We start from the raw sequence: 57,248 nt of genomic DNA, 5'->3' as shown, positions 1-57,248 counted from the left end.
TGCTGATCGATCCCGGGCGGGAGTACGCCGGTGTCGTGCGGCTGGTGGACATCGGGCTCGGAGCGGTGCTCGGGGCTCCTGAGGTGGAGGCTCTTCAGTACGAGGACGTGGCCGCGCTGTTGCCGCGGCCTACGGGGGAGAGCGACAAGTACCGGCGGGGCGTGGTGGGTGTCGTCGCCGGGTCGGCGCGGTATCCGGGGGCCGCGGTGCTCGCGGTCGCGGGTGCGCTGCGGGGTGGGGCGGGGGCCGTGCGGTACGTCGGGCCTGCCGTGGACGCGGTGATCGCCCGGTTCCCCGAGGCGCTTGTCTCCGAGGGGGCGCCGTCCAAGGCAGGGCGGGTGCAGGCGTGGGTCGTCGGGCCGGGGCTCGGGGACGAGGCGGGGCGTCTTCAGGACGTGGTCGCCGCGGATGTGCCGGTGCTGATCGACGCGGACGGGCTGCGGCTTGTCGAGGCCGAGGTGGTGCGGGGGCGGTCCGCGCCGACTCTGCTGACGCCGCATGCGGGGGAGGCGGCGGCGCTGCTTGGGGTCTCGCGGGAGGAAGTGGAGCGGGGGCGGTTGGCGGCTGTGCGGGAGCTGGCGGGGCGGTATGGGGCGACGGTGCTCTTGAAGGGGTCTACGACGCTGGTGGCCGGGGGTGCGGGCCGTGGCGGGGGTGCTGATGGCGGGGGTGTGGTGCGGGTCAATCCGACGGGGACGCCGTGGCTTGCGACTGCGGGCAGTGGGGATGTGCTTTCGGGGCTCGCCGGGTCGTTGCTGGCGGCGGGGCTCTCGGCGGAGGATGCGGGGTCGGTGGGGGCGTATCTCCATGGGCTTGCCGCTCGGCATGCGGCGGATGGGGCGCCGGCGGGGGCGCAGGACGTTGCGGCGGCGCTTCCGGTGGCTTGGCGGGACGTACGGGGGTAGGCCTGCGGCCTCGGGCTGCTTGTTGTCCCGCCGCTTCGCGGCGGATCTTCGGGTGGGTGTGCCGCGGACGGAGTCGGTGACGGCGGCCACGTCCCGTTTCCGGTTGCAGCGCGCGGGTGGGAGGTCTCAGGCGAGCTCTCGCACGGAGCGATGCAAGCGCGGATCCTGGTGCCCCGAGCGAGTCCGGAACGTGCGCGCCGGCGCTAAGCGCTCCGCGGGAAGTGCCGCGAGGATGCCGTCGCTCGTCTGCGGCTGTGTCGTGGCTGGCCGCTCCCCCAAGTTCTCGGCTTCGCTCGAACAGGGGGGACCCCCTTCGCGGCGGAGCCGCACATGTCACAGCCCCGCGCCCCTTCGGGGCGCCAAAGCCGCTTAGCCACAACAGGCCGCGCGGGCCACCGAAAAAAGTTCGCGGCCGTGGCGGCGTGGGCCGAGGGCGTCACCCTTTGGGTGAAGCTGCCGCGCGGCTCAGCGCCCCGCACACGCCCCGCAGGGTTCGCTCATCGCATGATCAGTCAGACCGTCCGGTGCGGGCTCTCCCTGCTCCTTGCGATGGCCGCCGCCATCCCCGCGGGGTCGCCCGCCATCGCCGAACCCCCGCCGCCGCACCCCGCCTTCCCCGCGGCCGGCGTCCCGCTCCCTCCGCCATACCCCTGGCAGCAGGACACCCCGGACCAGGCCCTGGCGCCGGACATCTACACCCCCAGTGCCGAAGAAGACGCCATCGAACCGGCTCCCGCCCGCGGCGAAGAGCTCATCGAATCCGTGCCGCCCGGCGAAGTCGTCATGAAGAAGTGCCCCACGCGCGCGTACCGCGTCGCCTGTGTCGATCTGCGGCGGCAGTTGATGTGGGTGCAGAAGGGGAAGCGCGTGCTGCTCGGGCCCGTGCCCGTGCGGAGCGGGCGGGCCGGGTACGTGACCCGTACCGGGTGGCACAAGGTCTACTGGAAGCACAAGAACCACTGGTCGTCGATCTATGAGACGCCGATGCCCTACAGCCAGTTCTTTGACGGCGGGCAGGCCTTCCACGGCATCTATAGCAGCATCCACAACCCGCCCGGCTCGCACGGCTGCGTGAACCTGCGGCTCGACGACGCACGCCGGCTGTGGAGGACGCTGCACAAGGGAGACCGGGTCTACGCGTGGGGGCGCAGGCCCGGGACCTGAGGCGCGCGGCTGCGAGGGTGTCGGTGGGCTCTGAGAGACTGGTCGGCGTTATGACTGAGACCGCACCCTTGCGTGCCCGCGCCGAGATCGATTTGGCCGCCCTCCGGGCCAATGTGCGGACTTTGCGTGCCCACGCGCCAGGCGCCGCGTTCATGGCCGTCGTGAAGGCGAATGCGTACGGACATGGAATGGTGCCCTGCGCGCGGGCCGCGATCGAGGCCGGTGCCACCTGGGTGGGCACCGCGACCCCCGAGGAGGCGCTCGCGCTGCGTGCCGCCGGGATCCAGGGGCGTCTGATGTGCTGGCTGTGGACCCCGGGCGGGCCCTGGCGTGAGGGCGTCGAGGCCGATCTCGACATGTCGGTGAGTGGTCTTTGGGCGTTGCGCGAGGTGACGGCCGCCGCGCGAGAGGCCGGGCGCACGGCGCGTATTCAGTTGAAGGCCGACACGGGGCTCGGGCGGGGCGGCTGTATGCCGGGTGACTGGCCCGAGCTCGTCTCGCAGGCGCTGCAGGCCGAGGGCGAGGGGCTCGTGCGCGTCACCGGGCTCTGGTCGCACTTCGCGTGCGCCGACGAGCCGGGGCATCCCTCCATCGCCGCCCAGCTCGAACTCTTCCGCGAGATGGTCGCCGCCGCCGAGGAGCGGGGGATCCGGCCCGAGGTGCGGCACATCGCCAACTCGCCGGGCACGCTCACGCTGCCGGAGACCCATTTCGATCTCGTACGGCCCGGCATCGCGATGTACGGGATCTCGCCGAGCCCCGAGGTGGGGACGCCGGAGGACTTCGGCCTGCGTCCCGTCATGACGCTCAGCGCCTCGCTCGCCCTGGTGAAGCACGCCCCCGGGGGGCACGGCGTCAGTTACGGGCATCACTACGTCACGCCCGGGGAGACCACCCTGGGCCTCGTCCCCTTGGGGTACGGGGACGGGATCCCGCGGCACGCATCGGGCACCGGACCCGTTCTCGTCGGCGGCAAGTGGCGCACGGTCGCCGGGCGTGTGGCGATGGACCAGTTCGTGGTCGACCTCGGCGGTGACGAGCCGCCGGTCGGTTCCGAAGCCGTCCTGTTCGGCCCCGGCGACCGGGGCGAGCCGACCGCCGAGGACTGGGCGCAGGCGGCGGGCACCATCGCGTACGAGATCGTCACCCGCATCGGTTCGAGGGTTCCGCGCGTCTATGTGAATGAGCGGTCCGAGAAGGACGAACGGCTCGACGACTGAGGAGGAGCGGCACGTGAGCGAGAGCAGCACGGGGGCGGCCGCGGAAGCGGTGACGGAAGTCGCCGCTGCGGCCGGGAACTGGCGCAGGGCCGGCATCGCCGGTGCCGCGATAGGTGTCGTCGCGGCGGGCGCCGCGGCCGGTGTCGCCATCGAGCGGCTGACCGTCGGCCGCGGCATGCGCAAGAAGGCACGGCTCGCGCTCGACGCGTCGGGTCCGTACGGATCGCTGCGCGGCATGCCGGGCAAGGCGTACGCGGACGACGGCACGGAGCTCTCGTACGAGGTCGACGAGGTCGAGGCGGAGAGTGCGCAGGCACCGCGGCGGCGCAGGCTCTTCGGGCGCAAGGTGCCTGCTCCGGTCACCGTCGTCTTCAGCCATGGCTACTGCCTGAGTCAGGACTCCTGGCACTTCCAGCGGGCCGCCCTGCGCGGTGTCGTGCGGTGTGTCTACTGGGACCAGCGCAGCCACGGCCGGTCCGGGCGCGGCGTCGCGCAGCTGGAGGACGGGAAGCCGGTCTCCATCGACCAGTTGGGGCGGGACCTGAAGGCCGTCATCGACGCAGCCGCGCCGGAGGGGCCGCTGGTCCTTGTCGGGCACTCCATGGGCGGCATGACGACGATGGCGCTTGCCGACCAGTTCCCCGAACTGATCCGCGAGCGGGTCGTGGGCGCCGCCCTTGTCGGTACGTCGTCGGGGCGGCTCGGCCAGGTCAACTTCGGGCTTCCGGTGGCCGGGATGAACGCCGTCCGGCGCGTCCTGCCCGGCGTGCTGAAGGCGCTGGGCTCTCAGGCCGACCTGGTGGAGCGGGGGCGGCGGGCCACATCCGATCTGTTCGCGGGGATCATCAAGCGCTACTCGTTCTCGTCGAAGGACGTGGACCCGGCGATCTCGCGGTTCGCCGAGCGGATGATCGAGTCGACGCCGATCGACGTGGTCGCGGAGTTCTATCCGGCGTTCGCCGAGCACGACAAGGCGGAGGCGCTGCGGTACTTCGCCGAGCTGCCGGTGCTCGTGCTCGCGGGGGAGAAGGACCTGGTGACGCCGAGCGAGCACAGCGAGGCGATCGCCGATCTGCTCCCGGAGGCCGAGTTCGTGCTCGTACCGGACGCGGGGCATCTGGTCATGCTGGAGCACCCCGAAGTGGTCACCGACCGGCTCGCGGACCTGCTGGCGAGGGCCGGTGCCGTCCCTGCGGCGGCGGATGCGCGGACCTCGAGCGGCTGACGCAGCGGCTAACGTGGTCGGTATGGAAGCACCGCACGAGGCGACCCCCGCCACCACCCTCAAGATCACCGTCAACTCGCCCGAGCAGATGGGCGAGTTGGGCCGTCGGCTTGCCAAACTGCTGCTCCCCGGCGACCTCGTGATGCTCTCCGGCGAGCTCGGCGCGGGCAAGACGACCCTGACCCGGGGCCTCGGCGAGGGCCTCGGCGTACGGGGCGCCGTCACGTCCCCGACCTTCGTCATCGCCCGCGTCCACCCGTCACTCGGCGACGGACCGCCGCTGGTGCATGTGGACGCGTACCGCCTGGGCGGCGGGCTCGACGAGATGGAGGACCTCGACCTCGATGTCTCGCTGCCCGAATCGGTGATCGTCGTGGAGTGGGGTGACGGCAAGGTCGAGGAGCTCTCCGACGATCGGCTGCGCGTGCTGATTCACCGGGCGGTGGGCGATACGACCGACGAGGTGCGGGAAGTGACGCTGAGCGGCGTCGGGGCGCGCTGGGCGGAGGCGGACCTCACGCTGCTGGCCGCGTAGTCCCGTGCGGGGCCTTTGCTTTCGTACGTTTCACTGAAGGTTCCGACAAGGCGTCGGGAAGATGTTGCGCGGGGCGCTCTGCGCGTGGTCACATGGATACCGGTACAGGTTAGGTCTACCTAACCATGTCTGCCCCGGAGCCCCAGGAGGCGCCCATGTCGGCTTCTGAACGTGACGCGCGGCGGGCCCCTGGGCCTTCGGGCGTTTCCATGAGCGTGCTGTTGGCTTCGTGTGCGGCGGCCAGGGCGGTGTCTACGCCGCCGCGTGCGCCGGAGCGGCAGCCCCGGGAGCGGAAGAGCGCCTAGGAGTCTGCCTCGGGGGCGCCATGCGCGGCTGCGGGTGCGTCTTGGTTGCTCGCGCAGTTCCCCGCGCCCCTTTGGGGCGCTCCAGCGGGGCGCCTCTTCGGGACCCTAGGGAACGACCACTACCTTCGCGCTGATCGTTGCGAACTCCCACATCGCGTTGCCGTTCTCTCGGGACTGGCGGATGCCGCCCGTCTTCTTCGACGGGTCCGGCTTCGGGGTCGAGCCGTCCACCGCCGAGCTGAAGCCGATCGCGATGCCGTCCACGCTGGTGAAGCGCACGACGTGCTCGATCGGCACGCCGTCCGTTCCGGTGACCGTCCCGGAGCGCGAGCTGACGGCGTACGTACCCGGTACGGGGTCCACCGTGCTCGGCGTGACCTTGTACGTGCGCTGCGCCTTGCCGGAGGCCTTGACCAGCCACACGCGGTCATCGCCCACCGAGTAGATGACCCGCTCGCCCGTGCCGGACTGCGCGGGGACCGCCTTCGGGTGGGCCTTGTCCTTCGGGGAGCGTGACGCGGAGGCCGACGGGTCGGCGTCCGGCTTCCGGCCCGCCAGGTGGTCCGGCGCGCTGGCCGACGCCTGGTACGCGAGGAAGCCGACCGCGGCGAGCGCGGCGGCGGTGAGCCCGGCCACGAATCCCGAGCTGCTCCTGGACAACTGCGCCACCCTCTTCGTACTCCGCACGGCTACGCGTTGACGGTAGCAGCAGGCGTGCGGCTTCCCCGGTCGGCCGTGCGCCGTGCGCCGGAGCCGTAGGCTGTTCGCGTGCTCTTGCTCGCTCTGGATACCGCAACCCCCGCCGTCACCGTCGCCCTGCACGACGGGTCGTCCGTCGTCGCAGCCTCCAGTCAGGTGGACGCCCGCCGTCACGGCGAGCTGCTGCTGCCGGCCGTCGACCGAGTGCTCGCCGAAGCGGGGCTGAGACTCGACGCGGTGACCGGCATCGTCGTCGGCGTGGGCCCCGGCCCCTACACCGGTCTGCGCGTCGGCCTGATGACCGCCGACACCTTCGGCCTCGCGCTCGGTGTGCCGGTGCACGGCGTGTGCACGCTCGACGGCCTCGCGTACGAGTCCGGCATCGAGAGCGGCCCCTTCGTCGTCGCCACGGACGCGCGGCGCAAGGAGGTCTACTGGGCGCGCTACGCGGACCCGCGCACCCGCCTCACCGACGCCGCCGTGGACCGGCCCGCGGACATCGCGGAAGCGGTGGCGGGGCTGCCCGCCGTCGGCGCCGGCGCGGTGCTCTACCCCGACACCTTCCCGGACGCCCGTGCCCCCGAGCACGTCTCGGCGGCCTCGCTCGCCTCGCTCGCCGCGGAGAAGCTCGCCACCGGCGAGGAGCTGATGGCCCCCAGGCCGCTCTACCTGCGCCGCCCTGACGCGCAGGTCCCCAAGAACTACAAGGTGGTCACCCCCAAGTGACGTCCGTGACGACAGTTGTCCTGCGCGAGATGCGCTGGTGGGACATCGATCCCGTCTTCGTCCTCGAGAAGGAGCTCTTCCCGGACGACGCCTGGTCGCGCGGCATGTTCTGGTCCGAGCTCGCCCACGCGCGCGGCCCGCTCGCCACCCGCCGCTATGTGGTGGCCATGGACGGCGAACGGCTCGTCGGGTACGCGGGGCTCGCCTCGGCCGGCGACCAGGCCGACGTACAGACCATCGCCGTGGCCCCGAGCCACTGGGGCACGGGGCTCGGCTCCCGGCTCCTGACCGATCTGCTGAGCGCGGCGACGGCCTTCGAGTGCGCCGAGGTCATGCTGGAAGTGCGGGTCGACAACACACGGGCGCAGAAGCTGTACGAGCGCTTCGGCTTCGAGCCCATCGGCTTCAGACGCGGCTACTACCAGCCGGGCAACGTGGACGCCCTGGTGATGCGCCTGACCGATCCATCAACCTCAGTGAATCCCGTGCAAGGAACCGACACCCATGGCTGACGAACCGCTCGTACTCGGCATCGAGACCTCCTGCGACGAGACCGGCGTCGGCATCGTCCGCGGCACCACCCTGCTCGCCGACGCCGTGGCCTCCAGCGTCGACGAGCACGCACGCTTCGGCGGTGTCGTGCCCGAGGTCGCATCGCGCGCGCACCTGGAGGCGATGGTGCCGACCATCGACCGCGCCCTGAAGGAAGCGGGCGTGACGGCGAAGGACCTGGATGGCATCGCGGTGACCGCGGGGCCCGGGCTCGCGGGTGCACTCCTTGTGGGCGTATCGGCGGCCAAGGCGTACGCGTACGCGCTCGGCAAGCCGCTCTACGGCGTGAACCACCTGGCCTCGCACATCTGCGTCGACCAGCTGGAGCACGGCACGCTGCCGGAGCCGACGATGGCGCTGCTCGTGTCGGGCGGCCACTCCTCGCTGCTCCTGTCCGCCGACATCACGTCGGACGTGCGTCCGCTGGGCGCGACCATCGACGACGCGGCGGGCGAGGCCTTCGACAAGATCGCGCGGGTGCTGAATCTGGGCTTCCCGGGCGGTCCCGTCATCGACCGGTACGCGAAGGAGGGCGACCCGAGCGCGATCACCTTCCCGCGCGGGCTCACCGGGCCGCGCGACCCCGCGTACGACTTCTCCTTCTCCGGTCTGAAGACGTCCGTCGCGCGCTGGATCGAGGCCAAGCGGGCCGCGGGCGAGGACGTCCCGGTGCGTGACGTGGCGGCGTCCTTCCAGGAGGCGGTCGTCGACGTGCTGACCCGCAAGGCCGTGCGGGCCTGCAAGGACGAGGGCGTCGACCACCTGATGATCGGCGGCGGCGTGGCAGCCAACACCCGTCTGCGTGCGCTCGCGCAGGAGCGCTGCGAGGCGGCCGGTATCCGCCTTCGGGTGCCGCGGCCGAAGCTGTGCACGGACAACGGCGCGATGGTCGCCGCGCTCGGTGCGGAGATGGTGGCCAGGAATCGCTCGGCCTCGGCCTGGGACCTGTCCGCGGACTCCTCGCTCCCGGTGACGGAGCCGCATGTGCCGGGCCACACGCACGATCACTCCCATGAACACGATCACTCCCACGATCATGTGCACGAGGTCAGCAAGGAGAACCTGTACTCGTGACCGTCGCGCTGATGTGGGAGGCCCGCGCCGCCGAAGGGCGGGGCGACGAGCTGCTCGCCTGGGCGCGCGCGCAGGTCCTGGACGGTGCGCCGGTCCGGCGGGAGAGCTTCCGCGCCCCGCAGGACCGGGTGCTCGTGCTGACGTGGTGGGACGCCGCGTACGACGCCGACCTTCCCGAACTGCCGGAGCCCGCACCCGAGTTGGTGACCCGGGCCGTGCACAGGTGGCGGTTCGAGTCGGTCGGCGTGGACTGACCGGCTGCTCCTCGGGCTACTCCTCGGGCGTGCGGAGCAGCGTCACCACGGCCACGATCATGAGCGGGACCGTCAGGAACGTCGTCAGGAGCGCCAGCGTGCCGACGGTGCTGTCGAAGTAGGCGTCGAACTGGCCGTCGGCGAAAACCGGCACCAGGCCGCGCACGTCCAGGTACAGCGAGATGAACGCCAGCGTCAGCGCGGCACCGCGGGCGGCCGCGAAGCCGCGCAGCAGGAAGATGCCGACCAGCAGCGGCGCCATCACCATGGCGATGGTGTGGAACGTGTACGGGATCGACGGGCCGTGCGAGGCGTCGACCACGTTGCGGAAGAAGTCCTCCGCGCTCGTGTTGCCGCCGTACGTGCCGCCCACGAGATACACCTCGGAGCGCGTGAGCCGGTAGACGAGCCAGCCGAACGCTGCGGCGCCGCACAGCAGCAGGGAGACGCCGGCGGCGATGAACCCTGGCCGGGTCGTCGCCGGGCGGTAGCCCGGAATCGGCGGTCCGTAGCCGGCGGGTCCGTGGCCGCCGGGCGTCGCATCGTGCGGGGCGGCGTACGGAGTGCCGTATCCGGCGTTCGGAGCGCCGTACCCGGCGTGCGGCGCGCCGATCGGCTGCGGGCCGCCCGCGAGCCGGCCCGCGCGCACCATCTCGATCAGGACCCCGGTGCCCACGATGAGCCCCGCCACGCGGAAGACGATGAGCCAGGTTCCGTAGTCGAGCTGGTCGAACATCGACCGGTACCCGTCGGAGACCGCGAGCCCCACAAGTTCCCGCAGCGACAGTCCGATCAGGACCACCGCGAGCAGCATCAGCGCCCCGCGCGCCACGCGTCGCCGCCCGAGCGCGAGTGCACCCGCCACCAGGGCGGCGGTGATCAGCGCCCAGTCGTTCGGCGTCTGCGCCCAGGGGACCAGGCCCGCCCGCGGGTCCCAGAGGGCCTTGAAGAAGTCCCCCTCGTCCTGGCCGCGTTGGCTCGTCTCGTACGCGATCCAGCCCGCGGCCGCGAGCGCGTACAGGATGACGGCGCCGCCCATCCGCAGATACGCCGGTCCGTCCGCCCCGTACACGCGGCTTCTCGTGGCCTGCGCCGTCGATCCCTGGCTCAGCATCGCCATCTGTTCCCCCGATGAACGTTTAGGTGCGTTCCGCCTGCCCCAGGAGCCCGTCGATGACCGCTCCCAACTGCTTGGACACGTCGTAGTCCGCAGTCAGTTCCAGCCAGCTATCGGCGAGTGCGGTCATGTGGGGCAGCTCATCGGCGTCCGCGTCCGTGATCATTTCGGGGAAGTGGCGCCTGCGGTCGGGTTCCTCGGCGCGGCGTGCCATCGCCTGACGGAAGACCAGATCGCCGTACACGCAGTGCCAGATGGTGCGGTAGGCGGCGACGGCCTGACCCGGGGTGAGTCCGAGCGTCATCGCCGAGCCGACGATCTCCTCGACCATCCACAGCGCGCCCTTGTCGGTGAGATCGCCGAGGCTCAGGACCTCGACCACCCAGGGCATGCGCGCCAGCGTGCCGTGCATGTGCACGGAGACCGCGAGCATCCGGTCGCGCGGGTCGTCGGGCAGCTCGGGGCGGGGGACCGAGTCGGCCGTGCCGGACAGGGTGAGCATCAGGAGCTCGTCCTTGTCGCGTACGTGGTGGTAGAGCGCCATCGGGGTCGTGCCGACCTCCTTGGCGACCCGGCGCATGCTGAGCGCGGCGACGCCCTCCTCCTGGAGGATGCGGCGCGCGATGGCGACGATCGTGTCGAGGTCGATGCGGCTGGGGCGGCCGCGTTTCTTCTTCTCTGTTTCAGCTGCCACGTGGCTCATTGTCGCGCCTGCCGCCGTGCCAGGCCCCGGCGCGCGGCACATCCCGATTGATTTTCTATACGCGTATAGTAATGTGCCTGGGCATGGTGAAAACTGCTGACTCGACGCCCTCGCACACCCGTTGGCTGCTGCCGGTGCTGCTCACCGTGCAGTTCCTCGTCTCGCTCGACATGTCCGTCGTGAACATCGCCCTGCCCGACATCGGCGACGACCTCGGCTTCGGAGCCGATTCACTGATCTGGGTGGTCAACGCCTACGCGCTGGCCTTCGGCGGCCTCCTCATGCTCGGCGGGCGGCTCGCCGACCTGGTGGGGCGGCGGCGCACCCTGATCGCCGGCTTCGCGGTCTTCGGCGCCGCGAGCCTGGCGGGCGGTCTCGCCGGCACTCCGGGGCAGCTCGTCGCGGCGCGGGCCGTGCAGGGCGCGGGCGCGGCGGCGCTCGCACCCGTCGCCCTCGCGCTGATCACCGTCAACTACGAGGCGGGGGCCGCGCGTTCGCGGGCGCTCGGGCTCTGGGGGGCGTCGGGAGCGCTCGGCGGTGCGGTCGGCGTGATGGCGGGCGGACTGCTCACGGACTGGGCCGGCTGGCGCTCCGTGATGCTGATCAATGTCCCGGTGGTGCTCGCCGCGCTCCTCCTCTCGCGCGGCGGCGTGCCCGCCGACCGACGCACCGGGCCCGCGCCGCGCCTCGACGTGGTGGGGGCGCTGCTCGTCACGGCGGGCATGGCGGTACTGGTCCTCGGGCTCGTGCGTACGGAGACGTACGCATGGGGATCCGGTACGACCCTGGGCACGCTGGGCGCGGCGGCGGTGCTGCTCGCCGCCTTCGCCGTCGTCGAGTCCCGCAAGCGGGATCCGCTGCTGCGGCTCGGCCTGCTCACCCACCGGCCCGTGCTCTCCGCGAACGCCTTCGCGCTCCTGATGTCGTCGGGGCAGTTCGCCGCCTTCTACTTCACCTCGCTCTACCTCCAGGAGGTGCTTTCGTACGGGCCGACGACGGCGGGAGCGGCCTTCCTGCCGTTCTGTGTGGGCGTCGTCGCAGGGTCGGTGATCTCGGCGCGGACCGTGGTGCGCTTCGGGGAGCGGGCACTTCTGGTGACCGGCGGACTCCTCGGGGCGGCGGGGCTCGCCTGGTTCGGGCTCACGGTGGGCGTCGACGGCACGTTCCTCAACTCCATCCTGGGGCCCTCGATGGTCGCGAGCGTGGGCATCGGCATGTGCTTCGTGCCGCTGGGCACGGCCGCGACGTCGGGTGTCGCCGCGGAGGAGACCGGCATGGCGTCGGGGCTGCTCAACAGCTCCCGCCAGCTGGGCGGCTCGCTGGGGCTCGCGGTCCTGGCCACGGTGGCGTCGGGGGTCACGGGGGACGGGCGCGGGACAGGGGCGCTGGCCGACGGATACGCGACGGCGTTCTGGGTCGCGGCGGCGCTCCTCGTCGCGGCCGCGCTTGCGACAGCGATGCTGCATCGCGCGCCCGCACGGCCCCGACCTGCGCAGACGCATGCCCAGGAAGAAACTTCGAAGAATCTCGGCGACGATGTCGATCCGGGCGTCTCCCGTTCGACGCATGGGTGAGAGGCGGGAAGAAGCCCCGCCCGCGCACCGAATGGAGAACCGGTCATGCCGCGCTACCTGACGATGATCCGCATCGACGAGAAGAACGCGCCCGAGGGCGGCCCGAGCCCCGAGATGGGGCAGCGCATGGGCGAGCTGCTCGAAGAGATCACCAAGGCGGGCGTCATGCTCGACACCGCCGGCCTCACGCCCACGTCCCAGGCCTCCCGGGTGCACTGGGAGGGCGGCCGCCTCTCCGTCACGGACGGGCCGTTCACCGAGGCCAAGGAGGTCGTCGGCGGCTACTCGATCTCACAGTGCAAGGACAAGGCCGAGGCGATCGAGTGGGCAAGCCGCTTCCTGAAGACCCATGACGAGGAGTGGACGGTGACGGCGGAGGTCCGGGAGATCGCGGAGGGCTGAGTCTTTGCGGTGCGCCGTGTCTTTGCGGTTTTGCGGTGCCTGGCGCAGGGTGCTCTGATGGTTGGCCGTGACGGCCCACTCTTCTGAGCACCCTCGCCCTTCCGAGCGCCCTTGCCCGGACGCCTCCCGCGGCGCCATCGACACCGTCTTCCGGATCGAGTCGCCGCGCGTCGTCGCCGGTGTCGCGCGGATCGTGCACGACGTGGGCATCGCCGAAGAACTGGCACAGGACGCGCTGGTCGCCGCGCTCGAACAGTGGCCGGCGACCGGCGTCCCCGACAACCCGGGCGCCTGGCTGATGACCACGGCCAAGCGCCGCGCCATCGACCTCGTACGCCGCAGGGAGCGCTACGCGCGCAAGCTGGCGGAGATGGGCCGCGACCTGGAGGCGGCGCCGCCGTCCGCCGCCGACCCGGCCGACGCCGACCCGGCCGACGCCGACCCCGACGACATCGACGACGACCTCCTCCGTCTCGTCTTCACCGCCTGCCACCCGGTGCTCTCCGCCGAGGCCCGCATCGCGCTCACGCTGCGGCTGCTCGGCGGTCTGACGACGGCGGAGATCGCCCGCGCGATGCTGGTCCCCGAGCCGACGGTGGCCCAGCGCGTGGTGCGCGCGAAACGCACCCTCGCCGCCAGAGGGGTGCCCTTCGAAGTTCCGTACGGCCCCGACCGCGAGGCCCGCCTCGGATCGGTCCTGGAGGTCATCTACCTCATCTTCAACGAGGGGTACGCGGCCACGGAGGGCGACGACTGGCTGCGCCCTTCCCTCTGCGAGGACGCGCTCCGCCTTGCCCGCGTGCTGTCCGGTTTGATGCCGAAGGAGCCCGAAGTGCACGGCCTGGCGGCGCTGTTGGAGCTCCAGGCCTCGCGCGCGGCGGCGCGGACGGGCCCGGCGGGCGAGCCGGTGCTCCTCGCGGAACAGAACCGCCGCCGGTGGAACCAGGCGCTGATCCGGCGCGGTTTCGCGGCGCTCGCGCGGGCACGGGCGGTGGCCACGGGTGGCCCTGGCCCGTACGCCCTGCAGGCCGCGATCGCCGCGAACCACGCGAACGCGGCTTCGTACGAGGAGACGGACTGGGCCCAGATCGCCGCCCTGTACGCCCTGTTGGCCGAGCGGGCGCCCTCGCCGGTGGTCGAACTGAACCGCGCGGTGGCGGTGTCGATGGCGGTCGGCCCCGGCGAGGCGCTGCCCCTGGTGGACGCGCTGACCTCTGAACCGGCCCTGAAGGGCTACCACTTGCTGCCGAGCGTGCGGGGCGATCTGCTGCTGCGCCTCGGCCGCAGGGCGGAGGCGCGGGAGGAGTTCGAGCGGGCGGCGGGGCTTGCGCGGAATGGGAGGGAGCGGGAGTTGTTGCTGGGGAGGGCGGCCGACTGCTGAGGTTTCGCTGGGAGGTTCAGAGTCTGCGGGTCCGCTGTGGCTGGTCGCGCCCACGCGGCGGAGCCGCATGTGTCACAGCCCCGCGCCCCTTACGGGGCCGGGTGCCCGATCAGCATCGTCGGTGCCCCGCCCACCCGCGTGAGGAAAACCGTCGCCGAGTTCTTGCCCTGCGGCTTCACCTTCCGGCGCAGTTCCTCCGGCTCCACCGCCGACCCCCGCTTCTTCACCGTCAGGATCCCGACCTCACGCTCCTTCAGCAGCGCCTTCAACTTCTTCACCCCGAAGGGGAGTTGATCGGTGATCTCGTACGCCACCGCGTACGGCGTCTCATGCAGCGAGTCCGAAGTGACGTACGCGATCGTCTCGTCGACAAGACCGCCCTCGACCCGCGCCGCCACCTCCGCCACCAGATGCGCACGGATGACGGCGCCGTCCGGCTCGTACAGATAGCGCCCCACCGCCCGCACCTCCGGATCCGGCAGCATCGCGTCGAGCGAGGACCACAGCGAGGCCCCGGAGGGCAGCAGCGTCGCGCGGTGCGAGGCGGGGGAGTCGGTGCCGAACCACAGCACGGCCTCCTTCACGTCCCCGCCGTCCGAGATCCACTCCGCCGCGGCGTCGTCCGGCACCGCCTCGTGCGGAATCCCGGGAGCGATCTTCAGCGCCGCGTGCGGCGCCTTGCGGGCGGCCTCGATGGCCCAGGAGAGGGGCGGCGAGTAGGCCTCGGGGTCGAAGATGCGGCCCCGCCCGCCCCGCCGGGCCGGGTCCACGAAGACCGCGTCGTACGCGGATGCGTCCACCTCGGTGACATCGCCCTCGCGGACCTCGATCAACTCGGCGAGCCCAAGGGCCTCCGCGTTCGCGCGCGCCACCGCGCAGGTCAGCGGGTCACGGTCGACGGCGAGGACGGCGATCCCGGCCCGCGCGAGCGCGATCGCGTCGCCGCCGATGCCACAGCAGAGGTCGGCGAGACTGCGTACGCCCAGTGCCTTGAAGCTCTCCGCGCGGTGCACGGCCACGCTCGTCCGCGTCGCCTGCTCGACGCCGTTCGGCGTGAAGAACATCCGCCCCGCGTCCTCGGCGCCGAACTTCGCCACCGCACGCCGCCGCAGCCGCGCCTGCGCGAGCACCGCCGTGACCAACTCCGCCGGGTGCTCGCGGCGAAGGCGGGTTGCGACGGCCAGCTCCCGCGCCGGATCGGCCTCCCGCACCTCGTCGAGATCGAGCAGAGACCGGCCCTCGGGGGTGAGCAGCGCGGAGAAGGAGGCCAGGGCGTGGTCGAGGTCGTTCACCCGGCCCATTGTGGGCCAGTCGGTGGATGGTGCGCGCGCGACGGCGGTGTCGGCCCTTCATCAGGGCCGTGAGCTGCAAAGATCCGGCGCCATGCAACTAGTACGACAAAATGATCAATACGGCAGAAGGTGGAAGCGACGGAAGAACCAGGCACGGCTCACCGTGGCTGCCCTCACCGCCGCCGCGATCGCCTCCGGCTGTGCCTTCGGAGGCGAGGACGGCGTGCAGCCCGCCCCCGGCCGGCAGCGCCTCGACGCCCCGCCGGCCCGCGCCCTCGACTCCTACGCCCAGAAGCTCCGCGTCGCCCAGGTCGCCCGCGCCGCCACCGCGAAACGCTGGGGCCTGACGAAGACCCCGCTGGCCGCTCCCGCGGCACCCGCCAAGAAGCCGCGGATCACCACCCGCAAGGGCTTCGAGGTCAAGGGTCAGGCGGGCCTGCCGCCCGTCTTCACGACCATCCCGACCAAGAAGAAGATCGTCTTCCTGACCATCGACGACGGCGCCGAGAAGGACCCGGCGCTGCTGAAGATGATGAGCGAGCTGAAGATCCCGTACACCGCGTTCCTCAGCGACTACCTGGTCAAGGAGGACTACGGCTACTTCAAGAAGATGCAGTCCCGCGGCGTCGCCCTGAACAACCACACCCTCAACCACCGCTATATGCCGGGACTTTCGTACGCGGGCCAGCGCCGCGAGATCTGCGGCATGCAGGACACCATCCAGAAGCGGTACGGCAAACGCCCCGAGCTCTTCCGCCCGCCGTACGGCAACTACAACAAGGACACGCTGCGCGCCGCCAAGTCCTGCGGCATCAAGGCGGTTCCGCTGTGGGCGTCCGAGGCCTTCGCCGACCGCATGGAGTGGCGCGAGTGGGACAAGGACCTGCACCCCGGCGACATCATCCTCACGCACTTCAGGGGGCGCGAGCATTGGAAAGGCACCATGCCCGACATGATCCGCAAGGTCATGAAGACGGTCACGGGCAAGGGGTACGCGGTGGCCAGGCTGGAGGACTACCTGTGACCGGGCGGGCGCGGCGATTCCTTGCCGGAGCCCTCACGGCAGGCGTCCTCGCGCCCGCACTGCTCACGGGCTGCGCTCAGTCGGTGGACCCGATCGAGAGGTTGGGCAGAAAGGCGGCAGAGAAGATGCCGCAGAAGAAGCCGCCTCCTGGCTGTGGGCAGGCGTTCCGCAAGGCGGAACGGGTGGGCACAGCCCCACCCGCCGGGCCACAAAAAACGGAACGGCACGAGGCAACGCAGACGGAACCCCCAGCCCCGGAGAGGCGTTGCCCCGAGGGGCGCGGGACGCCGTCGGCACGCCCCGGGGGCGCACCCCCCGGTTAAGACCCGCGTCAGCAATTGGCACTCCGCTTGACCGAGTGCTAATCCCCGTCCTAGTCTCAGCTCTGGCACTCCCCAATGGAGAGTGCCAATAGCGACGGGCAGGTCCGGCACCCGCGACGACGGATCCACCTGGTCGCCACTTCAGACTGTTAACCCCGTAGATCTCCGAAGGGGGAGACCGGATCGTGACGACCGCCAGCTCCAAGGTTGCCATCAAGCCGCTCGAGGACCGCATTGTGGTCCAGCCGCTCGACGCCGAGCAGACCACGGCCTCGGGCCTGGTCATTCCGGACACCGCGAAGGAGAAGCCCCAGGAGGGTGCTGTCCTCGCCGTGGGCCCGGGCCGCTTCGAGAACGGCGAGCGCCTGCCGCTCGACGTCAAGGTCGGCGACGTCGTGCTGTACAGCAAGTACGGCGGCACCGAGGTGAAGTACAACGGCGACGAGTACCTCGTCCTCTCGGCTCGCGACGTGCTCGCGATCGTCGAGAAGTAATTCACCCCGAAGCAGAAACATTGCTTTGAGCTGCGCCCCTGGTCACCCCGCTGATTGCCGGGCGGCGAGGGGCTCAGCTCGTTAAACCCGAGTTTTCGAGAGGGCTGAACCGCTCCCATGGCGAAGATCCTGAAGTTCGACGAGGACGCCCGTCGCGCCCTCGAGCGCGGCGTCAACAAGCTTGCCGACACGGTCAAGGTGACGATCGGCCCCCGCGGCCGCAACGTCGTCATCGACAAGAAGTTCGGCGCCCCGACCATCACCAACGACGGTGTCACCATCGCCCGTGAGGTCGAGGTCGAGGACCCGTACGAGAACCTCGGCGCCCAGCTCGTCAAGGAGGTGGCGACCAAGACCAACGACATCGCGGGTGACGGCACCACCACCGCGACCGTGCTCGCCCAGGCCCTCGTCAAGGAAGGCCTGCGCAACGTCGCCGCCGGTGCGTCCCCGGCCGCCCTGAAGAAGGGCATCGACGCCGCCGTCGCCGCCGTGTCCGAGGAGCTCCTCGCCACCGCGCGCCCGATCGACGACAAGGCCGACATCGCGGCCGTCGCCGGTCTGTCCGCCCAGGACCCGCAGGTCGGCGAGCTCATCGCCGAGGCGATGGACAAGGTCGGCAAGGATGGTGTCATCACCGTCGAGGAGTCCAACACCTTCGGTCTCGAGCTGGACTTCACCGAGGGCATGGCCTTCGACAAGGGCTACCTGTCCCCGTACATGGTGTCCGACCAGGAGCGTATGGAGGCCGTCCTCGACGACCCGTACATCCTCATCCACCAGGGCAAGATCTCCTCCATCCAGGACCTCCTGCCGCTGCTCGAGAAGGTCATCCAGACCAACGCCTCGAAGCCGCTCCTGATCATCGCCGAGGACGTCGAGGGCGAGGCCCTTTCGACCCTGGTCGTGAACAAGATCCGCGGCACCTTCAACGCCGTCGCGGTGAAGGCCCCCGGCTTCGGTGACCGCCGCAAGGCCATGCTCGGTGACCTCGCCACCCTCACCGGCGGCACCGTCATCGCCGAAGAGGTCGGCCTCAAGCTCGACCAGGTCGGCCTGGACGTGCTCGGCACCGCCCGCCGCGTGACCATCACCAAGGACGACACCACCGTCGTCGACGGTGGCGGCGACGCCTCCGAGGTCGCGGGCCGCGTCAACCAGATCAAGGCCGAGATCGAGGCCACGGACTCCGACTGGGACCGCGAGAAGCTCCAGGAGCGCCTCGCGAAGCTGGCCGGCGGCGTGTGCGTCATCAAGGTCGGCGCCGCCACCGAGGTGGAGCTCAAGGAGAAGAAGCACCGTCTGGAGGACGCCATCTCCGCGACCCGCGCCGCGGTCGAGGAGGGCATCGTCTCCGGTGGTGGCTCCGCTCTGGTGCACGCCGTCAAGGTCCTCGAAGGCAACCTCGGCAAGGAGGGCGACGAGGCCACCGGTGTCGCGGTCGTCCGCCGCGCCGCCGTCGAGCCGCTGCGCTGGATCGCCGAGAACGCCGGCCTCGAGGGCTACGTCATCACCTCGAAGGTTGCCGAGCTCGACAAGAACTTCGGCTTCAACGCTGCGACCGGCGAGTACGGTGACCTGGTCAAGGCCGGTGTCATCGACCCGGTCAAGGTGACGCGCTCCGCGCTGGAGAACGCCGCCTCTATCGCTTCGCTGCTGCTGACGACTGAGACGCTGGTCGTCGAGAAGCCTGCTGAGGAAGAGGCTGAGGCCGGGCACGGGCACGGGCACGGTCACTCGCACTGACCCGCTGCGCTGAGCTGAACTGAGGCCCGGTGCCCCCTGGTTGGGGCGCCGGGCCTCAGTGTTTTCGGATGCTCGTCTGCCGGGATCCGCGCCGTTTCCGACTGCGGGTCGTGGTCCGTCCTCGCGCAGTTCCCCGCGCCCCTTAAGGGGCGCGTCTCCTACTGCGGGCCGTACTTTCTTCCCGTACGGGATGTGACTCCGCCCAGCAGTGCCCTCGGCGTCACCTTCACCACCCCCATCAGGGTCTTGTACCTGGGGTCCGGGATGGACAGGGTCTTGCCCCGCGCCAAGTCGGACAGGGCCGCCGCGACCAGCTTGTCGGCGTCGAGCCACATCCACTTGGGGATGTTGGACGTGCCCATCCCTGCGCGCTCGTGGAACTCGGTCCGTACGAATCCGGGGCACAGCACCATCAGCCGCACCCCGGAGCCGGCCAGGTCCTTCGCCGCCCCCTGGGTGAACTGCACGACCCACGCCTTCGAAGCGCCGTACGTCCCGCGCGGCACGAACGCCGCCACCGACGCGACGTTGACGACACCGCCACGGCCCCGCTCCCGCATCGCCTCCGCGGCCGCCGACGTCAGCCGGAGCACCGCCTCGCAGTGCACCTTGAGCATGGTCAGCTCGTCGGCCATGGGCACCTCGAGGTAACTGCCCTTGTTGCCGAACCCGGCGTTGTTGACCAGGAGGTCGACCGGATTCCTGCGGTCTCCGAGTCGCTTCTCGACGGCGGCGATCCCGTCGTCCGTGGCGAGGTCGGCGGTCAGCACCTCCGCCTCGATGCCGTGCCGGTCGTGCAGTTCGGTCGCCTGTTCCCGCAGCCGCTCGGTGTTCCGTGCCACGAGGACCAGGTTGTGGCCGTCACCGGCGAGCCGCCGGGCGAAGGCCGCGCCGATACCGGCGGTCGATCCCGTAATCAGAGCCGTAGTCATGGACCAAGGCTAGTGAGATCCGGACGACCGCTGCGCCGCAGGCCCGCGCCGTACCAATCCCCGCACTACTCCCCGTACTTCTCCACGTACTTGCGCGCCGACTCGATCGACTCGGGATGCAGCGCGTCGCCCGCCGCAAGCAGCCTCGGCAGCAGGTTCTTCTCCGTCGTCACGGCCCTGAACTGGAAGGCGACGGTGACCTCGTGGTCGGGACGGTGCACGATCTCGATCGCGTCCCCGCCCCGGATCTCACCCGGCTCGATCACCCGCAGATACGCGCCGGGAGCGCCCTGCTGGGTGAAGCGCTTCACCCATGCCTTCTCGCCGACGTGGCCCTGGAACGTGCGGCAAGGGATGCGGCTGGAGGTCACCTCGAGGAGCAGGTGGGAGCCGACGCGCCAGCGCTCGCCGATCTTCGCGCCGCTCACGTCGAGCCCTGACGTCGTGAGGTTCTCGCCGAATCCGCCGTTGGCCAGCGGGCGCCCGAGCGTGTGCTCCCACTGGTCGAGGTCCTCGCGCGCGAAGGCGTACACCGCTTGGTCGTTCCCGCCGTGGTGCCGCAGATCGCAGACCTCGTCCCCGGCAAGGCCGCTCCCGCCGACCCCCTTCTCGCCGGGCGGGGTCACCCGGACGGCCCCATCGGCCGGCTGCTTGTCGATGCCGGTGCCGCCCGAGGGCGCGTCGGTGTACTCGACGGCCCTGAGTCGGCCCAGATTCACAGAGAGAAGCTTCATGAGAGCAGGCTAGGCGAGCCCGCTCAAAGCGTCGACGCAATATTGGGCACTTCGCCCAAGTGTCGCTTATGCTCGAATCATGATCGAGGCCCGTCATCTCCGTGTCCTGCGTGCGGTCGCCGCCACCGGCTCCTTCTCCGCCGCGGCGCGCGAGCTCGGCTGCACCCAGCCCGCCGTCAGCCAGCAGATGAAGGCGCTCGAAGGCTCGGCCGGCACACCGCTGCTCATCCGCACGGGCCGCGAGATGCGTCTGACCCAGGCGGGCGAGGCCCTGGTCCGGCACGCCGCCGGGATCCTGGCGGGGCTCACCGCCGCCGAGGAAGAGGTCGCCGCCATCGCGGGCCTGCGGGCCGGCCGTGTCCGCCTCGTCTCCTTCCCCAGCGGCAGCTCGACCCTGGTGCCGAGCGCGCTCGCGGCTCTGCGCGCCGCGCACCCGGGCACCCGGGTCTCCCTGGTCGACGCCGAGCCACCGCGCTCGGTCGAGATGCTGCGCGAGGGCGACTGCGATGTGGCGCTCGCCTTTCGGTACGAAGGGGCATCGGCCGCCGAGGAGTGGGACGACCTGGTGGTGCACCCCCTGCTCGCCGACCGGCTCGTCGGTCTCGTGCCTGAAGGGCACCGGCTCGCGAAGGCGGAGTCGGTCGCCATGGGGGAGCTCGCCGACGAGCCGTGGATCGCGGGCTGTCCGCGCTGTCGCAGGCAGCTGGTCGAGGTCTGCGAGGGGGCGGGTTTCGTGCCCCGGATCGATTTCGCGACGGACGACTATCCGGCGGTGATCGGCCTGGTCGGCGCGGGCCTGGGAGTCGCGGTGCTGCCCGAGCTCGCCATCGAGTCGGTACGCCCCAAGGGTGCACGCACGGTGACGGTGGAGCCCGCCGTGCAGCGCGAGATCGTCGCGCTCACCTTGCCCGATCTGGCACAGGTGCCCGCGGTGGCTGCCACCCTTGACCACCTCGCGCGGGCCGCAGAGCGCTGAGCGCCTGCGAAGAAACGTTCCTTCAGTTCCGCGACACCGCGCGGCCGCCGACCGCTGACGCCGTCGTCGGTGGCGACGCCGACGCCGTGACCAGGCGGTTGCGGGCGCGGCCCATGAGTTCCTCGCGCTCGTCCTCGGTGAGCCCGCCCCACACGCCGTACGGCTCGCGCACCGCGAGTGCGTGAGCGGCGCACTCCGCGCGCACCGGGCACCTCATGCAGACCTCCTTGGCGGAGTTCTCACGCGCGCTTCGTGCCGCGCCACGCTCGCCCTCGGGGTGAAAGAAGAGCGAGCTGTCGACCCCGCGGCAGGCCGCGAGGAGCTGCCAGTCCCACAGATCTGCGTTCGGTCCGGGAAGGCGGGAGAAATCTGCCATTGCTTGTCTCCTGGTAGCCGTTCTGCGCGGATACGGTGCCCACGACCGTACATCTACTGTCTAAGGAGATGAAAATATGACTCATTGGAAAATCTAGTCACAGACACCAGCAAAAGGGAAGGAAAGCAGCTAAATGGGGCATGGCTTGTGATGAAAGGTTGAGGGTCTCTCGCGCTGCCTCCGCTGTGTCCGCGCCCTCACGTAGAGTGCCGAAGGAGGCTGACCGCCCCGTAACTCTTTCGGGTGACCGTCGTTGAGAGTGCGGAGGCGGTTGAAAGAACAAGCGCTCGGGCAGATGTCCGAGAGCGTCAACCGCACAGGTGACGAATATGTACCAGCCTGGAGGCTCAAGGTGACGCGCAGCAGCTGTGAGAGCCGCGGAGGACAGTCATGACATCCGTCCTCGTCTGCGACGACTCCCCGCTCGCCCGAGAGGCGCTCCGCCGCGCGGTCGCGACCGTGCCCGGCGTCGAGCGCGTGACGACAGCGGCCAACGGCGAGGAAGTCCTCCGCCGCTGGGGCGCCGACCGCTCGGACCTGATTCTGATGGACGTACGCATGCCCGGTCTGGGCGGCGTCGAGACCGTCCGGCGGCTGCTGTCCGCCGACCCCGGTGCGCGCATCATCATGCTCACCGTCGCCGAGGACCTGGACGGCGTCGCGCTCGCGGTCGCCGCCGGCGCCCGCGGCTATCTGCACAAGGACGCCTCGCGCGCCGAACTGCGCGCGACCGTCACCCAGGCGCTCGCCGACCCGACGTGGCGGCTTGCTCCGCGCAGACTGCGCTCGGCCGAGATGGGCGCGGCGCCCACGCTCACCGCGCGCGAGATCCAGGTGCTCGAGGGCATGAGTCACGGCCGGTCCAATGCCGAGATCGGACGTGAGCTTTTTCTCTCCGAGGACACGGTCAAGACGCACGCCAGGCGGCTGTTCAAGAAGCTCGGCGCCTCGGACCGCGCGCATGCTGTGGCGCTCGGTTTCCGCTGGGGCCTGGTCCGTTAGGTGTGTCGCTGCGGGGGCACGATGATCCCCGCCCGCCGTCCGGTGGGCGGGGTGACGGTTGCCTGTCGCGCCCCTTCGCGGGAGTGGTTGCAGCCGCTTCGCCGCCGATGCCGCATCCTTGATGTGTGGAGTTCCTCGGGGACAAGTCGGTCGAGCGGGAGGGGAGGGCGCAGGAGATGAGTTCCGGCGCACCTGCTCATAACGCTTCGGTGCACAACTACGGACGCGGTGCCACGGATCAATCGGCGCCAAGGCACCATGGACCGATGCGCGATGACAAGACGACGGTGATCGGTGCCCTCGTCCTTCGCGCCGTCGAGGGTGATGAGCAGGCCACGCACGATCTGCTGGCCCATGTGCACCCCCTGGCATTGCGTTACTGCCGTACGCGACTCTCCCGACTGCCCGGTGACGCACGGCACTTCGTGGAGGATCTGGCGCAGGAAGTGTGTGTCGCCGTCCTCCTCGCGCTGCCGCGCTACAAGGACACGGGGCGTCCCTTCGAGGCGTTCGTCTTCGCGATCGCGGCGCACAAGGTCGCCGATCTGCAGCGTGCGGCCATGCGCCATCCCGGTTCCACGGCCGTGCCGTCGGACGAGATGCCCGAGCGCCCCGACGACTCGCTCGGCCCGGAGGAGCGCGCGCTGCTCAGCAGCGACGCCGAGTGGGCCAAGAAACTCATGGCCAACCTTCCGGAGAACCAGCGCGAGCTGCTGCTCCTGCGCATCGCGGTCGGGCTCACGGCCGAGGAGACCGGGCAGATGCTGGGGATGTCCCCGGGCGCCGTGCGGGTGGCCCAGCACCGGGCTCTGAGTCGGTTGCGGGCACTGGCCGAGCAGTAGCGGTCGGAGGTCGGTCGACGGTTGTCTTCGGCGGTCGTTCATGATGTGTGAACGTACAAACCTGTTCGATGATCTTGATCGTGGAATGAGACACCCTCGGATCCCGTTAGCATGGACATCCGCACCGATCAAGGCCATTTGGGGAAGGTGTCATGACTGCAAACGTCGACGGAGTGCCCGAGAAATTCGCGACGCTCGGGCTGACCTACGACGACGTGCTGCTGCTGCCCGGCGCGTCCGACATGGCGCCGGACCAGATCGACACTTCCTCGTTCATCTCGAAGAACGTGCGGGTGAACGTCCCGCTGCTGTCCGCGGCGATGGACAAGGTCACCGAGTCCCGCATGGCGATCGCCATGGCGCGGCAGGGTGGCGTCGGCGTGCTGCACCGCAATCTCTCCATCGCCGACCAGGCCAACCAGGTCGACCTGGTGAAGCGCTCCGAGTCCGGCATGGTCACCGACCCGATCACGGTGCACCCGGACGCGACGCTCGGCGAGGCCGACGCGATCTGCGCCAAGTTCCGCATCAGCGGCGTCCCGGTGACCGACGGGGCGGGCAAGCTGCTCGGCATCGTCACCAACCGTGACATGGCCTTCGAGTCGGACCGTACGCGCCAGGTGCGCGAGGTCATGACGCCGATGCCGCTGGTCACCGGCAAGGTCGGGATCAGTGGTGTGGATGCCATGGAGCTCCTTCGCCGCCACAAGATCGAGAAGCTCCCGCTGGTCGACGACGCGGGCGTGCTCAAGGGCCTCATCACGGTCAAGGACTTCGTCAAGGCCGAGAAGTACCCCGGTGCCGCCAAGGACAGCGAAGGCCGCCTCCTGGTGGGCGCCGCCGTCGGTGTCGCGGGTGACGCCTTCGAGCGTGCTCAGGCCCTCATCGAGGCGGGCGTCGACTTCATCGTCGTCGACACCGCGCACGGCCACTCCCGCCTGGTCGGCGACATGGTCGCCAAGATCAAGTCCAATGCGTCCGGCGTGGACGTCATCGGCGGCAACATCGCCACCCGTGACGGCGCCAAGTCGCTCATCGACGCCGGTGTCGACGGCATCAAGGTCGGTGTCGGACCGGGCTCCATCTGTACGACGCGTGTCGTGGCGGGCATCGGTGTCCCGCAGGTCACCGCCATCTACGAAGCCTCGCTCGCCGCCAAGGAGGCCGGTGTCCCGGTCATCGGCGACGGCGGTCTGCAGTACTCGGGCGACATTGCCAAGGCGCTCGTCGCCGGCGCGGACACGGTCATGCTGGGCTCGCTGCTCGCAGGCTGCGAGGAGTCCCCGGGCGAGCTGATGTTCATCAACGGCAAGCAGTTCAAGTCGTATCGCGGCATGGGCTCGCTGGGCGCGATGCAGACCCGCGGCGACCGCAAGTCCTTCTCCAAGGACCGCTACTTCCAGGAGGGCGTCGCCTCCGACGAGAAGCTGGTGCCCGAGGGCATCGAGGGCCAGGTGCCCTACCGCGGCCCGCTCTCCTCCGTCGTGCACCAGCTGGTCGGCGGTCTGCGCCAGTCGATGTTCTACGTAGGCGGCCAGACGGTGCCGGAGCTCCAGAGGAACGGCCGTTTCGTACGGATCACCTCGGCGGGCCTCAAGGAGAGCCACCCGCACGACATCCAGATGACGGTCGAGGCGCCGAACTACACGAACAAGCGCTGACCCGAAAACGCCGCGCACGCGCGCGTGGGGGCGGCCCGGATTCCCGGGGCCGCCCCCTTTGCGTGCGTCGGGGATACTGGAACGGCAGACAGAGTGCCGAAGTGGCGAAGTAGTGCCGAAGTACCGAAGAAAGCTGAAGGGCCACCCACGTGACTGAGATCGAGATCGGGCGCGGCAAGCGCGGCCGCCGGGCGTACGCCTTCGACGACATCGCCGTCGTACCGAGCCGTCGGACCCGCGACCCGAAGGAGGTCTCGATCGCCTGGCAGATCGACGCCTACCGCTTCGAGCTGCCCTTCCTGGCCGCGCCGATGGACTCGGTCGTCTCGCCGCAGACCGCGATCCGCATCGGTGAGCTGGGTGGTCTGGGCGTACTGAACCTCGAGGGCCTGTGGACGCGGTACGAGGACCCGCAGCCGCTGCTCGACGAGATCGCCGAGCTGGACACGGACAACGCGACCCGCCGCCTCCAGGAGATCTACTCCGCGCCTATCCAGGCCGACCTGATCGGGCAGCGCATCAAGGAGGTGCGCGACTCGGGTGTCGTCACCGCCGCCGCGCTCTCCCCGCAGCGCACCGCCGAGTTCTCCAAGGCCGTCGTGGACGCCGGTGTGGACATCTTCGTGATCCGCGGGACGACCGTCTCCGCCGAGCACGTCTCCGGTGCCGCCGAGCCGCTCAACCTGAAGCAGTTCATCTACGAGCTCGACGTGCCGGTCATTGTCGGCGGCTGCGCCACCTACACCGCCGCGCTGCACCTGATGCGTACCGGCGCGGCCGGTGTCCTCGTCGGCTTCGGCGGCGGCGCCGCGCACACCACGCGCAACGTCCTGGGCATCCAGGTGCCGATGGCCACCGCCGTCGCGGACGTCGCGGCCGCCCGCCGTGACTACATGGACGAGTCCGGCGGCCGGTACGTGCACGTCATCGCGGACGGCGGCGTGGGCTGGTCCGGCGACCTGCCCAAGGCCATCGCCTGCGGCGCCGACTCGGTGATGATGGGCTCCCCGCTGGCGCGCGCCACGGACGCGCCCGGCAAGGGCCACCACTGGGGCATGGAGGCCGTCCACGAGGACGTGCCGCGCGGCAAGCGCGTCGACCTCGGTGTGGTCGGCACGACCGAGGAGATCCTCACCGGTCCCTCGCACATCCCGGACGGTTCGATGAACTTCTTCGGGGCGCTGCGCCGGGCGATGGCCACGACGGGCTACAGCGAGCTCAAGGAGTTCCAGCGCGTCGAGGTGACGGTCGCGGACTCGCAGCACAAGCGCTGACGCTTACGCTGAGCGTGTGACTGATGTGGGGCCCGGACGCTGATGCGTCCGGGCCCCACTTGCGTGCCCTGGTCTAGAGGCGGTGCGCGGCGCCCGCCGGTGTCGCGCCCCGGGTGTCGAGGAGCAACTGGGCCTTCACGGCAAGACCTTGAAGGTCGTACGTGCGGTGGTGCTGCAGCAGGATCGTGAGGTCGGCTTCGGCGGCCGCTTCGTAGAGGGAGTCCGCGCGGGGGACGGGGTGGCCGAGGACGCTCCAGTTCGGGACGTAGGGGTCGTGGTAGCTGACGGCGGCGCCCAGCTCCATCAGGCGGGTCGCGATCTCCTGGGCGGGGGAGCCCTGCTGGTCGGCCAGGTCGGGCTTGTAGGTGACGCCGAGCAGCAGGACGCGGGCGCCGCGGGCGGACTTGCCGTGTTCGTTGAGCAGCGTCGCCGAGCGCTGGATGACGTACTGGGGCATACGGTCGTTGACCTGCTGGGCCAGTTCGACCATGCGCAGGGGGCGGGCGCCGCGGGGCGGGCCCGGGATGTCCAGGGGGACGCCGTGCCCGCCGACGCCGGGTCCTGGGCGGAAGGCCTGGAAGCCGAAGGGCTTGGTCTCGGCGCAGCGGATGACGTCCCACAGGTCGATGCCCAGGTCGTGGCAGAGGACGGCCATCTCGTTGACCAGCGCCATGTTCACGTGCCGGTAGTTGGTCTCCAGGAGGTGCACGGTCTCGGCCTCGCGGGGGCCACGCGCGCGTACGACCTTGTCGGTGAGGCGGCCGTAGAAGGCGGCGGCCGATTCGGTGCAGGCGGGTGTGATGCCGCCGATGACCTTGGGCGTGCCCGCGTAGCCGTGGGTGCGGTTGCCGGGGTCGAGGCGGCCGGGCGAGTAGGCGAGATGGAAGTCGCGGCCCGCGCGCAGGCCGGAGCCCGACTCCAGGATCGGGCGCAGGAACTCCTCCGTGGTGCCCGGGTGCACGGGCGATTCGAGGATGACGGTGGTGTGCGGACGCAGCCGCGCGGCCAGGGCGTGCGCGGCGTCGGCCACTTGGCTCAGGTCGAGCGAGCGGTCCGCCGCCGGCGGGGTGGGGGCGCAGATGACGGCGGTGCGGACCCGGCCGAGCTCGACGGGGTCGGTGGTCGGCCGGAAGCCCCCCGAGAGCATCCGGCGGACGTCGGCGGCGGTGAGGGTGCCCTCGGCGCCGTCGCAGGGCAGGCGGCCGCCTGCCAGGTCGGTGGCGCGGACGGGGTCGTAGCCGATGGTGGCGATGCCGCCGGCGACGGCGGCCTGGGCGAGGGGCAGGCCGAGGTGGCCGAGACCGATGACGGCGAGATCTGCGGGCATGGCGGTGGGCCGTCCTCCCAATAGCCGGAGTGGGACGAGCGCGCAAGCCCTGTGGACAAGGTGGACCAGCGCAATGTCAGACTAGGAGTAAATATGACCGTTATGCGGCATTGCGTGGCGCCGGATCTTGGAGTGTTGTCCACAGGCGGCGGTCGAACTCAGCGGGCTCGACCAGAATCTGGGCATGATGTGAGCGCGACCACACCCGAAACGAAACGGGAGGCAGCGGTGAGGACAGCGACACTGGGGCCGGCGGAGCGTGCCGAGTCACTTGCGGAAATGGCCGAGCGGGAGCTGGACGTCCTGGTCGTGGGAGCGGGAGTGGTCGGCGCGGGCACCGCGCTCGACGCCGTGACCCGCGGTCTCTCCACGGGCTTGGTCGAGGCGCGGGACTGGGCGTCGGGCACGTCGAGCCGGTCGAGCAAGCTGATCCACGGCGGCCTGCGCTATCTGGAGATGCTGGACTTCGCGCTGGTGCGTGAGGCGTTGAAGGAGCGCGGTCTGCTCCTCGAGCGGCTCGCCCCGCACCTCGTGAAGCCGGTGCCGTTCCTCTATCCCTTGCAGCACAAGGGCTGGGAGCGGATCTACGCCGGGTCGGGCGTCGCGCTGTACGACGCCATGTCGATGTCCCGCGGCCATGGCCGCGGGCTGCCCATGCACCGCCATCTGAGCCGGCGTCACGCCCTGCGCGTCGCCCCGTGCCTGAAGAAGGACGCGCTGGTCGGGGCGATGCAGTACTACGACGCGCAGATGGACGACGCCCGCTATGTGGCGACGCTGGTGCGCACGGCGGCCGCGTACGGCGCGAAGGTCGCCAACCGGGCGCGGGTGACCGGCTTCCTGCGGGAGGGCGAGCGCGTCGTCGGCGCCCGGGTGCAGGACGGGGAGGGCGGCGGGGAGTACGAGGTCAGGGCCAAGCAGATCGTGAACGCGACGGGTGTCTGGACGGACGACACCCAGGCGATGGTCGGGGAGCGGGGACAGTTCCACGTCAGGGCGTCCAAGGGCATCCATTTGGTCGTGCCCAAGGACCGGATCAGCTCCTCGACCGGGCTGATCCTGCGGACCGAGAAGAGCGTCCTCTTCGTCATCCCGTGGGGGCGGCACTGGATCGTGGGCACGACGGACACAGACTGGGACCTGGACAAGGCGCATCCGGCGGCGTCCAGCGCCGACATCGACTATCTCCTGGAGCATGTGAACTCGGTGCTCGCGGTGCCCCTTTCGCGGGACGACGTGCAAGGGGTGTACGCGGGCCTTCGGCCGCTGCTCGCCGGGGAGTCGGACGCCACGAGCAAGCTGTCGCGCGAGCACACGGTGGCGCATCCGGCGCCGGGCCTCGTGGTCGTCGCGGGCGGCAAGTACACGACGTACCGGGTGATGGCGAAGGACGCGGTGGACGAGGCGGTGCACGGCCTCGACCAGCGGGTCGCCGAATGCGTCACCGAGGACATCCCGCTCGTCGGCGCCGAGGGATACAAGGCGCTGTGGAACGCCCGCGCCAGGATCGCCGCGCGCACCGGGCTCCATGTGGTGCGCGTGGAGCATCTGTTGAACCGGTACGGCTCGCTGGCGGAGGAGGTGCTCGCGCTGGTCACCGACGATCCCTCGCTGGGCGCGCCGCTGCAGGCGGCCGACGACTATCTGCGCGCCGAGATCGTCTACGCCGCGTCGCACGAGGGGGCACGGCATCTGGACGACGTGCTCACCCGGCGTACGCGCATCTCGATCGAGACGTTCGACCGGGGCACGCGCAGTGCACGGGAGTGTGCCGAGCTGATGGCGCCGGTGCTCGGCTGGGACAAGGACCAGGTGGAGCGGGAGGTGCAGCACTACGAGAAGCGGGTGGAGGCGGAGCGGGAGTCGCAGCGGCAGCCGGATGACTTGACGGCGGACGCGGCGAGGCTGGGGGCGCCGGACATCGTGCCGTTGTAGCCGGAAGCGTCAGGTCCCGAAGGGCCAGGTCTCGAAGCGTCAGGAGCAGAACTCGGCCGACAGGAGGGTGCGTTCTAGTGTCGGGTCCGCTATTTCGTCCGTGTTGACCCGGAAGGTCAGGACGCGGTCGCCGTCCCGGGTGGCGGCGGTGCGGACATAGCTGCCGGCTATGTGGCCGTTGTGGCCCCAGACCGTGGTGCCGCAGGGCAGCTTCTGCGGGTAGAGGCCCATGCCGTAGCGGCCTTGTGCGTCACGGGTGTTGAGCATCTGGTGGAGCTGGGCGGCGGGGAGCAGCCGGCCGCCGAGCAGAGCGGCGTAGAAGCGGTCCAGGTCGGCGAGGGTGGAGATCAGTTCGCCCGCGGCGCCCGCGACGCGCGGGTTGAGGGCGGTGACGTCCTCGCCCTCGCTCGTGTACGCCCGGCCGTGCGGGGAGGGGAGTGTGGTGCGGGTGCCGGGGAACGAGGTGCCGGACAGGGAGAGCGGGGTGATGATGCGGCGCGCGGCCTCGGTGGCGTACGAGTTGCCGGTGACCTGCTTGATCACCATGCCGAGCACCACGTAGTTGGTGTTGGAGTAGGACCAGCGGCCGGGCGTGGTCGCCGGCAGGGCGAGGGCGGTGCGGACCGCCTGGAGGGGTGTGACGGGGATGAGGCCTTTGGTGCCGGCGGTGTAGTCGGCGAGACCGCTCGTGTGGGTCAGCAGCGCGCGCAGGGTGAGGGCGCGGCCGTCGAGGTAGGTGCCGTCCGTGTCGTCCTCGGCGCGGATGAGGCCCGGCAGGTGAAGCTCGACGGGGTCGGACAGGGACAGGCGGCGTTCGGCGGCGAGTTGGAGGACGACCGTCGCGATGAACGTCTTGGTGATGCTGCCCGCGCGGAAGTGGTCGGTGCGGCGGAGGCCGGGGGTGGAGGGGGCGCTTGGGCCCGTGCCTTCGGCTGAACCGGTTCTGGCAACGGCACCCGTGGCGCTGCCGGAAGTGTGACCGGTGGTGGTCTGCCTGGCCTGTGTGAAGTGCCAGCGTGGCTGTTGGTCCGGTTGTTGTGCCGCCTGGGGTTCGGGCTGCCCCGGCGCTGCCGGGGGCCATGGGTCCTCGCGGGTCAACAGAGCCGCGGCCGGGGCCTTGCCTCGGGTTACAAGCAGCGGAAGAGTGACGTCCGTCGCGGGTGCCGCGGCGAGCGGCGAACTGGCGGTCGGCAGGCCGAAAAGGGCCACCGCGAGGGGTATGACCAGCAGTGTCCGCGAATTGGGCATGACCGTGCCTCCTTGTGCGAGCCCATCATGGGGGACGGTGGACCCTGGGCGTGGAGCGGTCCCCGAGTGAGGGACAATGAAGGCTCTGTCAGGGCGGGTTGCGCGGGTAGCAGCGGTAGCAGCAGAGGGGACGCATGTCGGACGCGGAGAAGACGGGCCAGTCCCGTCAGGACAAGAGCGAACGTCTCCTCTCCGGGCGCTACCGGCTGGGGGAAGTGCTCGGCCGCGGCGGCATGGGCACCGTCTGGCGCGCCAAGGACGAGACACTCGGCCGTACGGTCGCGGTGAAGGAGCTGCGCTTCCCGTCGAGCATCGACGAGGACGAGAAGCGGCGCCTGATCACGCGTACGTTGCGTGAGGCGAAGGCGATCGCGCGGATCCGCAACACCAGCGCGGTGACCGTCTACGACGTGGTCGACGAGGACGACCGCCCGTGGATCGTGATGGAGCTGGTCGAGGGGAAGTCGCTCGCCGAGGCCATTCGCGAGGACGGTCTGTTGACGCCGCGGCGCGCGGCCGAGGTCGGGCTCGCCGTGCTCGACGTGCTGCGCTCCGCGCACCGCGAGGGCATCCTGCACCGTGATGTGAAGCCGTCCAACGTGCTGATCGCCGAGGACGGCCGGGTCGTCCTCACGGACTTCGGCATCGCGCAGGTCGAGGGCGACCCGTCGATCACGTCCACCGGCATGCTCGTCGGTGCCCCCTCGTACATCTCGCCGGAGCGGGCGCGCGGGCACAAGCCCGGTCCCGCGGCCGACTTGTGGTCGCTCGGCGGGCTGTTGTACGCGGCGGTGGAGGGCGTGCCCCCGTACGACAAGGGGTCGGCCATCGCGACCCTCACGGCGGTGATGACGGAGGACGTCGAACAGCCGACGAACGCGGGCCCCTTGGAGCAGGTCATCTACGGCCTGCTCGCCAAGGACCCCGAGCAGCGGCTCGCGGACGCGGCTGCGCGGGCGCTCCTGCTCGACGTCATTCACGCGCCCGAGGTCAAGGACGAGCCGGAGCCGGTCGAGGCGACGAAGGTGGTGCCGCTGCCGCCCGCTCCTCCGGAGAAGCCGGCGAAGGCCGCGCGGTCGCCGCGGGTGGGGATGGCGAAGCGGTTCGGCAAGGGCGGTTTCGGCCGTGGGGCCGGAGCGGCTGGTGCGGCCGGTGCGGGGGCTGCGGTTGCGGCCGCGGCGTCGGCTCCGGTCGGTGTGCCGGGTAAGGACAGCGCCAACGGGCCGTCGGACGCGGCCGGTGCGGCCGCTGCGGCGAGTGCCACCGACACGGCGCCCGGCAAGTCGGGCGATGCGTCCACGACTTCGGACGCTGCGGACTCCGGCGCGGGAGTCGCGGGAGTCGCGGGAGCCGGGGGAGCCGCAGGCACCTCCGGAGCTGCCGCAGCCGCTTCCGCAGGCAAGAGCAAGAAGTCCGAGGAAGCGGCCGAGCGGCTGCGCGGCGCGCTGCAGTCCGTGCGGAAGGCGGCGGCGACGGCCGCCGCGACGGCGTCCACGCGGGGCGCGGAGACGAACGCGGGCACGGCGGCCGGGCACCCGGAGGGCGCCCCGCCGGTTCCCGCGACACCGCCGCGCGGGCCCGCCAAGGCCTCGGCCTCGCTCACCGATGTGGTGCCCCGGCGCACGCTCGTGATCATCTCGGTGGTCGTCGTGCTCGCGGTGCTCGGGACCGTGCTTGCCCTGGCGTTGGGCGGCGGGGACGACGACGGTGCGCGGGACAGTAAGGGCGGCGACAAGGCCGCGTCCAGCGGGGCGACCGCGGGCGGCGGCGAGAAGGACACGGAGAAGAGCGGCGGCGCCGGGCAGGACGGCGGTGCCGAGAAGGAGAAGGACAAGGAGGGCTCGGGAGCGGGCACCGACCCTGGTTCCGGCGCCGGTGAGGGCCACGACCCGAGTGAGGGCGACGACGACGGCGGCAAGAAGCCGGACGACGGCGCCGACTCGACGTACAAGCACTCCCAAGGCTTCTCGATCGGGCTGCCGAAGGGCTGGAAGTACCAGTCCACGGCGGCCGCGGGCGCCCGCTTCACCGGGCCCGACGGGCAGAAGCTGCTGATCGGCTGGACGACGACGCCCAAGGACGACCCGGTCGGCGACTGGAAGAACCAGGAGTCGTACATGGTCCGGTCCCAGTACAAGCGGATCCGGATAGAGAAGGTCGGCTTCCGCGGCTGGAACACGGCCGACTGGGAGTTCACGTACGTCGAGGGCGGCACGAAGTACCGGTCGATAGACCGTGGGTTCGTCGTCAACGGCGGTCTGGGCTACGGGATGATGTACACCGCGAAGGACGCCGACTGGGACAGCGAGCGGCGCAGGGACACGTGGCAGACGTTCACGCGGACGTTCGAGCCGAAGAAGTAGCGGGCGAGCCGGGGCGGGAGTCGTCACCTCCCCGGCGCGCTGTTCTGTGAGATCTCGCATCCCCTCAATGCGCTTCGGCTCCGGCACGTATCGTGAGTGCTTGCGGACCGTACGCAGCCGCAACAGGGCGTAAGACGAACGGAATTGACCACCGGGCGGACGGGGGAGGCGTCGTGGACGAATACGCGGGGCGGGTACTCGCCGACCGCTATCGCCTGCCGTTGCCTCCGGCGGATGAGTACGAACTCGCCGAGACTCGCGCCTTCGACACCTACAGCGGGCAGGAAGTGCTGGTCAGGCAGGTGCCGTTGCCCGAGGTCGTCGACGCGGAGGTGCTCGAGCTCGACGAGCGTGACTTTCCCGACGGGGAGTTGCCCGCGGGGTTCGTGAGCGCGGGGGCGGTGCGGCGGCCGTCGGCGCGGACGACGCGCAGGCCGTCGGATCCGGCGGTGCGGCGCGCCATCGAGGCGGCGCAGGCCGCCGCGCAGATTCCCGACCATCCGCGCCTGGACCAGGTCTTCGACGTGTTCGCCGAGGGCGGCTCGCTGTGGATAGTCAGCGAGCTGGTGGCGGCGAGGCCGCTGGCCGCGCTGCTCGCGGAGCGTCCGCTGAGTCCCTACCGCGCGGCGGAGGTTGCGTCGGACGTCGTGACGGCCCTGCGGGTGCTGCACGCGCACGGCTGGGTGCACCGCAACATCACGGCGCGCACGGTGCTTGTCTGCGACGACGGCCGGGTGGTCCTGACGGGCCTCGCGGCGGGCGCGGCGGAAGAGGCACTGTGCGGTTACGACCCGCGCCCCGAGGAGTTCCTCGCGGGCTTCGGGACCGAAGGCCCCGCCGCCGATGAGACGGACGATCCGGGCGGGTACGCCGAGATCGAGCCGGGCGGGGACGCCGACGAGACTCCGGAAACCCCGGCCGCAGAGCCCGAGGTCGAGGTCGACGTCCGGGCGGCGCGGGCCGGTGCGATAGCCGCGTATCGCGCCGGGACTACGCGGGCCGCGGCGCGGCTGAGCGAGGGCGAAGTGCCGCCGGGGCGCGCGGAGTTGCCGGGGCCGCGGGGCGGTGCTTCAGGCGAGGCCGAGCGGCGCGACGGTTTCGAGGCGTACGAAGACGAAGGCTCGGACGACGGATATGGCCCGCGGGGGTACGGCGCGGGAAGCGGTGACGGCGAAGCCGATGCGGCAGGGCGGATCCTGGACCCGTACGGCGTCGCGGGCACGAAGCCGTGGCACGGAGCGGTGCCCAGGGGCGGCGGCGCGGGGACGGGCGGCCAACGGCCCGGCGGCGGCGCATGGGCCGATCCCGGACAGAGCGGACACACCGGTGGTCCCGGCGGACCCGGCGGTCCCGGCTTCGGAACCGGACACGATGAGCGGGCTTCCGCGCCCGACCGTGACGGACCCGGCGCGATGTCCCGCCGCGGTGGGCAGGGGGTTGCTCCGCATCAGGGTGGTTCCGGTGCGGCGTCGGGCTATGGAGTTCCGGGGCAGGCGTCGGGGCGTGGGGGTCCTGGTTCTGGGTCGGGTCGTGACGAGTTGGGTCGTGGTGGTTCCGGGTCGGCGTCGGGGTATGGGGTTCCCGGTTCGGCGTTGGGGCGTGGTGGGCCTGGATCTGCGGCGGGTCGTGGCGAACTGGGCCGCGGTGCTTCCAGCCCCGCGTCGAGCCGTGGCGCATTGAGCCAAGGCGGTGTTCCCGGAGCCGCGGCGCCGCACGGCGGGCGAGGGCGCGTGTCCGGGGCCGGTGGTGCCAGCTCCGAACCGCACCCCGGGTCCCGAAGCCCCCACGCCTCCGGCAGTTCCGGCCACACCTACTGGGACGCCCTTGTCGCCGAGCGCAGGGGGGCCCGGCGTGGGCCCGCCACCGCGTTGGCCGCCGAGCGGGCCCGGCATGCGCGGATGACCGTGGTCGGGGCCGTCACCGAGCGGTGGGCGCCCGAGCAGGCCGGGCCCGTGCATGAGAACTGGCAGCTTGCCGCGCCCATCGGGCCCGCCACGGACCTGTGGGCCCTCGGCGCGCTGCTGTTCCGTGCCGTGCAGGGGCATGCTCCGTACCCGGAAGAGAGCACCTTCGAGCTCGTCCAGCTGGTCTGCGCCGAGCCGCCCGCCTTCGCCGAGGAGTGCGGTCCGCTCCGGCCCGTGGTCGAGTCGCTGCTGCGGCAGGACCCGACCGAGCGGCTCGACTTCGAGGAACTGAGCGGCTGGCTGCGGTCGTTGGTCCGTTCGGCGCCCGAGCCGGAGGCCGGTGCCAACGTCGTGCCCGCGCCGCCGTTCGACGCCCGACGGCTGCCCGTCCTGCGTCGCCGTGGTGAGGTCGTGCGCAGGCGCCGCGCCGCCGCCCGGGCCGCCGCCGTGTCGCGGCAGAACGGGCGGCAGAACGGGCGGCACAAGCACAAGGGCAAGGGCAAGGAGAAGCGGGGGCGCGAGAGCCGGGCCGCGGCGATGCCGGCGGCCGCTCCGCCGCCCAGACGCGCCACCGCGCCTCGGCAGCCGCGCAGCAGCACGGGACAGCGGCCGCGCTCCCTGGGGCGCGTACTGCTCCTCCTCATACTCGTCGGCCTCGTCGCGGCACTCGCGTACGCGATGGTCTTTATGCCGAAGTCGGGGGAGGCGGAAGACGGCGACGGCGGGCGGGCCGGGTCCGCGGGAGACGTCGGGAGTAGTCAGGCACCCACGCCTGACAGCAGTTCCAGTGCGCGGCCGGGCCAGGACGGAAAGCCGGGCAACTCCGGTGAGCCGAGCGACAAGCCGGAGAAGAGCCCGAGTTCGGAGCAGCCGCAGACCAGCGGGCCCGAGGTGCCGCAGGGCTTCACGCTCCGCAAGGACGCCGAGGGCTTCCGGGTGGCCGTCGCGAGCGGCTGGGACCGGCAGCCCAAGAACGGGCGCGGGCAGGTCCTTTACACCCACGGCGACTTCCAGCTGATCGTCGTGCCGGGCCGGGACGGCACGGACGAGTACGGCAGCGATCCCATGAAGTACCAGCGGGAGCACGAGCGGGAGCTGCAGCCGTTCAGGGACTCCACCTGGGCCACGTCCAGCGGGATGCGCACCGTGGACGTCGGCGGGCGGACCATGGCCGAGGGGCAGTTCACCTGGCAGGACGCGGAAGGCCGCGAAATCTTCGTACGCAATCTCGCGATGCCCGTCGGCGGGAAGTACCACGTGGTGCAGCTGCGAGGGCCTGAGGCCGAGCGGGACGAGGTGACGCGGCTCTTCGAGCAGGCGTCGGCGACGTACCAGGTCGCGGACTGACCGTTCAGGCACGGAAGTTGACCGTCCGTGAGCAGTACTTTCGGACGCCCGGCCGCCACGCAAGGCGGCGCGCCAGCAGTGCGTGAAGCGTCACAGTGCGATCTCCGTGCACCCCCGAAGGTTCCCTGTACGCTGCCCCCTCCCTAATCTTGGCCCTGTCAAGACCAATGATGGGGAATCGTGAATCAGATGCAGGGCCTGCTCCTCGCGGGCCGCTACCGGCTCGGTGAGTCCATCGGGCACGGTGGCATGGGACGGGTGTGGCGCGCGCGGGACGAAGTCCTGCACCGCGCCGTCGCCGTCAAGGAGCTGACGGCCGCGCAGTGGGTGCAGGAGGCCGACCGAGCGGTCCTCTTCGCGCGCACGCACGCGGAGGCGAGGGCCGCCGCCCGCATCAACCACCCCGCCGTCGTCACCGTCCACGACGTCCTCGAGTACGACGACCGGCCCTGGATCGTGATGGAGCTGGTCGAGGGCTGTTCCCTCGCGGACGCCGTCAAGGACCAGGGCCGCATCGAACCGGTCGAGGCCGCCCGCATCGGCCTGTGGACCCTGAAGGCCCTGCGCGCCGCGCACGCTGCCGGGGTCCTGCACCGCGACGTGAAGCCCGGCAACGTACTCCTGGCGGACGACCGGCGCATCCTGCTCACCGACTTCGGGATTGCCGCGATCGAGGGGGACACCACGATCACGCGGACCGGCGAAGTCGTCGGCTCCGTCGACTATCTGGCGCCCGAGCGGGTCAGTGGCGCCGACCCCGGGCCCGCTTCCGACCTGTGGGCGCTCGGCGCCACGCTCTACACGGCGGTCGAGGGGAACTCTCCCTTCCGGCGTACGTCGCCGCTGGGCACCATGCAGGCCGTGGTCGGCGAGGAGCCCGCGCCGCCCGAGCACGCGGGGGCGCTCACGCCCGTCATCAGCGCACTCCTGCGCAAGGATCCGGAGACCCGGCCCACCGCGGAGGAGGCCGAGCTGATGCTCGCCGAGGCGGCGGAGGGGCGGCGGCCGAGCGGGGCACAGGCGTATGTGCCGACGCAGGTGCACGTGACCGGGCAGCAGTCTGTGCAGCAGCAGTCCGTGCAGCAGCGGCCTGTCCAGCAGCGGCCTGTCCAGCAACAGCCCGTGCAGCAACAGCCCGTGCAGCAGCAGTCCGTGCAACAGGCCGCCTACTCGGCAGAGCCGGGGACGGCCGTCCAGGGCGCAACGGGAACCGCCGCCCACGGCCATGGCTCCGGCACGTTGGTCCACGACGGTCACCCCCACAACCCCCCGAAGCGCCGCAAGTGGCCCGTGATCGTCTCCATGGTCGCGGCCGTCGCACTGCTCGGCGGCGGTGGAGCCGCCGCGTACCTGTACCTCGGGGACGGCAAGCACGAGGCCAGTACGCAGGGGGCGGAGGACGGGAAGCCCGGCAAGACCGTCGGCGGTATCCCCGCCGACTGGCCGCGGGTCAAGGACCCCGAGGGCTTCAGCCTCAGGCTGCCCAAGAACTGGGTGCGCGAGATGGACGGCAACCAGATCGACTACACCCCCGACCACGGACGCCACTTCGTACGCATCAGCGTCGACCGCAAGACGGCGTGGGAGAGCCCCTACCTGCACCAGCTCGACCTGGAGAAGAACCTGAAGGTCAAGCTGCCCGCCTACCAGCGGCTGCAGCTGGACTCGAACACCTTCCGCGACCGGTCCGGCTCCCTCTGGGAGTTCAGCTGGACGGCGGGGGCGAACGACACGACGGCGGGCAAGCGCCGCGCCATCTCGCAGTCGTATCTCAGCCGCGACGGCATCGAGTACGTGATCTACATGTCCTCCCCTGCCGAGGACTGGGACACCGCACGGCAGCAGTTCGACGCGATCCTCCGGAGCTTTGGTGAGAAGCCGGTCAGCTAGGCACGCACGAGGCCGGCGGTGCGAGCGGCCGGAACCAGTCCGCCGCCCGGGCCCACAGGGTCCGGGCCCGCACAGGTGGGGCATGATGGCCGCATGGGGAGCGTGGGGGACAACGCCCGGGTCATAGCTGGCCGTTACCGCCTCGAGGCGCGGCTCGGCCGGGGCGGCATGGGCGTGGTCTGGCGGGCCACCGATCAGTTCCTCGGGCGTCAGGTCGCCGTCAAGGAACTCGCCCTCGACGAGACGCTCTCCGATGCCGAGGCGCTGCTGCAGCGTGAACGCACCCTGCGCGAGGCGCGGGCGGCCGCGCAGCTCAGACATCCGCACATCATCGTCGTACACGACGTGGTGGTGCAGGACGAACACCCCTACATCGTCATGGAGTTGATCGAGGGCGGCTCGCTCGCGGGGCGGATCGCGCGGCAAGGACCGATGGACGCGCGGACGGTGGCCCGGATGGGCATCGACCTGCTCGGCGCGCTGCGCGTCGCGCACGCCGCGGGGGTCCTGCACCGCGACATCAAGCCCGCGAACGTACTCCTGGAGGAGGCGACGGGCCGCGTCGTCCTCACCGACTTCGGGATCGCGCAGGTCAGCGGGGCGACGACGCTCACCGAGACCGGGTCGTTCGTGGGCTCGCCCGAATACACCGCGCCCGAACGGATGTCGGGCGAGAGCACCGGGCCCGCGTCCGACCTCTGGTCGCTGGGAGCGCTCCTCGTCGCAGCGCTGACCGGAGAGTCGCCCTTCCGCAGGGACTCGATCGGCGGTGTCCTGCATGCCGTCGTCTTCGACGAGATACGCCCGCCGCCCGCCGCCGCACCGCTGCTGCCCGTCGTGCTCGGCCTCCTGGAGCGCGATCAGCGGCGGCGCTTCGACGTGGCGGAGGCGGAGCGGCTGCTTCGGCTGTACGTCGAGACGGGGCGGATGCCGTCGACAGCGGCGGGCCGGGCGGGCGGTCAGCCGTCGGCGCTGCCGAGTGGCTACACGCCCACCCAGCGCGACCTGCCGGTGCGCCCTGCGGCGGGTCCTGCCGCGCCCTTCCGGGACCGTCGGCGGGTGATGCTGATCGCCGCCGCGCTGGTGGCCGCTGTGGCGGGGGCCGGGGTGTCGGCCGCCGCGCTCCTGATGGGCGGGGGCGGCGACGGTGACGGCGGTACGCCTACGAGTTCGGCGCCCGGGACGCCGCAGACCTCGCAGACCTCGCAGACCTCCGGGACGGGGACGAGCAGCCCTTCGCCCACCCCCACGGTGACGGTCACGCGCGGCGGCACGGCGAAGCCGACCATGCCCGCGGCCCCCGACGGCTACCGCATCGCGAAGGACCGCAGGGGCTTCACGCTCGCCGTGCCGGAAGGTTTCGCCCGTGAGGTCGACGGGCCCCGCACCTTCTACAAATCGCCCGGCGGCACCTACCGCATCGGCATCAAGGAGTCCGCCCCGGACCCCGGTGGCCCGCTGGCCGTACAGCGCCGCTCCGACGCCAAGGGTCCCGAGAACAACCCCGGTTACCGCGACGCCGAGATCACGCAGACCACGCACAACGGCAGGCCGGCCGCGCTGTGGCAGTTCAGCTGGGACGGCTTCAGCGAGGCGGAGGGCGCCCGGCACACGTACGACTTGTGCTGGGAGGAGGGCGGCCGGATGTACGACGTGTGGGTCTCGGCGCCGGTCGGCAAGGCCGAGCAGGGCAGGCGGTATTTCGACACGGCGGTGGACACGTTCGTGCGCCGCTGACGCCCTGATGGGTCTTATGGGTTCGCGGTGGACTTCTGTACGAAGCATCACCACGGTCACAAGTCAGTGACCCGAGTGGAACCAGAGGCCGTCGGCAGGGTACTGATGTGTGCATGAGTAACGACGGGGGAGCCTCCTACGGCCCGTACGAACCCACTAGTTTCGGACTGCAGCCGCCGCAGTCCGGCGTCCCCGGACAAGGGGGGCAAGGGGGACAGGGTGGGCAGTACGTCGGGCCGCACGGTCCCGCCGCGCCGACGCCGCCCCCGTCGCCGTACGCCCAGCCCACCCAGGTGGTGCCCAACCAGCCCTCCGAGCCCGACCCGGGCGCAGGCCGGCTGATCGCGGGCCGCTACCGCCTGCTTTCCAAGCTCGGCCACGGCGGGATGGGCACGGTCTGGCGCGCGAAGGACGAGACCGTGGACCGCGATGTGGCGGTCAAGGAACCCCGCATCCCCGACCACCTGCCGGAGCGTGAGCGCTCCAACGCCTTCGAGCGGATGCGCCGCGAGGCGCGCGCCGCGGCCCGCCTCGACCACCCGGCCGTGGTCAACGTCCATGACGTGGCCGTGGAGGACGGCCAGCCGTGGATCGTCATGGAGCTGGTCCAGGGCCGCTCGCTCGGCGCCGCGCTCCAGGAGGGCACCCTGGGCGCCCGCGAGGCTGCCCGCGTCGGCCTGGAGGTGCTCAACGCGCTTGACGCCGCCCATCAGGCGGGCATCCTGCACCGCGACGTGAAGCCGGACAACGTGATGCTCGGCTCGCACGGCCGTGTCGTCCTCACCGACTTCGGCATCGCGCAGATCGAGGGCGAGACGAACCTGACGGACACCGGCGGCTTCGTCGGCTCTCCCGAATTCATCGCCCCGGAGCGGGTGTTGGGCCAGCGCCCCGGCCCGGCATCGGACCTCTGGTCGCTCGGCGTGGTCCTCTACGCGGCGACGGAGGGCGTCTCGCCCTTCCGCCGCACCAACACCCCCGCGACCCTCCAGTCCGTCCTGAACGCGACACCGGCGGCTCCCGCCTCGGTCACCGGCCCCCTGGCCGACGCGATCAACCGCCTCCTGACCAAGGAGCCGGCCCAGCGCCCGAACGCCGGGCAGATCCGCACGCTCCTGGAGGAGTCGGTGCGGCCGCCGCAGTTGGCGCCGACGCGGGTGGTGCAGGTCGGTGGTGGTTCCGGTGCGGGCAAGGGCGGCGTCACGATCGGGCGCAAGGGCCTGATCGGCATCGGTGCGGCGGTCGTCGCGGCGGCGGTCGCGGCGTATCTGGTGATCGCGAACCCGTTCGCGGGGTCGCTGCCGGACGAGTGGGAGACGCACGAGGCGAAGAACCTGGGGGCGACGTTCGCGGCGCCCAAGGGGTACTTCAAGTCCGTGCCGGAGCCCGACGCGACGGACGACAAGAACTGGGTCAGCTACACGGACTTCAGTGGCGACATCACGATCACGCTGTGGCTCGACAAGAAGTCCGAGGACGACCTCGACGAGATCGCGAGCACCTCGATGGCCGAGGCGTACGACGACATCAAGTCGACCGAGCAGGGCAGCAGCATCCTCGGTGATCTGAGCCCCGACCAGATGGGCAAGGGCAAGAAGACCACGCAGGGGAAGTACGAGGGACGGCAGTCCGCCGAGAACCTCATCCCGTACGTGACCGAGGACGGCGAGTCGAAGTGGCCCCGCGAGGCCAAGATCTTCTACTTCAAGACCAAGTCCGGCGACATGTACAAGCTCTGGATCGACTACCCCGGCAAGGGTGACTTCACCGAGCGGGGCCGCGAGGTCGCCAAGACGGCCATCGCGAACCTGAAGATCGCGAAGCCCTGACCCGGCATGGCCGATGACGGGGGACGTCTGATCGGCGGCCGCTACCGCCTCGCGGAACGCATCGGTTCCGGCGGCATGGGCACCGTATGGCGTGCCGTCGACGAGCTGGTCGGGCGGGACGTCGCGGTCAAGCAGCCCCGGCTGCCCGGGGATCCGCACGACGCGGCGCAGCGGCGCATGTACGCCAGGCTGCAGCGCGAGGCGCGGGCCGCCGCGCAGGTGGAGCATCCGGCGGCGGTGGCGATCCACGACGTGGTCGTGGAGGACGAACTGCCGTGGATCGTCATGGAGTTGATCCGTGGCGAATCGCTGCACGAACTGCTCAAGCGGGGCGCGCTGCCGCCCGCGGAGTCCGCGCGGATCGGCCTCGCGGTCGTCGGCGCGCTGGCCGCCGCGCACGCCAGGGGCATCGTGCACCGTGACGTGAAGCCCGCGAACGTACTCATCGGGCCGCACGGCCGTGTCGTACTCACCGACTTCGGGATCGCGCACATCCAGGGCGAGGAGTCGCTCACGGTCAGCGGCGAGTTCGTCGGCTCGCTCGAATTCATCGCGCCCGAGCGGATGTCCGGCAGCACGGCAGGCCCCGAGTCCGACCTGTGGTCCCTTGGCGTGCTGCTCTACGCGGCCGTGGAGGGCTGGTCCCCTTTCCGGCGTACGACGCTGGAGTCCACCCTGGCCGCCGTGCTCTCCGCGGAGGTGCCGCCGCCGGTCAGGGCGGGTGAACTGGGCCCGTTGATCGAGCGGTTGCTGTGCAGGGATCCCGCGCTGCGACCGGGCGCCTCCGAGGTCGCGCTCGCCCTGGAAGCGGTGGCGGAGGGGCGGGCGCTGCCGGAGCCGTTCGACGGCGAGGTGGCTCAGGACCCTTCGGGGCTGCGGGAGTTGTCGGACGACGTGGGGACGGTGCGGCTCACGCCCGCGCCGCGGCCCGCTCCACGCCCGGCGTCGGATGCGGGGGAGACGGCATCCGCCGAGCCCGACGCCGAGCCGAAGCCCCGTCGCGCCACAGGCCGCCTCGTCGCCGCCGCGCTCCTGGGTGCCGTACTGGTGGGAGGCGGCGTCTGGCTGGGCACCTCGCTGGGCGACGGCGGTGACACCAAGGCGGAGGCGGACACCGGCAAGAAGGAAACCGGGGAGACGGACGGCGGCAAGACGGACGGCGGTAAGACGGACGGCGGCAAAGGCAAAGGCGACGCCAAGGAGTCCCCGTCCCCCGACGGCGACTGGACCACCCACAATGAGCCCAAGGTCGACGCCGAAATCTCCGTCCCCACCACGTACACCGAGATCATCCGCGACCCGGCCAACCCCATCGTCGAGTACTCCGAGCCCGACGGCCTCGTCTCGCTCCGCGTCACCAAGCCCGCGACCACGCGCCCCAGCCCAGCCCTCGCCTGGGCGAACTCCGAGGCCAAGGAGATCGAGGGCGTCGGCTACGAGCAGGTGAACACCTCGACCACCCGGACCAGTTTCCACGGCCAGGACGCGGCCCTGCTCGACGCCACGTACACGGAAGAAGCGGAGGACGACCTCGCCGAGCCGATGGTCACCCGCGAGCTGCACCTCCTGATCGTCACGGACGCCGGCGAGCACTACGACCTGATGGTGCGGATGCCGAAGGGCGTCAAGACGTACGAGAAGGAAGGCACCAACCTCTTCAAGGCGGCGCGCGACCGGCTCGACGTGGGGGACTAAGCTCCTGATCAGGCCCTTTACCGCCAGCGATCGCTGGCATGGTGTGTGCGCCCCGTGAAAGCTGATTACCGACGGGTACCCAAAACGTTGACCTGCGCCTACGCTCAGCCCCATGACGGACTCGCAGGCCACCGCAGCGCCCCTCGGAACGAACCCGACCGCAGCCGCTCCCGAAGGCGCGCGCACCGCCGCCGACGTGGTGACGCCCGAGCTGATCGCGCAGCTCACCCGGGACGTCGTCGGTTCGGGGCGGACCGCCAGCCACACGCCGTTCACCGGCGAGAAGCTGGCGGACCTGCCCGAGTCCACCCCCGAGGACGTGGCCACCGCCTTCGAGCGCGCGCGGGTCGCCCAGGTCGCCTGGGAGCGCACCCCGGTCCGCCGCCGCGCCGCGGTCCTGCTCCGCTTCCACGACCTGGTGCTTCAGCGCCAGGCCGAGGTCCTCGACCTGATCCAGCTGGAGACCGGCAAGGCCCGCCTTCACGCGCACGAGGAGCTGCAGGCCGTCGCCGTCGCCGCCCGGCACTACGGCCGCAAGGCCCCCGCGTATCTGAACCCCAAGCGGCACACCGGTGTCGTACCGACCCTCACGAAGGTCACCGAGAACCGTCAGCCGCGCGGTGTGGTCGGCCAGATCGCGCCCTGGAACTATCCCTTCGAGCTGTCCATCGGCGACGCGCTCCCGGCACTCGTCGCGGGCAACGCCCTGGTGATGAAGCCCGACACGGAGACCTGCCTGACCGCCCTGTGGGCCCGTGACCTGATCATCGAGGCCGGTCTGCCCGCCGAGGTCTTCCAGGTCGTCCTGGGTGAGGGACCGGTCGTCGGTCCCGAGATCGTCAAGCACGCCGACTACGTCTCCTTCACCGGCTCCACGCGCACCGGCCGAGAGGTCGCGCAGGGCGCGGCGGGCCGCCTCGTCGGCGTATCCCTCGAACTCGGCGGCAAGAACGCCATGTTGGTCCTTCACGACGCCGACATCGACAAGGCCGCCGCGGGCGCCGTGCGCGCCTGCTTCTCCTCCGCCGGTCAGCTGTGCATCTCCATCGAGCGTCTGTACGTCCACGAGTCGATCGCGGACGAGTTCGTGGAGCGCTTCGCCGCGCGGACGAAGGCGATGCGGCTCGGCAAGTCCCTCGCGTACGGCGCCGAGATGGGCTCGCTGGTCGGCGAGCGCCAGCTGGAGACCACCAAGCGGCATGTCGAGGAGGCCGTCGCCAAGGGCGCCACGCTCGTCGCGGGCGGCGTCGCCCGGCCCGACATCGGCCCCTTCTTCTTCGAGCCGACGATCCTGGACGGCGTCGAGTCCCCGATGGCGGTCTGCGCCGAGGAGACCTTCGGCCCGGTCGTCTCCATCTACCGCTTCACCGATGAGAACGAGGCGGTCGAGCTCGCCAACTCCACGTCGTACGGCCTGAATTCCTCGGTCTGGACGAAGGACGGCAGCCGCGGCCGCAAGATCGCCGCCCGCCTGCGCACCGGCACGGTGAACGTGAACGAGGGCTTCGCGCCCGCCTACGGCAGCGTGCAGTCCCCGATGGGCGGCATGAAGGACTCCGGTCTCGGCCGCCGCCACGGCTCCGAGGGCATCCTCAAGTACACCGAGGCGCAGACCGTCGCGCACCAGCGGCTGATCCCGCTCGAGCCGTCCTTCGGCATGGACGACGAGAAGTACGCGGCGTTCATGAGCCTGAGTCTGAAGGTCATGAAGTCGCTGCGGCTTCGCTAGTGCGTTAGTTCTCAACGAGGAGAGTCAATGTCACAGGAGAGCTCTGTCCAGAAACAGTCGGACAGCGATGCGGGCGGGGGCAGCGGAGCCGACGACGCGTCGTACGACTACGACGTCATCGTCGTAGGCTCCGGCTTCGGCGGCTCCGTCTCCGCCCTGCGGCTGACAGAGAAGGGCTACCGCGTCGGCGTGCTCGAAGCGGGGCGCCGCTTCACCCGTGAGTCGCTCCCGAAGAACTCCTGGGACCTCAAGAACTACCTGTGGGCACCGGCGCTCGGCCTCTACGGCATCCAGCGCATCCATCTGCTCGGCAACGTGATGGTGCTCGCGGGGGCGGGCGTCGGCGGAGGTTCGCTCAACTACGCGAACACGCTCTACGTACCCCCCGAGCCGTTCTTCAACGACCCGCAGTGGAAGGACATCACGGACTGGCAGGACGAGCTAAGCCCCTACTACGAGCAGGCCAAGCGCATGCTCGGGGTGCGGCTGAACCCGACCACGACACCGTCCGACATCCATCTGAAGGCGGCCGCCCAGGCCATGGGAGTGGGCGACAGCTTCCACATGGCGCCGGTCGGCGTCTTCTTCGGAGACGAGCAGGACGCCTCAGGATCTTCAACGGCCAAGCCGGGGCAAGAAGTTCCCGACCCGTACTTCGGCGGCGCGGGCCCCTCGCGCAAGGCCTGCACCGAGTGCGGCGAGTGCATGACCGGCTGCCGCCACGGCGCGAAGAACACCCTCAACGAGAACTACCTCTACCTGGCGGAGAAGGCCGGCGCCGTCATCCACCCGATGACGTCCGTCGTCACCGTCACCGAGGACTCGCGGGGCGGGTTCGCCGTCGCCACCCTGCCCACCGACGCCAAACGCAAGGGCAAGGGCCGTACGTTCACGGCCCGCAAGGTCGTCGTCGCCGCGGGCACGTACGGCACGCAGACGCTCCTTCACCGCATGCGGGACAACGGCCTGCTGCCGCACATCTCCCCGCGGCTCGGCGCGCTGACCCGCACCAACTCCGAGGCCCTGGTGGGCGCCCAGACCACCGACCGCCGCTACCGCAAGGCGCACGGCGGCGCGAAGCCGGACTTCACCAAGGGCGTCGCGATCACCTCGTCGATCCACCCGAACGACTCCACGCACATCGAGCCGGTCCGCTACGGCAAGAAGTCCAACGCGATGGGCGGCATGACGATCCTCCAGGTCCCCTACAGCGCGAAGGCGCGCGTGGCGGGATGGCTCGGCAATGTCGCCAAGCACCCCTGGCTCACGGTCCGTTCGCTCTCCAACCGGCGCTGGTCGGAGCGGACCATCATCGGCCTTGTCATGCAGTCCCTGGACAACTCCTTGATCACGTACCGCAAGGAGAAGGGCATCGGCAAGGGCCTGCTGACCGCCCGCCAGGGCCACGGCGCACCCAACCCGACCCAGATCCGCGAGGCCACCGAGGCCGCGACGCTGCTCGCCGAGGAGATCAACGGCTTCGCGGGGTCGAACGTAGGCGAGCTGATGGGCACCCCGCTGACCGCGCACTTCCTGGGCGGCTGCCCGATCGGCGACTCCGCGGATACGGGCGTCATCGACCCCTACCACCGGCTCTACGGCCACCCGGGCATCTCGGTCGTCGACGGCGCGGCAGTCTCCGCGAACCTCGGCGTGAATCCGTCCCTGACGATCACGGCGCAGGCCGAGCGCGCGATGTCCTTCTGGCCCAACAAGGGCGGCGAGGACACCCGTCCCGCGCAGGGTTCCGCGTACGTACGACTCGCCGCCGTCGAGCCGAAGACCCCGACGGTGCCCGCGGACGCGTTCGCCGCGCTGAAGCTGCCCTTCTTGGGGATGCCGGCGGTACCGGCCAAGAAGTAGCGCCCGCGCCCTACTGAACGTACGTAACTGAACGTACGTACGCGAAAGGACCTGCGCCCCCCTCCGAGCGCAGGTCCTTTCGCGTGCTTCAGGTGCCGCTGTGCGGCGTTCTGCTGACCGGCGTACCGCTGTTACGCGGTGGCGTCGGCCTTCTTGCGGCGGACGATGAAGACCGCGCCCGCACCGGCGACGACGGCGACACCGCCGACGAGACCGATGGTCGGCAGCATCGAGCTCGAGCCGGTCTCGGCGAGGTTGCCGGTGGCCGGGATCTCGTTGGTGCCGCCCTGCGGCGCCTTGCCGCCCTGCGGCTTCTTGCCGTCCTGGCCCGGCTTCTCCTCGGCCTCACCCGGGTTCTCGTTGCTGCTGCCGGCCTTCAGGACCGTGAACTCGTAGAACGCGAAGGCGTTGTGCACGCAGTTCGCCTCGGAGTCCAGGTAGCCGCCGAGGCCGAGCGCGTAACCGTCGCCGGCCGGGGCCTTGGCGCTGATGTCGACGCGCAGCTTGATGTCGACCTTCTCCTTGGCGCCCAGCTCCGTGGCGCCGAAGTAGAGACCGCCCGTGACCTCGTCCGCGATGGACTCCCAGGACTTGGAGTCCGGGTTGAAGTACTGGATCTGCGCGTAGTTGGCCAGCCAGTCCTGCTCGTCCTCGCTGTCCGACCAGTTGTCCACGGCGGCCAGCCACTGGACCTCGCCGAGGTCCTCGTCGCTCGGGTTCGACGCGGTCAGCGTGAACTGGTGCCAGCCACTGCCGGCGACGATCTTGCCGGGCAGACCCGAAAGACCGAGCTCCAGCTTGGAGTCGACGTCGACGCCCTCGTCGTCGACCGGGCAGTCCGTCGGGGCCTCGGTGGGCTCCTCGGTCGGCTCGGCGGTCTCGGAGGGCTTCCCGGTGGGCGTGGCCGACTCGGTGGGCTTGCCCGTCTCCGTCGGGGAGGCCGTCTCGGTGGGCTTGGCCGTCTCGGACGGGGTCGCCGTCTCGGACGGGGTCGCCGTCTCGGAGGGCTCGGCCGTCTCGGTGGCCGTCGCGCTCGGGGACGAAGTGGTGGTGTCCTCGGTCGCGAAGGCGGCGGGGGCCGACAGCAACGCGATCGGGGCTATGGCAGCGGTCGCGGCCGCGGCGGCCATGACACGGCGAAGCTTCATGAAGACCTCAGAAAGTCCGGCGTACTGCCTGGTGAGCAGTACGGAGGTGGAGGCCTCCGCGGTGGGGACGCGGGTGTGGCCGTTGTTACGCATGCATGACCTGCGTCCCCAGTGAATGGTTGTCCTGGAACTCACAGAATTCTTATGTGGCTTGAATCACATGGCTTGTGCGGGCGTCGCGGGGTGCCGTAGAAATTCCTCCGCCCGACGGCGAACGGCCGCCGGGCGAGGGGCGGTAGGAGGGGGCTGCGTGACAGTGCCGGACGAGATGCCGGAGCACATACCCGACGAGGTGTGGGAACGGTTCGAGCGCGACAGCCTGCGCGACATCCGTACGTCCGCACCGAAGGAGCCGTCCGCGCGGGCGCGCATGGTGGCCGAACGGCTGCGCCGCCTCGACGAGGAGGCGGCGCGCCAACAGGCGGCGGACTCCCGGGTGTTGGGCCGCCGGCGCAGGAAGCGCAAGGCGGCGCGGGGGGAGGGTGCCGCCGGGGCGTGGCGGCCCGACGAGTGGCGCTCCGCACCCACCGGGCCGCGCCGCAGCGCCCGTTCGGAGCGCAGCCGCCGGGTGTGGAGCGTGGTGATCGTGGTGGGCGGCATGGCGCTGGCCATCGTCTTCCTGAGCCCCTTCCGCTTCTGGACGTGGGGATAGCCCGTACGGGGTCGCCCCGTCCGAAGCGGAACCAGGCGCGATGATCTTCCGTCGTACGAGGGGTGCGGGTGACTCCGCATGGTGCGATACGAAATTGGGGGATCGGGAACGTGAAGTCAGCTGTGTCACGCGGCGTGGTGGCCGTTTCGGTGGTGGCGGCACTCGGCCTGACGGCGGCGTGCAGCGGGAGCAGTGACTCCAAGGGCGACGGCGGCTCCGGCGGTTCCGGTGGCAAGAAGCCGTCGAACTCCGCGGACGCCGGCGGTGGCTCGGCCGCCGAGAAGCTGGAGAAGTCGGCGCTCGCCGCGGGCGACGTCAAGAAGTACAAGGTCGAGAAGGAGTCCCCTGGCGGCTCTGACGCCTCCACACCGCCCGCCGCGGCCGTGCGCCCCGGCGAGTGCCGCTCGCTGTCGGACATGCTCGGGGCCACCGCGCCCGAGGGCACGAAGGCGAATGTCGTACGGACGCTGAGCAGCACCGACGTCGAGGACGCCACGACGACCGGCGTCGAACTGCTCGCGTACGACCGGGCCACCGCTGAGCAGACGATGGATGCGCTGCGGACGGCGTCGAAGTCGAAGAAGTGCGCCACCTTCGGGACCGGAGGTCACCGGTACTTCGGCGTGCGGCCGCAGCCCGCTTCGGTCGGCGGCGACGAGTCCGTCTCGTTCAAGCTCGCGAGGCGCGCGGGTGAGTTCCTGGCCCGGGACAAGGTCACCGTCGTACGCAGCGGCTCGACGCTGATGTCCTTCCACGCGTCGAACGTCTTCGACCCGAAGGCCGTGAAGTCCGCCAGGGACGGCGATCCCGAGGTCGCCGAAGCCATCGTCGACGCGCAGTTGGCGAAGGCAGAGAAGGCAGAGAAGGCGGAGAAGTAGCGGCTGATGCAGCCGCCGGAGCGGCGGCAGGTGCAGAGCGAAGGGCCCCGCGGGACGGATCCGCGGGGCCCTTGGCTGTCAGCACCGACGTCAGGGCAGCGTCGGTGCCGAGGAGCGGCGCCGGGGGGAGTGCGCCGCGAGTGTGGGAGCGCCGGTGGTCGACCCGGCGCACGAGGGGCGCTCAAGTGGTATCGACCAATGGCAATGGAATTGTGGAGTGCCGGATCCGCGGCTCATCCCTCTACGCATCGTGCTGGATCTGCCGTTCCCTGCGCAACCGTTTCGACCAGATCTAGACGAACAGGGACAGCTCGTGGTTCGTGGCGGGACTGCTGGGTCATCAGGGGACTGCGGGACGGCTTGGGGGACGGAGGCCGGTCGGCTTCGGGCGTCCCCGAAGCCGACCGTTCTCTTGGGTGACCGGGCTGCTGTCCCCTGCCGTCCGGTCACGTCTCTGGAGCGAGGTCCCACGGCGTACACGATGTGTGCGCCTCATCGCTCCAGCGGAGCCACGCGTGGTTTTCCCGTGCCCGCCCCTGGCTGGCACGGACATCGGGACCAACGAAGCCCCTCCGGAACCGGTCACGCGCCGTACGGGTGAGAGCGGACCCGAACTCAGGTCCGGGGGCACGGTCCGGGGGCCCCGGGCGGCCGGCGGCGGGACGGTCCGTGCCGGTTCAGACGCGGCCTCGGCACAGCTCGAGGAGCGTCATCGCGAGCGACGTGCCGGGCTTGCCGAGCGCGTCCCTGTAGTGGCCGAGGACCTCCATCTCGCGGGAGAGATTCACGCGGCGGCCGCCCGAGGCGATCCGGGCCTCCTGGATGACGGCCGACACGGCCATCCGTTCCTGGACGAGGCCGATGATGCGGTCGTCGAGCGCGTCGATCCGCTCGCGGGCGTTCTCGATCACATCGGCGGCCTCGGGGGTGCGGGCGCCGGTCTTGTCGGTCGTGGTGGAGGTGGTGGCGGTGCTCATCTGGGGCTCCTCGTCGGATGGGGAGGCGGCCCCGGAGCGACAAGGTCCGGAAATGACAGAACGCCCCGGGCCTTGTCGGCCCGGGGCGCCTGGGAAGTCGCTTGTCAGTGGATCAAGCAGCTCGACCATGGCAGCCGGCGGGCCGGTTGCCATAGGTAAAGAGGAAGCTGAGGTGCTTGGTCACGAGGCCAGTATGCCCCCAGGCGCGCGTGCCCGGTCAACACGGGTTCCGCCGCGGCTCGGATGCTGAGACGCCCCCCGGCGCCGGGCCCGTGCGGACCGCCTCCCGTCGGATGCGACGAAGGGAGTACTCACGCGCCCGTTAGAATCGACAAAACAGACCCCTTGCCACACGCACTGAGCCCCAGCTCACGCTCAACGCCGGAAGGCCGCCGCCGTGCCATCAGCGTCCCCCGCTGCCGCCGCTCCCGACACCGTTCTGGTCGTCGACTTCGGAGCGCAGTACGCCCAGCTCATCGCCCGACGTGTCCGTGAGGCCCGGGTCTACAGCGAGATCGTGCCGAGCACGATGCCGGTCTCCGAGATGCTCGCGAAGAACCCCGCCGCGATCATCCTCTCCGGCGGCCCCTCGTCGGTGTACGCGGACGAGGCACCGCGCCTGGACCGTGCGATCTTCGAGGCCGGCGTCCCCGTCTTCGGCATGTGCTACGGCTTCCAGCTGATGGCGACCACCCTCGGCGGCACCGTCGACAACACGGGCGCCCGCGAGTACGGCCGTACTCCGCTGGCCGTCTCCAAGCCCGGCTCGACGCTCTTCGAGGGCACCCCGGCCGAGCAGTCCGTGTGGATGTCGCACGGCGACGCGTGCAGCGCGGCGCCCGAGGGCTTCTCCGTCACCGCGTCCACGGACGTCGTGCCGGTCGCGGCCTTCGAGAACGACGAGAAGAAGCTGTACGGCGTGCAGTACCACCCAGAGGTCATGCACTCCACGCACGGCCAGCAGGTGCTCGAGCACTTCCTCTACCGTGGCGCGGGCCTGAAGCCCGACTGGACCACCGGCAACATCGTCGAGGAGCAGATCGCCTCGATCCGCGAGCAGGTCGGCACCAAGCGTGCGATCTGCGGCCTCTCCGGCGGCGTCGACTCCGCCGTGGCCGCCGCTCTGGTGCAGAAGGCCATCGGCTCGCAGCTGACCTGCGTGTATGTCGACCACGGTCTGATGCGCAAGGGCGAGACCGAGCAGGTCGAGAAGGACTTCGTCGCGGCCACGGGCGTGCAGCTCAAGGTCGTCGACGCGCAGGAGCGGTTCCTGAACGCGCTCGCCGGAGTCTCCGACCCGGAGCAGAAGCGGAAGATCATCGGCCGCGAGTTCATCCGCGTCTTCGAGCAGGCCCAGGCGGAGATCGTCGCCGAGGCGCCGGGTGACCAGCCCGTCGAGTTCCTCGTCCAGGGCACGCTCTACCCGGACGTCGTCGAGTCCGGCGGCGGCACCGGCACCGCCAACATCAAGTCCCACCACAACGTGGGCGGCCTCCCCGAGGACCTCGAGTTCCAGCTGATCGAGCCGCTGCGTCAGCTCTTCAAGGACGAGGTGCGGATGGTCGGGCAGGAGCTCGGTCTGCCGGACGAGATCGTCCAGCGCCAGCCCTTCCCGGGCCCCGGCCTCGGCATCCGCATCGTCGGCGAGGTCACGCGCGAGCGCCTCGACCTCCTCCGCGACGCCGACGCGATCGCCCGCGAGGAGCTGACCGCCGCCGGTCTCGACCGCGACATCTGGCAGTGCCCCGTCGTGCTGCTCGCGGACGTGCGCAGCGTGGGCGTGCAGGGCGACGGCCGGACGTACGGCCACCCGATCGTGCTGCGGCCCGTCTCCTCCGAGGACGCCATGACCGCCGACTGGTCGCGCCTTCCGTACGAGGTCCTCGCGAAGATCTCGACCCGCATCACGAACGAGGTCGCCGACGTCAACCGCGTCGTCCTCGACGTGACGAGCAAGCCGCCGGGCACCATCGAGTGGGAGTAGTCCCACAGGGCTTACCGTGGGGCTTTCCGCGGAGTTCTCCGCAGGGCTGAAACGGCGCCGTCCACTTCTGTGGGCGGCGCCGTTCGCGTACGTCAGGTCCGCCTGGTCGTCCGCGCGGGCGCACCCGGCTTCCACAACTGCACCGCCAGATACTTCTCGTCCTCGATGTACGTCCGGACCACCTCCGTCAGCTCCGTGCGGAAGAGGTGGAACGGCTCCGGCGGCGCGACATCCCCCACGTACCGGGCGATGACCTCGGGGTCCTCCACCTCGATCGCCCGGCCGGAGATCCGCACGTCGCCGCCCGCCATCTCCGTGCCGGATCCCGGGTTCGCCTGGAGCGAGAAGCGCGGGTCGCGGCGCAGGTCGAGCGCCTTCATCGAGTTCGGCATCATGCCCAGCCACAACTCGCCGTACAGGAAACGGACTTCGAGCCCCGTGGTGCGCGGCGATCCGTCCTTGCGGAGTGTGGCGAGGATGTGGTGCGTGAAAAGGCCGAACCGCTCCTCGGCGGTCCGTGCGAAGTCGGGTTCTGCCGCGGCGAAGGCTGCCCAGTTCGTCGTCATGCGGCGAGTGTGCCGCAGATACCCGACACCTTCTGTCTGGTTTCCCGCCCGCCTTGCGCACTCTCTTCACGGAGGCCCCTGTCTTCCTGCGCTGACCGCCGGTAACTTCCGCTCCGTACAGCGAGGGATGGAGGAACCATGCAGGCGCCCACACCGATACCCGTCGAACGGCTGCAGTTCGCGATGCCGCCCGTCCATGACTCGATGGCGGACGAACGGCGGTACCGCAAGGAGCGGCTCGCCGGGGCGCTGCGGCTCTTCGGGCGGCTCGGATACGAGGACGGGGTGTCCGGGCACATCACGGCGCGCGACCCGGAGTACGACGACTGCTTCTGGGTGAACCCCTTCGGGATGCCCTTCAAGCACATCACCGTGGGCGATCTGGTCCTCGCCAACGCGGAGGGACAGGTCGTCGAGGGCCGCCACCACGTCAACCAGGCCGCCTTCACCGTCCACGCGCAGGCGCATCTGGCGCGGCCCGACGTCGTCGCCGTCGCCCACTGCCACTCGCTGCACGGCCGCGCGCTCTCCACGCTCGGCGAACTCCTCGACCCCATCACCCAGGAGTCCTGCGCCTTCTACGAGAGCCACGCGCTGTACGACGGCTACACCGGTGTCGTCGTCGACGCGGAGGAAGGCCGGCGCATCGCGACCGCGCTCGGCGACCACAAGGCCGTCATCCTGCGCAACCACGGACTCCTCACGGTCGGCGACTCCGTGGACGCCGCCGCCTGGTGGTTCCTCACCCTGGAGCGCTCCTGCCAGGTCCAGCTCAGCGCACGGGCCGCGGGGCGACCGGTCCTGATCGGCCACAAGCAGGCCGTGGCGACGCGCGAACAACTCGGCAGCGATCTGGTGGCGTGGATCAACTACCAGCCCCTGTGGCAGGACATCAGCCGCAGCGAACCGGATCTGCTGACCTGAGCCGTCGCTCCCCTCCGTCAACCCCGGCGCACCGGCCTCACCTGCCCTGACCTGACCCGAGGGGCCTGGTCGTCTTCCCGTACGGCACAATCCCCTTTCATCGCAAGGAAGTTCACGGATCGGTGCTTCACGGATCGGTGCTCGGACGAGGGCGGGGAAGGCGGCGTACGCGGTGGCGGTGCAGGAGGCGCGGCAGGGCGCGCACGGGGGTGGCTGCGCATGCGGTGACTGCCCGCACGGTGCGCGCGAGGGGCACCGGCGGGCCGTGGCCGAGTTCCTCGCCAAGCGCGACGAGCTGGCCGCCGGGGAGGGGCTTCCCGCGGCGGTCGCGCACTCCGCGGGCGCTTCCCGGCAGTGGGTGTCGGACGAACTGACCCAGTCCGCGCGCGCCGTCGCCGAACGAGGCCGGGCCGAGGGCGAGGCCTGGCTGGGCCTGCTGTGGCGGCGCACCCTCGGTGTCGTCTGGGGAGCCGCGGGCGTGCTGCTCCTGGTCCAGGCGCTCACCGCGATCGGCACCGGCTGGACGCTCGCCCGTACGGCCGGACTCCTTGCGGCCGTGGTCGTCGGCGGCCTGCTGACCGGCGCCGGACATCTGCACCGGGCGCGCGGCGGCGTCCTCGCGCCGGTGATCGGCGAGGACAACCGCCTCTCCACCTCCCGCGCCGTGGCGGCCTGCTGGGTCCTCCTCGTCGTCTTCGCCGTGCTCGTCATCGCCGGGCAGCTGGCCGGTGCTTCCGGGCACCGGCAGCGGGACGAACTGATCGCCGGTCTCGAACTCGCCCGCGCCGCCGGAGCCGTCACCGTCCTCGCCGTCGTGTGCGGGGTCGCCGTGCTCGTCCGCCGTGTGGTGGGCCTGCGCGTCCTCGGCCAGCGGCTGCAGAAGGTGCCGGCCCACCGGCCCCGAGCCGCCGATCTGCTCACCGACGACGCGGGCCGCGGCAGCTTCGCGGACACGCAGTACGTCCTGGTCAGCGCCGTCGCCATCGTCTTCGCCGCCGTACGGCTCGCGCGCCGCCCGGAACAGCTGCCCGACCTGCCGTGGGGGCTCGCGCTGCTCGTCCTGGTGTCGGCGGCGACATACCTGGCGGGCAAGTACGCCGAGGGCGGCCGCCCCGTGATCCTCTCCGTGGTGCGGGCCCGCGAGGCCGGCGACCTCGACGCCCCCATCCGCACCGGCGACGACATCGAGATCCGCGGCGCCGGATTCGTGCCTCCGGGCGCGCAGAACGCCGACCGTCTCGCCCGTATGGTCGTCCGCATCGGAACCGTCCACGTCCATGTGCCGCTCGTCCCCGTGCCCGGCGGATTCACCAACCCGACCGACGCTGCCCTGACCGTCCCCGTCCCGGTCGATGTGGAGCCGGGCCGCGTCGACGTCCAGGTGATCACCGCAGCGGGCGTGGAGACGAACCGGTGCACGATCGACGTCACGGACTGATTCCCGCACTGAGTCACGGCCCCGGTCACGGACCGGGAAGCCCGGCACGGCAACGGAACTGTTCTCGCGAATTCGGTGTACGCCACTGAGCAGGACCCCCTGTTCCTACGTATCGTCTGATGACGGGTCAATGGGCGAGACAGTCAATGGGAGAGGCGGCGAGGGCGATGGCTCACGGCATGCGCACCGGCAGCCACACCGGCTACGTCAGAAGCAGCGGCTGGAGGGAGAGCGCTTCCCGCTACGCCCTGCTCCCGCTCCGCGTCTTCCTCGGCGTCACCTTCATCTACGCCGGCCTGGACAAGATCACCGACAGCGCGTTCATGTCCGCCAGCGGCGCCGGGTCCATCGGCGAGATGATGGAGGGCGTCCGCGACGTCTCCGCCATCCCGGCCCTCGTCGACCTCTCCCTCAAGAGCCCCGTCGGCTTCGGCTACGCCATCGCCATCGGTGAACTCGCCGTCGGCATCGGTACCCTGGTCGGCCTGTTCGCCCGCATCGCGGCGCTCGGCGGTGCGCTGATCTCGCTCAGCCTCTGGCTGACCGTGAGCTGGTCCACCGAGCCCTACTACTACGGCAACGACCTGGCGTACCTGATGGCCTGGCTGCCCCTGATCCTCGCCGGGGCGTCCGTCTTCTCGGCCGACGCGATGCTCGCGACCCGGCGCAGGCGGGCCTCGGGGCTCGTCTAGCCCCGGGGCTCACCCAGGCATTCGGCCGGACGCCCGGCCGTACGTCCCCCGGACATCCGTCAGGCATCCCTGGAGTCGTCAGCCGTCCTTGGAGTCGTCGGGCGACCGGTCCGCGGGGCGGCCGGGTATGTGGTCCGCCGGGCGGTCGGCTGATCGGTCGGTCGAGCTGTCGGCTGAGCGGTCCGTCGGGCTGTCGGTCGAGCGACGGGTCGAGCGACGGGTCGAGCGGTGGCCGGGCCGGCCGCGTATCCCGTAGGCCACGGCTGCCGCCGCGCCGCCGAGCAGCAGGCCCGCAAGCAGCAGAGGGAACGCCACGAACCACGGCGTGTCCCAGATGCCGCCCGCGTCACCCGCGTACGCGATCGCCGCAATCAGCAGGAACAGGCCCAGGACCAGCTTGCCGGGATGGAACTCATGACGTAGCACGGGTCACCTCCGCCTGTCCGATGCCCACTTCGACGTTCAGCTCAAGTGTGCCGCCGTCCCTGCTGCCCGCGGGCGGGTCCAACGTCACCGTCTTCTCCTTGCCCGGAGCGATGTCCACATCTCCGTCGCGGTCGTCCGGCAACTGGATGTCGCCGACCCCTACTTCGACGTTCAGCTTCACCGT

General features: G+C 70.9%; 49 protein-coding genes (2 of these 49 cut by a window edge). 35 read left to right on the top strand and 14 right to left on the bottom strand.

Features of this window, described 5'->3' with window-relative positions:
- From AB0O76_RS09890 to tsaE, 5 genes are all read left to right on the top strand, one after another.
- Nucleotides 1-905: the 3' portion of an NAD(P)H-hydrate dehydratase gene (locus AB0O76_RS09890; protein ID WP_365487310.1), read on the top strand. It extends 553 nt beyond the left edge of the window; the window shows 905 of its 1,458 coding nt (coding positions 554-1,458); its start codon lies beyond the left edge, outside the window; it ends in the stop codon at nt 903-905.
- A gap of 504 nt (nt 906-1,409) precedes the next feature.
- Complete coding sequence (locus tag AB0O76_RS09885; RefSeq protein WP_365487307.1) at nt 1,410-2,069, top strand: L,D-transpeptidase; 660 nt, start codon at nt 1,410-1,412, stop codon at nt 2,067-2,069.
- Nucleotides 2,070-2,119: 50 nt separating this feature from the next.
- A complete protein-coding gene (alr, locus tag AB0O76_RS09880; protein ID WP_365487304.1) occupies nt 2,120-3,289 on the top strand; it encodes an alanine racemase in 1,170 nt (389 codons plus the stop codon).
- Nucleotides 3,290-3,302: 13 nt separating this feature from the next.
- Nucleotides 3,303-4,514 (top strand): alpha/beta hydrolase, encoded by a 1,212-nt coding sequence (locus tag AB0O76_RS09875; RefSeq protein WP_365487301.1) that lies wholly within the window; start codon nt 3,303-3,305, stop codon nt 4,512-4,514.
- A 22-nt stretch (nt 4,515-4,536) separates the two neighbouring features.
- Nucleotides 4,537-5,049, top strand: a complete 513-nt coding sequence (gene tsaE, locus AB0O76_RS09870; RefSeq protein WP_365487299.1) for a tRNA (adenosine(37)-N6)-threonylcarbamoyltransferase complex ATPase subunit type 1 TsaE — start codon at nt 4,537-4,539, stop codon at nt 5,047-5,049.
- Nucleotides 5,050-5,459: 410 nt separating this feature from the next.
- Here the strand turns inward: tsaE and AB0O76_RS09865 are convergent, their stop codons facing one another.
- The gene (locus AB0O76_RS09865; RefSeq protein WP_365487296.1) at nt 5,460-6,014 is read right to left on the bottom strand and encodes a hypothetical protein; all 555 of its coding nucleotides are present in this window, start codon (nt 6,012-6,014) and stop codon (nt 5,460-5,462) included.
- 108 nt (nt 6,015-6,122) lie between these two features.
- Between AB0O76_RS09865 and tsaB the strand changes: the two genes are divergently transcribed.
- Genes tsaB through AB0O76_RS09845 form a run of 4 tightly spaced genes read left to right on the top strand, consistent with a single transcriptional unit; the run spans nt 6,123 to nt 8,659 of the window.
- Entirely contained in the window at nt 6,123-6,779 is a 657-nt protein-coding gene (gene tsaB / locus AB0O76_RS09860; RefSeq protein WP_365487293.1) for a tRNA (adenosine(37)-N6)-threonylcarbamoyltransferase complex dimerization subunit type 1 TsaB, read from the top strand.
- Nucleotides 6,780-6,808: 29 nt separating this feature from the next.
- Nucleotides 6,809-7,291: a ribosomal protein S18-alanine N-acetyltransferase gene (gene rimI, locus AB0O76_RS09855; RefSeq protein ID WP_365488056.1), complete on the top strand. Its 483-nt coding sequence runs from the start codon at nt 6,809-6,811 to the stop codon at nt 7,289-7,291.
- A complete protein-coding gene (gene tsaD / locus AB0O76_RS09850) occupies nt 7,284-8,405 on the top strand; it encodes a tRNA (adenosine(37)-N6)-threonylcarbamoyltransferase complex transferase subunit TsaD (protein WP_365487291.1) in 1,122 nt (373 codons plus the stop codon). Before rimI ends, tsaD begins: the two co-directional genes overlap by 8 nt.
- Nucleotides 8,402-8,659 carry a hypothetical protein gene (locus AB0O76_RS09845; RefSeq protein ID WP_365487288.1) on the top strand — a complete coding sequence of 86 codons (258 nt, stop codon included), beginning with the start codon at nt 8,402-8,404 and terminating at the stop codon, nt 8,657-8,659. Before tsaD ends, AB0O76_RS09845 begins: the two co-directional genes overlap by 4 nt.
- 16 nt (nt 8,660-8,675) lie before the next feature.
- Here the strand turns inward: AB0O76_RS09845 and AB0O76_RS09840 are convergent, their stop codons facing one another.
- Both AB0O76_RS09840 and AB0O76_RS09835 read right to left on the bottom strand, forming a co-directional pair.
- A complete protein-coding gene (locus AB0O76_RS09840) occupies nt 8,676-9,779 on the bottom strand; it encodes a hypothetical protein (protein ID WP_365487285.1) in 1,104 nt (367 codons plus the stop codon).
- A gap of 19 nt (nt 9,780-9,798) precedes the next feature.
- A complete protein-coding gene (locus AB0O76_RS09835) occupies nt 9,799-10,470 on the bottom strand; it encodes a helix-turn-helix domain-containing protein (RefSeq protein WP_365487282.1) in 672 nt (223 codons plus the stop codon).
- Between the two features lie 92 nt (nt 10,471-10,562).
- Here AB0O76_RS09835 and AB0O76_RS09830 point away from each other — a divergent pair, with 92 nt between their 5' ends.
- The 3 genes from AB0O76_RS09830 (at nt 10,563) to AB0O76_RS09820 (ending at nt 13,836) form a co-directional block, all read left to right on the top strand.
- Complete coding sequence (locus AB0O76_RS09830; RefSeq protein ID WP_365487279.1) at nt 10,563-12,053, top strand: MFS transporter; 1,491 nt, start codon at nt 10,563-10,565, stop codon at nt 12,051-12,053.
- Between the two features lie 45 nt (nt 12,054-12,098).
- Nucleotides 12,099-12,455 (top strand): YciI family protein, encoded by a 357-nt coding sequence (locus tag AB0O76_RS09825; protein WP_365487276.1) that lies wholly within the window; start codon nt 12,099-12,101, stop codon nt 12,453-12,455.
- Nucleotides 12,456-12,591: 136 nt separating this feature from the next.
- Complete coding sequence (locus AB0O76_RS09820) at nt 12,592-13,836, top strand: sigma-70 family RNA polymerase sigma factor (RefSeq protein ID WP_365488053.1); 1,245 nt, start codon at nt 12,592-12,594, stop codon at nt 13,834-13,836.
- An 89-nt stretch (nt 13,837-13,925) separates the two neighbouring features.
- Here the strand turns inward: AB0O76_RS09820 and AB0O76_RS09815 are convergent, their stop codons facing one another.
- The gene (locus tag AB0O76_RS09815; RefSeq protein ID WP_365487273.1) at nt 13,926-15,137 is read right to left on the bottom strand and encodes a methyltransferase domain-containing protein; all 1,212 of its coding nucleotides are present in this window, start codon (nt 15,135-15,137) and stop codon (nt 13,926-13,928) included.
- 82 nt (nt 15,138-15,219) lie between these two features.
- Between AB0O76_RS09815 and AB0O76_RS09810 the strand changes: the two genes are divergently transcribed.
- The 3 genes from AB0O76_RS09810 (at nt 15,220) to groL (ending at nt 18,715) form a co-directional block, all read left to right on the top strand.
- On the top strand, nt 15,220-16,152 hold the full coding sequence (locus AB0O76_RS09810) for a polysaccharide deacetylase family protein (protein ID WP_365487270.1): 933 nt from the start codon (nt 15,220-15,222) through the stop codon (nt 16,150-16,152).
- A 508-nt stretch (nt 16,153-16,660) separates the two neighbouring features.
- Nucleotides 16,661-16,969: a co-chaperone GroES gene (groES, locus tag AB0O76_RS09805; protein ID WP_006347174.1), complete on the top strand. Its 309-nt coding sequence runs from the start codon at nt 16,661-16,663 to the stop codon at nt 16,967-16,969.
- Between the two features lie 117 nt (nt 16,970-17,086).
- On the top strand, nt 17,087-18,715 hold the full coding sequence (gene groL, locus AB0O76_RS09800; RefSeq protein ID WP_365487266.1) for a chaperonin GroEL: 1,629 nt from the start codon (nt 17,087-17,089) through the stop codon (nt 18,713-18,715).
- Between the two features lie 158 nt (nt 18,716-18,873).
- Here groL and AB0O76_RS09795 read toward each other — a convergent pair whose 3' ends face one another.
- Together AB0O76_RS09795 and AB0O76_RS09790 are read right to left on the bottom strand one after the other, a co-directional pair.
- Nucleotides 18,874-19,647 (bottom strand): SDR family oxidoreductase, encoded by a 774-nt coding sequence (locus AB0O76_RS09795; RefSeq protein ID WP_365487263.1) that lies wholly within the window; start codon nt 19,645-19,647, stop codon nt 18,874-18,876.
- A gap of 65 nt (nt 19,648-19,712) precedes the next feature.
- A complete protein-coding gene (locus AB0O76_RS09790) occupies nt 19,713-20,381 on the bottom strand; it encodes an MOSC domain-containing protein (RefSeq protein WP_365487260.1) in 669 nt (222 codons plus the stop codon).
- A gap of 79 nt (nt 20,382-20,460) precedes the next feature.
- Between AB0O76_RS09790 and AB0O76_RS09785 the strand changes: the two genes are divergently transcribed.
- The gene (locus AB0O76_RS09785; RefSeq protein ID WP_365487257.1) at nt 20,461-21,357 is read left to right on the top strand and encodes a LysR family transcriptional regulator; all 897 of its coding nucleotides are present in this window, start codon (nt 20,461-20,463) and stop codon (nt 21,355-21,357) included.
- Nucleotides 21,358-21,379: 22 nt separating this feature from the next.
- On the opposite strand, the gene AB0O76_RS09780 is transcribed toward AB0O76_RS09785, so the two are convergent.
- Entirely contained in the window at nt 21,380-21,733 is a 354-nt protein-coding gene (locus AB0O76_RS09780) for a WhiB family transcriptional regulator (protein ID WP_365487254.1), read from the bottom strand.
- 390 nt (nt 21,734-22,123) lie between these two features.
- On the opposite strand from AB0O76_RS09780, the gene AB0O76_RS09775 reads away from it, so the two are divergent.
- The 4 genes from AB0O76_RS09775 (at nt 22,124) to AB0O76_RS09760 (ending at nt 26,512) form a co-directional block, all read left to right on the top strand.
- The gene (locus AB0O76_RS09775; RefSeq protein WP_003948568.1) at nt 22,124-22,735 is read left to right on the top strand and encodes a response regulator transcription factor; all 612 of its coding nucleotides are present in this window, start codon (nt 22,124-22,126) and stop codon (nt 22,733-22,735) included.
- A 266-nt stretch (nt 22,736-23,001) separates the two neighbouring features.
- Entirely contained in the window at nt 23,002-23,577 is a 576-nt protein-coding gene (locus AB0O76_RS09770) for a sigma-70 family RNA polymerase sigma factor (protein WP_055549856.1), read from the top strand.
- A 152-nt stretch (nt 23,578-23,729) separates the two neighbouring features.
- Nucleotides 23,730-25,238 (top strand): IMP dehydrogenase, encoded by a 1,509-nt coding sequence (gene guaB, locus AB0O76_RS09765; protein ID WP_365487251.1) that lies wholly within the window; start codon nt 23,730-23,732, stop codon nt 25,236-25,238.
- Between the two features lie 149 nt (nt 25,239-25,387).
- Entirely contained in the window at nt 25,388-26,512 is a 1,125-nt protein-coding gene (locus AB0O76_RS09760) for a GuaB3 family IMP dehydrogenase-related protein (protein ID WP_266870046.1), read from the top strand.
- Between the two features lie 73 nt (nt 26,513-26,585).
- Here AB0O76_RS09760 and AB0O76_RS09755 read toward each other — a convergent pair whose 3' ends face one another.
- A complete protein-coding gene (locus AB0O76_RS09755; protein WP_365487248.1) occupies nt 26,586-27,839 on the bottom strand; it encodes a nucleotide sugar dehydrogenase in 1,254 nt (417 codons plus the stop codon).
- Nucleotides 27,840-28,067: 228 nt separating this feature from the next.
- On the opposite strand from AB0O76_RS09755, the gene AB0O76_RS09750 reads away from it, so the two are divergent.
- Nucleotides 28,068-29,774, top strand: coding sequence for a glycerol-3-phosphate dehydrogenase/oxidase (locus tag AB0O76_RS09750; protein ID WP_365487246.1), 1,707 nt, complete (start codon nt 28,068-28,070; stop codon nt 29,772-29,774).
- Nucleotides 29,775-29,813: 39 nt separating this feature from the next.
- Here AB0O76_RS09750 and AB0O76_RS09745 read toward each other — a convergent pair whose 3' ends face one another.
- Nucleotides 29,814-31,022 carry a serine hydrolase domain-containing protein gene (locus AB0O76_RS09745; RefSeq protein WP_365487243.1) on the bottom strand — a complete coding sequence of 403 codons (1,209 nt, stop codon included), beginning with the start codon at nt 31,020-31,022 and terminating at the stop codon, nt 29,814-29,816.
- Nucleotides 31,023-31,156: 134 nt separating this feature from the next.
- Here AB0O76_RS09745 and AB0O76_RS09740 point away from each other — a divergent pair, with 134 nt between their 5' ends.
- From AB0O76_RS09740 to AB0O76_RS09705, 8 genes are all read left to right on the top strand, one after another.
- Nucleotides 31,157-33,385: a serine/threonine-protein kinase gene (locus AB0O76_RS09740; RefSeq protein ID WP_365487240.1), complete on the top strand. Its 2,229-nt coding sequence runs from the start codon at nt 31,157-31,159 to the stop codon at nt 33,383-33,385.
- 173 nt (nt 33,386-33,558) lie between these two features.
- Nucleotides 33,559-36,636 carry a protein kinase gene (locus tag AB0O76_RS09735; RefSeq protein ID WP_365487237.1) on the top strand — a complete coding sequence of 1,026 codons (3,078 nt, stop codon included), beginning with the start codon at nt 33,559-33,561 and terminating at the stop codon, nt 36,634-36,636.
- Nucleotides 36,637-36,825: 189 nt separating this feature from the next.
- Nucleotides 36,826-38,526, top strand: coding sequence for a serine/threonine-protein kinase (locus AB0O76_RS09730; protein WP_365488050.1), 1,701 nt, complete (start codon nt 36,826-36,828; stop codon nt 38,524-38,526).
- A gap of 93 nt (nt 38,527-38,619) precedes the next feature.
- Entirely contained in the window at nt 38,620-40,263 is a 1,644-nt protein-coding gene (locus tag AB0O76_RS09725) for a serine/threonine-protein kinase (protein WP_365487234.1), read from the top strand.
- A gap of 113 nt (nt 40,264-40,376) precedes the next feature.
- Nucleotides 40,377-42,092: a serine/threonine-protein kinase gene (locus tag AB0O76_RS09720; RefSeq protein WP_365487232.1), complete on the top strand. Its 1,716-nt coding sequence runs from the start codon at nt 40,377-40,379 to the stop codon at nt 42,090-42,092.
- A gap of 6 nt (nt 42,093-42,098) precedes the next feature.
- A complete protein-coding gene (locus tag AB0O76_RS09715) occupies nt 42,099-43,787 on the top strand; it encodes a serine/threonine-protein kinase (protein WP_365487229.1) in 1,689 nt (562 codons plus the stop codon).
- 112 nt (nt 43,788-43,899) lie between these two features.
- The gene (locus AB0O76_RS09710; RefSeq protein WP_365487226.1) at nt 43,900-45,516 is read left to right on the top strand and encodes a succinic semialdehyde dehydrogenase; all 1,617 of its coding nucleotides are present in this window, start codon (nt 43,900-43,902) and stop codon (nt 45,514-45,516) included.
- Between the two features lie 27 nt (nt 45,517-45,543).
- A complete protein-coding gene (locus AB0O76_RS09705; protein WP_365487223.1) occupies nt 45,544-47,379 on the top strand; it encodes a GMC family oxidoreductase in 1,836 nt (611 codons plus the stop codon).
- 131 nt (nt 47,380-47,510) lie between these two features.
- Here the strand turns inward: AB0O76_RS09705 and AB0O76_RS09700 are convergent, their stop codons facing one another.
- Nucleotides 47,511-48,620 (bottom strand): LAETG motif-containing sortase-dependent surface protein, encoded by a 1,110-nt coding sequence (locus AB0O76_RS09700; RefSeq protein ID WP_365487221.1) that lies wholly within the window; start codon nt 48,618-48,620, stop codon nt 47,511-47,513.
- A gap of 157 nt (nt 48,621-48,777) precedes the next feature.
- Here AB0O76_RS09700 and AB0O76_RS09695 point away from each other — a divergent pair, with 157 nt between their 5' ends.
- Together AB0O76_RS09695 and AB0O76_RS09690 are read left to right on the top strand one after the other, a co-directional pair.
- Entirely contained in the window at nt 48,778-49,179 is a 402-nt protein-coding gene (locus tag AB0O76_RS09695) for a hypothetical protein (protein WP_365487219.1), read from the top strand.
- 110 nt (nt 49,180-49,289) lie between these two features.
- Nucleotides 49,290-50,057 (top strand): hypothetical protein, encoded by a 768-nt coding sequence (locus AB0O76_RS09690; RefSeq protein ID WP_365487217.1) that lies wholly within the window; start codon nt 49,290-49,292, stop codon nt 50,055-50,057.
- A gap of 677 nt (nt 50,058-50,734) precedes the next feature.
- Here AB0O76_RS09690 and AB0O76_RS09685 read toward each other — a convergent pair.
- A complete protein-coding gene (locus AB0O76_RS09685) occupies nt 50,735-51,034 on the bottom strand; it encodes a chorismate mutase (RefSeq protein WP_365487216.1) in 300 nt (99 codons plus the stop codon).
- Nucleotides 51,035-51,431: 397 nt separating this feature from the next.
- Here AB0O76_RS09685 and guaA point away from each other — a divergent pair, with 397 nt between their 5' ends.
- The gene (gene guaA, locus AB0O76_RS09680) at nt 51,432-53,018 is read left to right on the top strand and encodes a glutamine-hydrolyzing GMP synthase (protein ID WP_365487214.1); all 1,587 of its coding nucleotides are present in this window, start codon (nt 51,432-51,434) and stop codon (nt 53,016-53,018) included.
- A 92-nt stretch (nt 53,019-53,110) separates the two neighbouring features.
- Here guaA and AB0O76_RS09675 read toward each other — a convergent pair whose 3' ends face one another.
- Nucleotides 53,111-53,584, bottom strand: coding sequence for a pyridoxamine 5'-phosphate oxidase family protein (locus tag AB0O76_RS09675; protein ID WP_365487212.1), 474 nt, complete (start codon nt 53,582-53,584; stop codon nt 53,111-53,113).
- Nucleotides 53,585-53,722: 138 nt separating this feature from the next.
- Here AB0O76_RS09675 and AB0O76_RS09670 point away from each other — a divergent pair, with 138 nt between their 5' ends.
- From AB0O76_RS09670 to AB0O76_RS09660, 3 genes are all read left to right on the top strand, one after another.
- Nucleotides 53,723-54,508, top strand: a complete 786-nt coding sequence (locus tag AB0O76_RS09670) for a class II aldolase/adducin family protein (RefSeq protein ID WP_361812544.1) — start codon at nt 53,723-53,725, stop codon at nt 54,506-54,508.
- 172 nt (nt 54,509-54,680) lie between these two features.
- Nucleotides 54,681-55,946, top strand: a complete 1,266-nt coding sequence (locus AB0O76_RS09665) for a hypothetical protein (protein WP_365487210.1) — start codon at nt 54,681-54,683, stop codon at nt 55,944-55,946.
- Nucleotides 55,947-56,113: 167 nt separating this feature from the next.
- Nucleotides 56,114-56,638 carry a DoxX family protein gene (locus AB0O76_RS09660; RefSeq protein ID WP_365487208.1) on the top strand — a complete coding sequence of 175 codons (525 nt, stop codon included), beginning with the start codon at nt 56,114-56,116 and terminating at the stop codon, nt 56,636-56,638.
- Nucleotides 56,639-56,716: 78 nt separating this feature from the next.
- Here AB0O76_RS09660 and AB0O76_RS09655 read toward each other — a convergent pair whose 3' ends face one another.
- The gene (locus tag AB0O76_RS09655) at nt 56,717-57,064 is read right to left on the bottom strand and encodes a hypothetical protein (RefSeq protein ID WP_365487206.1); all 348 of its coding nucleotides are present in this window, start codon (nt 57,062-57,064) and stop codon (nt 56,717-56,719) included.
- Nucleotides 57,051-57,248: the end of a PspC domain-containing protein gene (locus AB0O76_RS09650; protein WP_365487204.1), read on the bottom strand. The gene runs 1,143 nt beyond the window's last position; 198 of the gene's 1,341 nt are visible here — the last part of the coding sequence; its start codon lies off the right edge, out of view; its stop codon occupies nt 57,051-57,053. The genes AB0O76_RS09655 and AB0O76_RS09650 overlap by 14 nt, the downstream gene beginning before the upstream one ends.

Source organism: Streptomyces sp. NPDC086554 (assembly GCF_040686095.1).
In the GTDB taxonomy this organism is placed as follows: Bacteria; Actinomycetota; Actinomycetes; order Streptomycetales; family Streptomycetaceae; genus Streptomyces.
The sequence above is the reverse complement of the archived record's forward strand: the minus strand, read 5'-3'. Positions and strand labels throughout refer to the sequence as shown.

Coding starts and splice junctions, on each gene's coding strand:
- tsaE (WP_365487299.1), top strand. CDS start 4,537: ATGGAAGCACCGCACGAGGCGACCCCCGCCACCACCCTCAAGATCACC.
- AB0O76_RS09830 (WP_365487279.1), top strand. CDS start 10,563: ATGGTGAAAACTGCTGACTCGACGCCCTCGCACACCCGTTGGCTGCTG.
- AB0O76_RS09740 (WP_365487240.1), top strand. CDS start 31,157: ATGTCGGACGCGGAGAAGACGGGCCAGTCCCGTCAGGACAAGAGCGAA.
- AB0O76_RS09670 (WP_361812544.1), top strand. CDS start 53,723: ATGCAGGCGCCCACACCGATACCCGTCGAACGGCTGCAGTTCGCGATG.
- AB0O76_RS09705 (WP_365487223.1), top strand. CDS start 45,544: ATGTCACAGGAGAGCTCTGTCCAGAAACAGTCGGACAGCGATGCGGGC.
- AB0O76_RS09815 (WP_365487273.1), bottom strand. CDS start 15,137: ATGGGCCGGGTGAACGACCTCGACCACGCCCTGGCCTCCTTCTCCGCG.
- AB0O76_RS09660 (WP_365487208.1), top strand. CDS start 56,114: ATGGCTCACGGCATGCGCACCGGCAGCCACACCGGCTACGTCAGAAGC.
- AB0O76_RS09795 (WP_365487263.1), bottom strand. CDS start 19,647: ATGACTACGGCTCTGATTACGGGATCGACCGCCGGTATCGGCGCGGCC.
- AB0O76_RS09720 (WP_365487232.1), top strand. CDS start 40,377: ATGAGTAACGACGGGGGAGCCTCCTACGGCCCGTACGAACCCACTAGT.
- AB0O76_RS09685 (WP_365487216.1), bottom strand. CDS start 51,034: ATGAGCACCGCCACCACCTCCACCACGACCGACAAGACCGGCGCCCGC.
- AB0O76_RS09790 (WP_365487260.1), bottom strand. CDS start 20,381: ATGAAGCTTCTCTCTGTGAATCTGGGCCGACTCAGGGCCGTCGAGTAC.
- AB0O76_RS09715 (WP_365487229.1), top strand. CDS start 42,099: ATGGCCGATGACGGGGGACGTCTGATCGGCGGCCGCTACCGCCTCGCG.
- AB0O76_RS09810 (WP_365487270.1), top strand. CDS start 15,220: ATGCAACTAGTACGACAAAATGATCAATACGGCAGAAGGTGGAAGCGA.
- groL (WP_365487266.1), top strand. CDS start 17,087: ATGGCGAAGATCCTGAAGTTCGACGAGGACGCCCGTCGCGCCCTCGAG.
- AB0O76_RS09785 (WP_365487257.1), top strand. CDS start 20,461: ATGATCGAGGCCCGTCATCTCCGTGTCCTGCGTGCGGTCGCCGCCACC.
- AB0O76_RS09700 (WP_365487221.1), bottom strand. CDS start 48,620: ATGCGTAACAACGGCCACACCCGCGTCCCCACCGCGGAGGCCTCCACC.
- alr (WP_365487304.1), top strand. CDS start 2,120: ATGACTGAGACCGCACCCTTGCGTGCCCGCGCCGAGATCGATTTGGCC.
- AB0O76_RS09840 (WP_365487285.1), bottom strand. CDS start 9,779: ATGGCGATGCTGAGCCAGGGATCGACGGCGCAGGCCACGAGAAGCCGC.
- AB0O76_RS09745 (WP_365487243.1), bottom strand. CDS start 31,022: ATGCCCAATTCGCGGACACTGCTGGTCATACCCCTCGCGGTGGCCCTT.
- guaB (WP_365487251.1), top strand. CDS start 23,730: ATGACTGCAAACGTCGACGGAGTGCCCGAGAAATTCGCGACGCTCGGG.
- AB0O76_RS09755 (WP_365487248.1), bottom strand. CDS start 27,839: ATGCCCGCAGATCTCGCCGTCATCGGTCTCGGCCACCTCGGCCTGCCC.
- AB0O76_RS09775 (WP_003948568.1), top strand. CDS start 22,124: ATGACATCCGTCCTCGTCTGCGACGACTCCCCGCTCGCCCGAGAGGCG.
- rimI (WP_365488056.1), top strand. CDS start 6,809: ATGCGCTGGTGGGACATCGATCCCGTCTTCGTCCTCGAGAAGGAGCTC.
- AB0O76_RS09710 (WP_365487226.1), top strand. CDS start 43,900: ATGACGGACTCGCAGGCCACCGCAGCGCCCCTCGGAACGAACCCGACC.
- AB0O76_RS09730 (WP_365488050.1), top strand. CDS start 36,826: ATGCAGGGCCTGCTCCTCGCGGGCCGCTACCGGCTCGGTGAGTCCATC.
- AB0O76_RS09780 (WP_365487254.1), bottom strand. CDS start 21,733: ATGGCAGATTTCTCCCGCCTTCCCGGACCGAACGCAGATCTGTGGGAC.
- AB0O76_RS09825 (WP_365487276.1), top strand. CDS start 12,099: ATGCCGCGCTACCTGACGATGATCCGCATCGACGAGAAGAACGCGCCC.
- AB0O76_RS09885 (WP_365487307.1), top strand. CDS start 1,410: ATGATCAGTCAGACCGTCCGGTGCGGGCTCTCCCTGCTCCTTGCGATG.
- AB0O76_RS09770 (WP_055549856.1), top strand. CDS start 23,002: ATGCGCGATGACAAGACGACGGTGATCGGTGCCCTCGTCCTTCGCGCC.
- AB0O76_RS09725 (WP_365487234.1), top strand. CDS start 38,620: ATGGGGAGCGTGGGGGACAACGCCCGGGTCATAGCTGGCCGTTACCGC.
- tsaD (WP_365487291.1), top strand. CDS start 7,284: ATGGCTGACGAACCGCTCGTACTCGGCATCGAGACCTCCTGCGACGAG.
- AB0O76_RS09675 (WP_365487212.1), bottom strand. CDS start 53,584: ATGACGACGAACTGGGCAGCCTTCGCCGCGGCAGAACCCGACTTCGCA.